The sequence below is a fragment of the Mesorhizobium ciceri WSM4083 genome (assembly GCF_000519305.1).
GTDB classification, from domain to species: Bacteria; Pseudomonadota; Alphaproteobacteria; order Rhizobiales; family Rhizobiaceae; genus Mesorhizobium; species Mesorhizobium ciceri_B.
Genome location: NZ_JAFG01000003.1, coordinates 837,715 through 894,899 on the forward strand (window position 1 = coordinate 837,715; position 57,185 = coordinate 894,899).

Below are 57,185 nucleotides of genomic sequence, written 5' to 3' on the forward strand. Positions count from 1 at the left end.
TAGAGCCCGCACTGCTGCAACCCCTCAGCTTCTATCCCGCAGGCGCGGAAATCTACGCCCAGGGCGAGAAGGCCCGAGCCTTCTACCAAGTGGAGTTCGGCGCCGTCCGCGTCTACCGCCTGCTTGCTGACGGCCGCCGGCAGATCAGTGCCTTTCACCTCGCCGGAGAGACATTCGGCTTCGAAGCCGACACGGCGCACCATTTCTTTGCTGAAGCGATCAATTCCACCGGTGTCCGCGTTCCGCCTCACAGCTGGAGCGGATATGTCCCATCAGTTGCTGCCCCTGGCGCTCAAGGGGTTGACCAGAGCGCAGGAACACCTGCTGGTCCTCGGTCGCCAGAGCGCCATCGAACGCGTCGCCGCGTTCCTGGTCGATCTGGCGGAGCGCCAGGGCGGATTGCGGCAGGTCGAACTTTCGATGTCGCGCATGGACATCGGCGATTATCTCGGCCTCACCATCGAGACGGTATCGCGGATATTCACCCGGCTGAAGGACAAGGGCGTCATCCGCCTGCTCAGCCTGCGCAGCATCGAAATCGTCAGGCATGATGCGCTTCATGCGATGAGCGAATGAGCTGCGCTCCGACTCCTGGATGGTTCTAGCACTTCAGACCAATTGACAGCGGGGCACCAAGAGCAAGATAGCAGCGCGGAGGACATCTATTCTTGCCGCTGGAAGACTGAGGAAACAGCGGGCAAGTCTATCGGCGTTCAGGCTTCGGGAGGAAGGCATGGACCGGCATATGGCCACATTGCATGCGGACCGTGTTCACGCATCGATCGCATCGGATGCCGCTGCAAAATCGGCGCTGGTCGCTTCGTGGCGGCGCTCGGCCTCGTTGCACAGGCTTGATCCTGCAGGCCAGAAATCACCCCGGCGGTTGACGGACATCGAATTGAGCGTCGCCCGGCAGAAGGTCGAGCCTCTGCTCGCTGCCGCCCAGTCCAGTCTCGACAGGCTCTATCTTGCCGTCGGCGGTGTCGGCTGCTGCGTGTTGCTGGCTGATCGCGATGGTGTCCCCGTAGATCGCCGTGGCGCGCCGGTCGACGACGAGACCTTTCATTCCTGGGGCCTGTGGACCGGCTCGGTCTGGAGCGAACACAGCGAGGGCACCAACGGCATCGGAACGTGCCTGGTTGAGCAGCGCGCACTCACCATCCACCGTGATCAGCATTTCTTCACCCGCAACACGCTGCTCAGTTGCACCACGGCACCAGTCTACGATCATTTGGGCAACCTTGTCGCCGCGCTCGACGTGTCGTCCTGCCGGGCCGACCTGACGGATGGCTTCGTCAATCTCATCGCCATGGCTGTCAATGAGGCCGCCCGACGTATCGAAGCCGACAATTTTCGTATGGCGTTTCCGAAAGCGCGCATCCTGCTGGCACCCGTCGCCGATAGGAGTACAGGCGCGCTGGTGGCGGTCGATGCCGACGACCTTGTGGTCGGGGCGACCCGTGCCGCGCGGCTGGCGCTTGGCATCACGCAGGATTGCCTGGCCAAGCCATTGCCCGCCGCCGACCTCCTGGGCGGCGCGCCGGCGGCATCGGAAGACTTGACGGAAGCCGAGCGTTCCGCCGTCCAGCGCGCACTTGCCCGGTCAGAAGGCAACGTTTCCGCTGCCGCGCAGAACCTCGGCATCTCTCGCGCCACGCTGCATCGCAAGCTCGCCCGGTTCGGTATCCGCCGCCCACATTGATGTTCGCACCCCGACCTGTCGCAGTTTTGCGACAGGTCGGCCTGGTCCGGCGCCCGGACGGGGCTGACATTGCGGTATCCATCCTGCAACGCTTTCAACCGGAACGTCCGCATCCCGCGGCGTCGCTTTCGGGAGGAAGACATGAACAAGGTAGAATTTTCGCGCGCGGTCAAGGTCCCCTTTGCCAAGCGCTATGGCAACTTCATCGGCGGCAAATGGGCCGAGCCTCGCGCCGGCCGGTACTTTGACAATCATTCGCCGGTGAACGGCCAGCTGTTGTGCGAAGTCGCTCGTTCCGACGCGGCCGATATCGAAGCCGCGCTCGATGCCGCGCATGCCGCCAAGGACGCCTGGGGCCGTACCAGCGTAGCCGAGCGTGCGCTGATCCTCAACCGCATCGCCGATCGCATGGAGGACAATCTGGACCTCCTCGCCCTCGCCGAGACTTGGGACAATGGCAAGCCGATCCGCGAAACGACCGCCGCCGACGTGCCGCTGGCCGTTGATCATTTCCGCTATTTCGCTGGCGCACTGCGCAGCCAGGAGGGCAGCCTCTCCCAGATCGACGACGACACCGTTGCCTACCACTTTCACGAGCCTCTTGGCGTGGTTGGCCAGATCATTCCCTGGAACTTCCCGCTGCTGATGGCGTGCTGGAAGCTGGCGCCCGCGATTGCCGCCGGCAACTGCGTCGTGCTGAAGCCTGCCGAGCAGACGCCGGCCTCGATCCTGCTCTGGGCCGATCTGGTCGGCGATCTTCTGCCGCCAGGGGTCCTGAACATCGTCAACGGCTTCGGCCTTGAAGCCGGCAAGCCGCTGGCCTCCTCGCTGCGCATCGCCAAGATTGCCTTCACCGGTGAGACGAGCACCGGCCGGCTGATCATGCAATATGCCGGCCAGAACCTCATCCCGGTAACGCTCGAACTCGGCGGCAAGTCACCCAACATCTTCTTCCAGGATGTGCTCGCGGAAGACGACGACTTTTTCGACAAGGCGATCGAGGGCTTCGTCATGTTCGCGTTCAACCAGGGTGAAGTCTGCACCTGCCCGAGCCGTGCTCTGATCCACGAGTCGATCTACGACCGCTTCATGGAGACGGCGCTGAAGCGCGTGCAGGCGATCGTGCAGGGCGATCCGCTCGATCCGGCGACCATGCTCGGCGCGCAGGCGTCCTCGGAGCAGCTCGAAAAGATCTTGAGCTACTTCGACATCGGCCGCCAGGAAGGCGCCGAGGTGCTGACCGGCGGCCAGCGCGCCGAACTGCCAGGCGACCTTGCCGGCGGCTATTACGTCCAGCCGACCGTGTTCAAAGGTCACAACAAGATGCGCGTTTTCCAGGAGGAAATCTTTGGACCAGTGGTCTCGGTCACCACCTTCAAGGATGACGAAGAGGCGCTGTCGATCGCCAACGACACCCTCTACGGCCTCGGCGCCGGTATCTGGAGCCGCGATGCAAGTCGCTGCTACCGCTTCGGTCGCGCCATCCAGGCGGGTCGCGTCTGGACCAACTGCTACCACGCCTATCCAGCGCACGCCGCGTTCGGCGGTTACAAGCAGTCCGGCATTGGCCGCGAGACCCATAAGATGATGCTCGACCATTATCAGCAGACCAAGAACATGCTGGTCAGCTACAGCCCGAAGAAACTCGGCTTCTTCTGATCGCTCCGGCGGCGCCGTCACAGCAGCGAGGTCAGGTTCGATTTCGCTGCTATGACGATCTTCTTAGCGTTGTGCCGGACGGTCGCAGGTCTTGGAGGCCTTTCGGCCGCCCCATCGCAAGAACGGAGATGGAAGAGATTCTTGAGTCAACTTGGGCGAACCGCTTCGTAACCCATTGGCAAATAACGCATGAGACCGTGGGTAACCAGCCCGCAGGCAGCTGGATACCGATGGAGTGGCGGGGACTGGAAGCGGACGGATGCCTCCAGCATTCCATCAGCATCTTCAAGCCATGGCGATTGCGCAAGCCACGCGGCGGATCGTCAGTGGTAGTAGATACCGCCGTCGACGTTGAGCGATTGTCCGGTGACGAACGCCGACAGGTCCGAAGCGAAGAACAGCACCGGCCCGACGACATCCTCCGGCGCGCCGAGACGCTTCAGCGCCGCGACATCTTCCCAATGGCGGATCGCCGCCTCGCTGCCGAGATTGTTCTTGCCCATCTTGGTCAGGATGATGCCGGGGCAGATGGCGTTGACGGTGACGCCATCCATGCCGACTTCCTGCGCCAGCACGCGGGTCAGCGTGATCACCACCGATTTAGTCGCCGCGTAATGACCCTGCGTCGGCACGCCCTGGCGGCCGGCGATCGAGGCGATGTTGATCACCCTGCCCGATCTCCTGGCGCGCATGTGCGGCAGCACGGCCTGGCACATCATCAGCACGCCCTTGGCGTTGACATCGAAATGCGCGTCCCAATTGGCCTCGTCGAGATCCTGGAGCAGGCTGGGCTTCAGGATGCCGGCATTGTTGACCAGCACGTCGATGCTGCCCGCCGCGGAAAGCAGCGCCTGCGCCGTCGCCTCGATCTCGCGCTTCTTGCTGACATCCATCGTGTAGACATAGGCCTTGCGGCCGGCCGCCTCGATCTCGGCCTTGGTGACGGCAAGCTCCGCCGCCTGCGACGGCAGGTCGGTGACGGCGACGTCGAAGCCCGCGTCAGCGAGCCCCTTGGCCAGCGCCCTGCCGATGCCCCGGCTGGCGCCGGTGACGAGAGCCGTCTTGCCCTTGGCCTCAGGAAGAATGGTCATGCTGCTTGCACCTTTGATGTCCTGACCGGGAGCGAATTCATCGCCGCGATCGTGTCGTCGAATGAAACGAGTTTGCCGTCGGAGCCAAGCCCCATCGCCACCTTGGCGGCAACGGCTGTGGCAAAGCGCGCCGACTGCTTGAGATCCCAGCCTTTGACGATGCCGACAATGATACCGGCGGTGAAGGAATCGCCGCAGCCCGTGGTGTCGAAGACCTCGACGTCGAAGGCCGGCAGATGGAAATCCTCGCCATGCCGCGGCGAGACATGGACGCCGTCGGCGCCAAGCGTGAGGATGCAGTTCTTCACGCCCCTGGCCTTGAAAAAGGCGGCGACGCGGGCCGGATCGCGGTCATGCGCCATCTCGCCGGCCTCGTCGATGCTCGGCACGAAATAGTCGATATAGGGCAGGCACGGCTCGACCAGCTTCCACGTCTCCGGCGTTGCCTGGATGAGATCGAAAGTGGTGATGCGGCCAAGCTCCTTGGCGCGCTTCAACAGCTTGACCGTCGGCTCGCCATCAAAACGCTTCAACAGGCCGGTGCCGCCGACATGAACGACGGTCGCATCGAGCGCGGCGTCGAGATCGGCATCGGCGACCTCGAACAAAGTGGCTGTTCCCGGCACATGCAATGCCGGACGCTCGCCGTTTGGCCGCACCGGCAGGATGGTGGAGGAGGTCTGGACGCTGCCGTCGCGGCGCACCAGACCGCACTCCAGGCCATATTTTCCGAGCTTGGCGAGGAACCAGTCGCCCATATCGTCAGTCCCAAGCGTGGTCACGGCCCGCGTCTTCAGCCCGAGAATGGCGCAGTCCATGCCGGTCGCGCCGGCCGTGCCGGCGACCGTCATGCGGATCTCCTCGATATAGTCGGCGCGGCCGCCCTCGGGGATGCGCGAGACCGGCCGTCCCAGAATGTCTAGGACGTAGAAACCGATCGAGCTGACGTCGAATTGTGGCATGGTTGGCTGACCTTTCGAACTCAATGGGTGGTCGACTCAATGGGTGGCGCGGCGCAGGCCGAAGCTCACGGCCAGTACCAGGAAGACCAGCAGGCCGATGCCGACCTGCTGCCAGTAAAAATTCCAGCCGACGAGCAGCAGCCCGTTCTTGACGATGGCAAGCAACAGCACGCCGAGCAGCGTGCCGACCACCGAGGGCTTGCGCTCGCGGCTGAGCGTCGTGCCGATGAAGGTGGCGCCGATCGCATCGAGCAGGAAGGCATTGCCGGACAGCGGCACGTAGGACTTCACCGTCGCCGACAGCAGGATGCCGGTGACGCCGGCAAGCAGCGCGCACAGCACATGCACCATCGACAATTCGCGCGGCACGCGGATGCCGGAATACCAAGCGACGCCCGGCTGCGCGCCCATCGCCTGCACATAGCGGCCGAAGACGGAGCGGTGCAGCAGCACGTGGACCGCGATGGACAGGACAATCAACACGATCACCGGTGTCGGCACGCCGAACAAAGCGGTGCGGGCAATGGCGTTGAACTGGTCGCTGGCATAGCCGCTGGTGAGGTAGATCGGCTGGCCGCCGCTGGTGGCGAGCTGCTGCGTGCTCTGGCCGATGAACAGCACGCCAAGCGTCGCCAGGAACGGACTGATGTTGAGCCTGGTGATGAGGATCGCGTTGAGGATACCGACGACGAGCGCTGCACCCAGCCCGCCACCGACGCCGACCACGCCGCTATAGCCGGCGGCGAGCAGCATGACGAAGACCATGCTGGCCATGTCGACGGACACGCCGACGGAAAGATCTATGCCGCCGGACGAGATGACGATGGTGAGGCCGAGCGCCACGATCGCCAGCATGACGACGTTGTTGACCAGCACGTTGAAGAGATTGGCCGGCGTCAGGAAGGTCGGACTCGTCAGCGCGAAGAAGATGACGATCGCCGCAAAGGCGATGAGCACGCTGTATTTGGCGAGGAAAGCGCGCAGGCTAGGCTTGGGGCTGTTGGCCGAGACGCTCATCGTGAACCCTCCGAACCGCGGGCAAAGGATGTGATGGCCACCACCAGCAGGATCAGCGCGCCCTGCACGCCGTTGACCCAGTAGCTTGAAACGTTGAGCAGTTGGAAGCCGTTGGCGAGCAGGCCGATGAACAGCACGCTGAGCAGCGTGCCGCCCATGGTCGGCACGAAGCGACGGGAAAAGACCGTGCCGAGCAAGGCAGCGGCCAGCACCGACAGAAGCAGCTCGCCGGAGCCAGGCGTGCTGGCCGAGAGCCGCGAAACGGTGAGAACGCTCGCCACCGCCGCGCAGAAACCGCTCAGCACATAGGTGAAGGACACGTAGAACGGCACGCTGAGACCGGCCGCTCGGGCAGCCTCGGGGTGCCCACCGACCGCGTAGAGCCGCAGCCCGAACGCCGTGCCATGGATGATGGCGATGATGATCGCGGAGAACACGATCAACGCCCAGGCGAGCGCCGAGATGCCAAGGAAGCTCCCTGAGACCAGGAAGGCGAGCAGCGGGGAGGATGCGCCGACAACCGTGTTCTGGGTGAGCGTGAGTTCCATGCCGGCCGCAACGTTGAGCACGGCAAGCGTCGCCAGCAGCGGCAGGATGCCGAGGCCGACCACCGCAAGGGCGTTCAGCGCACCGACCGCCATGCCGACGGCGATGGCCGCGAGCACGGAGAGGAAGTCGCCACAGCCCATCGACAGCAGCGTCGCGTAGACAGCCGCACACAGCCCCATATTGGCGGCGATCGACAGGTCGATACCGCCTTCGGTGACATCGGAGCCGCCGCCGATGATGACAGACGTCATGCCATAGGCGAGCACGCCCAGAATCGCCGACTGCTCGACGACGTTGATCAGGTTGAAGGTCGAGGTGAAGCCCGGCGCGAAGACGACGAAATAGGCCATGATCGCGGCGAAGGCTGCGATCGCGCCGAGCCTCACGACGAGAGTGGCGAAGCGCCGGCCGGCACTTTTGCCAGTGGCGCGGGTCTCGTCGGACGCGCCGGCCTCGGTGTGGAGAGTTGTCGCGCTCATGCCGCCACCCCATCAGCGTCCGGGCGGGCGCCGGAAGAGGCCGCGAGCAGCGCGTCGCTGTTCATCGACGGGCCGGAGAAGGTACCTGCAAGCCGGCCGCGATAAACGACCAGCACCCTGTCGCAGACGCCGACCAGTTCGAGCAGGTCGGACGATAGAAGCAGGATCGCCGCGCCCTCGCCCGCCAGCCGGTTCAACAGATTGTAGATCTCGACCTTGGCGCCGACATCGACGGCCACCGTCGGCTCGTCCAGCACATAGACGCGCGACTGGCAGCTCAGCCATTTGGCGATCGCGACCTTTTGCTGGTTGCCGCCGGAGAGTTCGCGCACCAGCGCGTCGCGATGCGGCGTCTTGATCGACAGCTCCTTGATCAGCCCATCGACCGCCTGGTTCTCGCTGCCGCGGCTGACCAGGCCGCTCTTCGAGTAGCGGCGCAGGCTGGCCAGCGAAATATTCTCGCGTACTGACAGGCCAAGCGCCACGCCATGCGCGCGGCGGTCTTCGGGCAGCATGGCGATGCCGTCACGCACGGCCTTGACCGGCGTCGACAGCGACAGCTCCCTGCCCTCGACCTTGATCAAGCCGCCATCGGCCGTCTTGAGGCCGAACAGGCACTGCACGATCTCCTTGGCCCCGGATCCGAGCAGGCCGGTGAGGCCGACGATCTCGCCGGCGCGAACGTTGAAGCCGATGTTTTCGAAGCCGCCGCCGAGGCGCAGATTGGCGACTTCGAGCACCGGTGCGCCCAACGTGACCGAACGCTTGGGAAACATCTCGCCGACATCGCGGGCGATCATCATCGAGATGATCTCCTCGACCGATGTCTCGCGCGGGTCGACCGTGCCGACATCGGTGCCGTTGCGCATCACAGTGACGCGGTCGCAGAGCTTCTCGATCTCCTGCATGTAGTGGGAAATGAAGACCACGGCGATGCCGTCGTCACGCAGCCGGCGCAGCACGTCGAACAGGCTGTCGACCTCGCGCTTGACCAGCGCTGCCGTCGGCTCGTCGAGCACCAGCACCGAAGCTTTCTGCGCCAGCGCCCGGGTGATCTGCACCACTTTCTGCTGTGCCGTGGTCAGGTCCTTGACCAGGGTTCCCACCGGCAATTCCAAGCCGAAGAACCGCTGCAACAGATCGGCGGCCCTTCGCTCCATGGCGCGGCGGCTGACGAAGGGCCCGAACCCGATTTCATGGCCGAGGAACACCGCCTCGCCCACCGTCGCTGTCGGCACCAGCAGCCTGTCCTGGTGGATGAAATGCACGCCGAGCTTTTCGACCGATGCCGGCGAAAGCGCGGTAACGGTCTCGCCATTGATGACAATAGTGCCGCTGTCCGGTTTAATGATACCGGCCAGCACCTTGATGATCGTCGACTTGCCGGCGCCGTTCTGACCGACAAGGCCGAGGATCGAACCGCGCACGATCTCGAGGTTCGCGTTCTCCAGCGCACGCACCGGACCGAACCGCTTCGATATATTGCTCATCGATACAGCAATTTCACGCTTTGCTGTCTGCATGGCCGTCAATCCTGGTTGATGGTGGCGGGCAGCCATTTCGCTGGATGCCCGCCCGCCGTTTCGCTCAGCCTATTTAACGCCAGCCTTCTCGGCCGCGTCGAGGAACGGTTTTCCCTTTTCGGCGGCATTTTCCTTGTTGATCAGCACCGCGGGCACGAAGGTGAAGGGCGCGACCTTCTGGCCGGCAAGATATCTGGCGGCATTGTCGACCGATGTCTTGCCGATTTCATAGGGCTGCTGCGCTGCCACGGCACCGGCGGACGACTTCGGATCCATCACCATCTTGATGACTTCCGGGCTGCCGTCGATGCCGTAGGTCTTGACCTCGTTGCGGCCGGCGGCTTCGACCGCCTGCGTGGCGCCGATCTGCGGCACGTCCCAGCAGGCCCAGACCGCGCCGATCGAGCCCTTCTCGGGCGACTTGGTCAGCATGTCGGTGACGTTGGAATAGGCGCTCTGCACGGTGTTCGGGATGACGTCGCGCAGTTCCGGCTCGACGATCTTCACATCGGGGAATGAGGTCAGCACATATTTCAGCTGGTCGTAGCGGATCTTGCAGACCGGCACGCTGTAGAAGCCGTTGAAGACCAGCACATTGCCCTTGCCGCCCATGTCGGCGACCATCTGCAGAGCGATCTCGGCGCCGATATTGTAGTTGTTGGACGTGGTGTTGTTGATCGCGTGCGGCGTCGCGGTGTCGACGGTGAACAGCGGGATGCCGGCGTCGCGGATCTTCTGCAGCCACGGGTTCAGCACTTCGAGGTTGCCGAGCTGCTCGATGATGGCGTCGGGCTTCTGCGCGATCAGCGTCTGCAGCTGCGCGATTTGCTGCTGGTCCTTGCGGCCGGCATCGAGCGCGATGACTTCGCCGCCGAGCTCCTTCACGCGGTCCTGGATGCCGCGAAACGCCATCAGGTCCCAGTAATGGTCCGTGCCGATGGCGGAAACGCCGATGCGCTTGCCCTTCAGCGACAGTTCCTCGGCACTCACGCTCGAGATGGCAGCCAGGCTGCAAGCCGCCGCCAACCCCAAAGCGAGCGCTTTGACGAGGCCTTTCATTGATCCGGTCATTTCATTTCCTCCCTTGTTGATCGCTCCGGACCTTCCCGGAGGATTCTGTCAGATGACCGCCGCTCAGGCAGCAGCCTCCTTGTCGCGCAGGCCGTAGCTGGCCATGCGGCTGATGACGTTTTCGATCTCTTCCTCGGACAGGATCGGCGGCTCGCCGATCTGAAGGGCGCCGTGATACTGGCGCGCCAGCGTTTCCACCTCGACCGCCAGCCACATCGCCTGGCTGAGGCTGGAGCCGACCGAAATCATGCCGTGCTGTGCAAGCAGGCAGGCCTTGCGGTCGCGCAGCGCCTCCACCGCATGCGCCGAGAGCTCCGCCGTGCCGAAGGTGGCGTAGGGCGCACAGCGAATGTCGCTGCCGCCGGCGACCGCGACCATGTAGTGGATCGCAGGTATCTTCCGGCCCATGATGGCGATGGTCGTGCTGTAGGTCGGATGCGCGTGAACGACCGCGTTGACCTCGGGCCGCGCCTTCATGATGTCGAGATGGAAGCGCCATTCGCTCGACGGCGGCAGGCGCCCGTCGACCTCGCCATTCCAGGCCATGAAGACGATGTCCTCCGGCACCAGCGTCTCGTAAGGCGTGCTGGTCGGCGAGATCAGCATGCCTTCGCCGTGGCGCCGGCTGACATTGCCTGACGTGCCCTGGTTGATGCCCAGCGCGTTCATCTCCAGGCAGGCGTCGATGATTGCCTGGCGTGCCTCTAGGTCCGAAACGGTCATGCGATATTCCAGTCCTTGCTCGGCCTCACCAGGCCGTGTAGCCGCCATCGATCGACAGGATCGCGCCGGTGACGTAGCTCGACGCGGGCGAAGCGAGAAACAGGATCGCCGAGGCGATCTCGTGCGGTTCGCCGAGCCGGCCCATCGGCGTCATATCGATCCAGGTGTTGAAGAGTTCGGGCTGCTCGCGCATTTTCAGCGTCATCTCGGTGCCGACATAGCCCGGCGCCAGCGCGTTGACGCGTACGCCCGATTTCGCCCACTCGACGGCAAGCGCCTTGGTCATCATGTGCACGGCGCCCTTGCTCACCATGTAGGAGGGCGCCGTCTGCGGACGGTTGATGACCAGGCCCGACATCGAGCCGAGATTGACGATCGAGCCCTTCTTGCGGGCGACCATGGACCGGCCGAAAGCGCGCGAGGCCCAGTAGACGCCGTTGACGTTGACATCCATCACCTGGCGCCATTCCTCGTCTGATGTGTCGAGCGCGGTGTTGAGGCGGGCGATGCCAGCGCTGTTGACCAGTATGTCGACCTGGCCGAGGTCGCTGACGATCTTGGCCGCCATCGCCTCGACGGCACGTGGATCGGTGACGTCGAGCGCACGGCCATCGACGCTTGCGACACCAGCCTCCTCAAGCGCGCCGGCGGCTGCATCCAAGCCTTGCATATTCATGTCGAGCAGGACGATGCGCGCGCCGCAGGTGCCGAGCGCCTTGGCGGCCTCCAGACCGATGCCGCTGGCGCCGCCGGTGACGACGGCAACCTCGCCCGTCAGGTCGAATTGCGACCGGTAGTCCATGCAAATCCTCCATCAGGATCAGACTTGGGCGCGGGCAAAATCTTCCCCTCGCCGCCAAGGCGGCGTCGCAAGCCGATCCTGATAATGCCGTAGGGGTCAGGCTCCTCCCGACCCATGACAAGGACGTTACAGAAGCTTTCCAGGCCAGTCAATCTGGTTATAACCAGAAAACAGAAACTTTTTTAAGTGATAAGATTCAGGTGCGATCGACACCGTTCACCATCGCCGACGGCTGCTCGACCGCCATGTGGATGCGGGCAACGGAGGAGTTGTAGAAGGCCTCGTAATATTCGAGCGCCGCACCGTCCGCATCATAGGCAATCGACTCGATTTCGATCAGCGGCGTGTTGGCGGCAACGCCCATCTGCTCGGCCTCTTCCTTGGTGGGCAAAGCCGCGCGCAGCCAACGGTCTGCGCGCTTCACGGTCAGGCCGAACACCGCGCGGATGGTGCCGAAAATCGACTGGTTTTCCGAAAGGATGTTTTCGAGCCCCGGCACCCTGTGCCCCGGCAGGCTGATGCGTGTCATGGTGATCGGCGCGCCGTCGGTCATGTAGACGCGGCTGATGCGGACCACGCTGCCATTGGCGGGAATGCCGAAGACTTTGGACTCTTTCTCGCTCGGCGGGCAACGGTAGATTTCGAGCGTGCGCGTCGAAACCTTGTGGCCCTTCGCCGTCAGGTCGTCGAACACGCCGAGATTGGCGGTCATGAAGTCGACATGCTCGCGCGGTGCGGCGACGAACATGCCCTTGCGCGGCATCTTGATGATGCGGCCTTCGCTGGACAGTGAGCCGATCGCGGCACGCACGACCGGACGCGAGACACCGAAGAAATCGCACAGCGCCTGCTCGGAAGGGATGCGCGAATTGGCCGCCAGCAGACCGGTGTTGATGGCTTCCTCGACCTGGTTGCGCAATTGCACCCACAGCGGTGCAGCCTCGTCGCGGTTGAGCTCGACCTTGGAGCCGATCGAGCGGAACGCCTCGGCAGCCCCGGCATCTTCCTGGTCGTAGCGAGGACGCCCCCGCATTCTGGTTGTTTGTTCCATTCAGCCCGCCGCAAATCAATGCCGCGACTCAAGGCGGCAGCGTCCTCCCTAGCGGAGGCCGCCGGCCATATTCACGCTCTCCGGCAAGTTTCGCAACCACAGCATGGCCACGGCCCCGAGAAGCGGCCCGGGAACCAGCAACAGGAAGGCCCAGCGCCACCCGCCGATGAGGTCGGCGAAGTGTGGCGTTAGCCAGATGGCGAGCACCGTCAGCGCGAAGCCGGCGCCCAATTGCACCGACAGCGCCGTGCCGACAAAGCGGCGGTCGGCAAGCTCGGTGATGGCGGCGGAGAATTGCGCGGAATCGCCGATCACCGAAATGCCCCAGACGACGGCCACCAGCATGAACAGCCAGAACGGTCCGGTGAACACGAAGCCCATCAGCAGGGCGCAGCTCCCCGAGACGATCATCATACCGGCCGTGGTCGCCGTTCGGCCGATGCGATCCGACAGATAGCCTCCTAGCAGGCAGCCGATTATGCCCGAGGCGACAACGAAGAAGGTCGCCAGCGAGGCGACCGCGGCGGTGCCGATGGCCTGCGCCGCGAAGGCCGCGCGCGTGTAGACAAGCAGCCAGGCCCACATGGCATAGAGTTCCCACATGTGTCCGAGGTAGCCGAGATTGGCCAGCAGCAGCGGCTTTTCACGAAACACCTGGCCAATACGCGACGGCTCGAACACCGCCTTGCCGAACGGATAAGGCCCTTCCCGGGCAAACAGCGCGAACAGCAGCGCGCCGATCGCCGTCGCCAGACTGGCGGCCGCAACCACCGGCCGCCAGTCGAGCGCGCTCGATGCGGCGCGAAAGAGATGCGGCAGTGCCGAGCCAATGGTCAGCGCTCCAATGACCGCACCAAGCGCCAGCCCCCTGTCGCGCGCGAACCAGGTTGCGACCAGCTTCAGAGCCGGCGGATAGACGCCGGCAAGGGCCGCGCCGGTGACGATGCGCGCGGCAATGGCGCCGCCCGGGTCGAGATGAAACAGCAGGCTGGCATTGGCGAGCGCAGCAACCAGTGCGGCGGCCGCCATCAGACGGCTGAGCCGCACGAGGTCGGGAAGGTTGACGAGGCTCGCCGCCAGCGCGCCTATCACGAAGCCGACCTGCACGCCGTTGGTCAGCCAGGCCTCGGCGCCGGAGCCAAGCGTCAGTTCCTGCTTCAGCTCGGGCAGGATGGCGGTTGCCGAAAACCAGGTGGTCAGCGACAGAACGACAGCCAGGCACAGCAGCGACAGCACACGCCAGCGTTCGGCGTCGGTGGCCACGCCAGTTGGGCTGTCGCCCGCAGCGCTCATGCGCCTTGCAGCGGCACTGTGAACACCGTGGCGGTGCCGGTAAGACAAAGCTCGCCCTGGCCGTTGCGCACCGATGTCTCGATCTTGCAGATCGGCTTGTCGGGGCGCACCTCCTTGACCTCGACGCGTCCGGTGATCTCCTCGTCGACGCCGACCGCCTTGACGAACTTCCACGCGACTTCGAGGAACACGGTGCCCGGTCCTGGCAGATCCTCGGCGACCAGCGCATTGAGGATGCCTGACGTGACTCCGCCCTGGACGATCAGCTTGCCGAACACCGATTTCTCGGCTAGCGCGCGGTCATAATGCAGCGGATTGCGGTCGCCTGTCATGTCGGTGAAGGCTTCGATGTCGCTGGCGCGCGTGCGGCGCGTGCGCTCTGCAAAGGCGCCCACTTGCGGGCGGCCCTTGACCACACCCGCCCAGCCGTCTTTCGTCTCTGCGCTCATTGTCACTTCTCCTCTGTTGCGGTTTCAACTGGTTTGAAGGCTGGCAGGACGCGGCCGCCGATGGCCGTCGGCGCAAGCAGCAGCGCGTCTCCTACGTGCGGCGGCCGCGCGCCAGGCAGGATGAAGCTCAGCATGGTCGGGCCTTCCGCCAGTGCGACCAGCCCGACCACATAGGGTGCTGCCGGCAACCAGCTGGGATGGCCGGGCTTGCGTATTTGCGAAAAGGATTTCAGCCGCCCCTTGCCCGACGCCTCTTTCCAGACCAGGCGCTTGCTCCAGCAATGCGGGCAGATCGGCCGCGGGTAGAATACGGGCCTGCCGCAGTCCTCGCAGTGCTGGATTTTCAGTTGGCCTTGTGCCGCCGCATCCCAAAATGGCTGGGTCAACGCGGTGATCGTCGGACCGGGGGTTTTCAAGGCGTTGAGATCGACGGACATCAGGCGGCTCCCAGCACGAGCGCGGTCGCCTCGCTCATCGTCGCGCCATTGCCGGTGACCAGCGCGAGCTCGGCCTTGCCGATCTGGCGTTCGTCCGCCTCACCGCGCAGCTGACGCACCGCCTCGACGACATGCGTCATGCCGCCGGCAAGGTCGGGCTGGCCGAAGCCGAGCTGGCCGCCATGCGTGTTGAGCGGCTTGTCGCCATTGTGAGTAAGGTCGTGGTCGCGCAGCCACGCGCCGAACTGGCCGGGCGCGCAGAGGCCGGCATCCTCGATCGTCGTGGCGACCATGATCGTGTAGCAGTCGTAGAGCGACAGGAGATCCATCTCATCTGCCCTGGTGCCGGACTGCGCGAAAGCCCGCGCCATGGCGCTCTTCAGCGGACCGGAGGTGAGGCTGGGCGCCTGGCTGACCGCGCGATGAGTGACCTTCTCGCCGGCCCCCAGCAGATGCACGGTAGGCTTGCGCAGCGAACGCGCGCGTTCGGCCGATGTGACGACAACAGCCTCGCCGCCGGCGACCGGCATGACGATTTCATAGAGATGCAGCGGTGATGCTATGATGGGCGAGGCCAGCACCGCCTCCACATCGGCCGGTTTGCCGTAGAAGATCGCGTCGGGGTTGAGCTGTGCGTTGGCCCGTGCCGCCGCGGCGATCAGCGCGAAATCCCTGGCTGTCGAGCCATGCTCGGCCATATGCGCCTGCATCAGCAGCGCGTAGGAGATGTTGGCGCCCGAGGCGCCGAACGGCACGTCGAACTCGCGGATCGGATTGCGGTTGGGCGAGCGCGATGGAGCCTCTTCGCGGTTGTTGGCGAGCACGCACAGCACTGTCTCGCACATGCCGGCCTCGATTGCCGCCGCCGCGCGCCAGACCATGCCTGCACCCGAAGCGCCGCCGAGGTCGACGACATTGGCCATGGTCGGTGCCAGCCCGAGATACTCGGCGATGGTCGCCGGGACATGTTGCGGCGTCTCGCCGACCTGCGGCCCGACCAGCAACCCGTCGATCGCAGCCGGCTCCAGCCCGGCATCGAACACCGCCAGACGCGCGACCTCGGCGATCATCTCCAACGTCGTCACGCCGCTGGTCAAGCGCTGCGGTTTCAATTCGCCGATGCCGACGATCGCTCCCTTGGCCTGGCTCATGCCGCTCTGCTCCGGTCGAGCGCGCGGTATTCCTCAAGGCATGCGGGATTGGCGAGCGAAGCGATGTTTTTCACCGGCTTGCCCTCAAGTGTCGTTCGCGCCGCCCCTTCCACCCTCTTGCCGTTGAGCGTGTAGGGCACGGCCCGCACCGCATGGATGCGATGCGGCACGTGGCGCGGCGATGCGCCTTCACGAATGGCGCGGCGGATCTGCGCAGCGAACTCAGGCGTTAGCTCAAAACCGTCGTTGAGCTTGACGCAAAGCACGATCTCCTCGTCGCCTTCGACCGGCGCGCCGAACACCAGGCAATCCTCGATCTCGGCAAAGTTTTCGCAGGCGGCGTAGATTTCGGCAGTGCCGATGCGCACGCCGCCGGGCTTCAACGTCGTGTCCGATCGACCATGGATGATCCCCGAGCCATGCGCGGTCATCTCCGCGACATCGCCATGCGTCCAGATTTCCCGGCGTGCCGCGAAATAGGTGGCGTGGTAGCGCGCGTCGCCGTCCTTTCCCCAGAATGTCAGCGGCATGGACGGGAACGGTTCGGTGCACACGAGGTCACCCTGCCTGCCTATGACCGGCGCATTGCGCTCGTCCATGACAACCACCGCGAGGCCTAGCCCCTTCACTGTCAGTTCGCCACAGCGAACCGGATGGATCGGTGAACCGAGAAGGAAACAACCGATGATCTCGGTGCCGCCCGAGATCGAGGCAAAGATCATATCCTGCTTCACATGCGCGTAGACCCAGTCGAACTGGCTGGGGGAAACCGGCGCACCGGCAGAGAGCAGGGAGCGCAGCGAGGACAGGTCGTGCAGACGTCCGGGCGCGTAGCCTTCGGCGGCCAGCGTGGCCAGATATTTCGGGCTGGTGCCGAAATGGGTGACGCGTGCGCGCTCCGCCATTGTCCACAGCGGACTGGGGTCGAGGCCATCAGCGGTCTTCAGGATCGGCGCGCCGTCATAGAGCACAACAGCCGCGCCGCAGGCGAGGCCCGAGATCAGCCAGTGATACATCATCCAGGCCGTGTTGGTGTACCAGCTCATCACGTCGCCGGGACGGACATCGCCATGCAGCAGATGCTCCTTCAGGTGCTGGAGCAGGACGCCGCCGGTACGGTGGACGATCGCCTTCGGCGCACCCGTGGTGCCGGAGGTGTAGAGCACATAGGCCGGATGATCGAAGGGCACACGTTCGAAGGTCAGCGCGCCGTCGCCGCCGAAATCCTCGAAGGCGACAGCCGCCGGCATGGTGGGTTTATCGTCGCCGGTCAGCACCAGCGTGGTCACCGTCGGCAGTGCCGCGACGATCTCGGCGAGCCTCTCCGAAATGTCGTGCTCCCTGCCCGCATAGCGGTAGCGCGGTGCTGCGAACAGCACCTTGGCGCCGATCTGGCCGAGGCGGTCGACGATCGCCGCGGCGCCGAAATCGGGCGAGCAGGACGACCAGACGGCGCCGATCGAAAGCGTCGCCAAAAGCGCCACGAGGCCTTCGACCCGGTTGGGCAGGATACCGCCGACGCTGTCGCCCCTCGCCACGCCGGCCGCGCACAGGCCTTGCGCTATCCTCGCGACGCGCCGGCGAAGGTCGCCAAGGGTGACGATGCGGAAATGGCCGCTTTCGTCGGCCTCGATGACCGCGACCCGGTGATCGTCGCCACGCAGCAGGTTTTCCGCGAGATTGAGCGATGCGTCGGGAAAGAATTGGCTCCGCGTCATCGGCGCGTGGTCGTCGCGCAGGAAAGATCGCGTGCCCGGATCGCCGGTCACGCCGGCAAAGTCCCACACCGCCCGCCAGAACGCGCTGAGGTCACTGACCGACCAGCGATGCATCGTCTCGTAGTCGTGCGGGCTGAAGCCGTTCGCTGTCGCGAAGCGCGCAAGATTCGAGAATTGGAACGCGGCCGGCGCCGGCGTCCAAAGCACGGATGACATGAATTTCCTCCCGGAATGCAGGCCGGCGCGAAGCCGTCATCTTGTCTGCAGGTCACTTTCAGATTATTGGTTATAACCAGAATGTCAAGCGGCGAACACGCCCTCTATGCCGCACCAATGGAGGACAGGAAATTGCAGGATGCAGTGTACATCGTCGCCGCCAAACGCACGCCAATCGGCAAGCTCAACGGCGCGCTCGCCGGCCTCTCCGCCGCGGAACTGGGTGGGCAACTCATTCAGGCGATGCTGGCCGAATCCGGGCTCGCGCCTGATGCCGTCAGCGAGGTGATCATGGGCCAGGTGCTGACCGGCGGCGCCGGGCAGAACCCGGCAAGACAGGCTTCGCTCAGGGCTGGCCTGCCGGTCAGCGTACCCGCCATGACGATCAACAAGGTATGCGGCGCCGGGCAGAAATCGATCCATCTAGCCGCACAGGCCATTCGCTGCGGCGACGCCGAATGCGTCATCGCCGGCGGACAGGATTCGATGACATCGGCGCCGCACTTCATTCCAGGCGTTCGCGGCGGCGTGCGCATAGGTGACCGGGTGGTCAAGGATTCGATGATCACCGACGGGCTGTGGGACGCCTTCCATCAGGTCCATATGGGCGTCACGGTCGAGTCGCTGGCGAAGCGCTACCAGATCACGCGCGATGAGCAGGACCGATTCGCACTGCGCTCGCAGCAGAAGGCCGATGATGCCACCCGTTCCGGGAGGTTCGATGATGAGATCGTCCCGGTCTCGATAAAGACCAGGCAAGGCGATGTCATTGTCGACTGTGACGAGCATCCCAATCCCGCGACCACCCTCGAAGGACTTGCCAAGCTGAAGCCGGTCTTTAACCCGGCGGGGACAATCACCGCAGGCAACTCATCCGGCCTCAACGATGGTGCTGCCGCCGTGTTGGTTATGTCGGAGACACGGATGAACGAACTCGGGCTAACGCCCCTCGCCCGAGTTGCGTCCTATGCTTCAGCGGCGGTCGAGCCGATGGATATGGGGCTGGGACCAGTCGCTGCCTCACGCCTTACGCTGCAGAAGGCCGGCTGGCAGGCGGCCGACCTCGACGCCATGGAGATCAACGAAGCCTTCGCCGCACAGGCCATCGCGGTCAATCGCGAGATGGGCTGGAACGAGGAGATCATCAACATCAGCGGCGGCGCCATCGCGCTCGGCCATTCACTGGCGGGATCCGGCTGCCGCATCGTGGTGACGCTGCTCCATGAGATGACAAGGCGCAACGCCCGCAGAGGCCTGGCCTCACTCTGCATCGGCGGCGGCCAGGGCGTGGCGATCTGCCTGGAGCGGTGATCCAAGACTCTGAGCAGTTGTTATGTGATAGCGTCGCACAATGGCCTGGTCGAATGGCCGGATCAGCCTCTTTGAATCAATTTGGGCGAACCGCTTGGTAACCCATTGTTAAATAACGATGATGTTAGTCGCAGAGGGACGCCATCTTTCCAACAAAATCAATCAGTTAGCGGGTGGTTCGCCAATCCATATCCTTCGTATGTTCTCGTATGGTCTGGCGAACCTAAGGACCAAGAAGAGGACTAGTTTCCATGCGAGCTATGCCTCAGCTTTATCCCAAAAAGATCAATCAATCATTTTGACCATGGCGCTATCAGCGCGGCCGCATTGGGGCCAGAAGCGGACTGACAGCTTCTAAGCACGCATTTTCGCAAGCGGACTTTTTTTCCGCAACGGAATCGCTTTGACATGCGCAATCCCGGCCATCAGGCCGGGAACAGGAACGCCGAAGCGGGATCGAAAAAGATGCGCTGACCTGATGTGGCGGTGCTATCGCCCACCTCTGCGTCAGAGGTTGGCCTGACGTCGATCTCATCTCCGCCGGCCGTGCGTGCCACGACCCGCCGTCGGTCGCCGAAGAAGGCGGTATCGACGATCTCGACGGCGAGTGCCACGCTTGTCGGCGTAGGCGTCAAGCGGAAGGCTTCCGGGCGCACCATCAGCCGGACGTTCTGGCCTTGGCCGAACGACGTTGTCGCCTTGACGCCGGTCACGATCGAGCCGCCGGCCAGGCGGATCGTCGATGCGCCATCTGCGGTTTGCAAATGCTCAGCCGGCAGGAAATTCGAGTTGCCGATGAAGCCGGCGACGAACTCGCTCGCCGGCCGGAGGTAAAGATCCTCGCCAGTACCGATCTGTTCGATGCGGCCTTCCCTGAACAGAGCGATGCGATCCGAAAGATGCAGCGCCTCCTCCTGGTCGTGCGTGACATAGAGGATGGTGACGCCGGTCTCGCGGTGGATGCGGCGGATCTCGGCCTGGATCTCCTGGCGCAGCTTCTTGTCGAGCGCCGACAGCGGCTCGTCCATCAGCAGGATCGGCGGGTCGTAGGCGAGCGCGCGGGCAAGCGCCACGCGCTGCTGCTGGCCGCCCGACAGCGCGCCCGGATGGCGGTCGGCGAAGTTTTCGAGGCGCACCAGCGCCAGCATGTCGGCGACCTTGCGCTTGATCTCGCCATCCGGTCGGCGGCGCACGCGCAGCGGAAAGGCGACATTCTCGGCGACACTCAGATGCGGAAATAGCGTGTAGCGCTGGAAGACCATGCCGATGTTGCGCTTGTGCGGCGGCACCGAAAGCAGCGACCTGTCCTCCAGGAGCACATCGCCCGAGCTCGGATCCTGGAAACCGGCGATGGCGTAGAGTGTCGTCGACTTACCGGAACCCGACGGGCCAAGGAACGTCAGGAACTCCCCCTTGGGCACATCGATGGTGACGTCATGGACGGCGACGAAGGCGCCGAACGTCTTTCTCACCGCGCGTATGGACAGGAATGGCCGGGTCATGTTGACAATTTCCTGCGAAGGAGTGCGGTCACGATCATCAGGCACAAGGTCAGGCCGACAAGCAGGCTGGAGGCGGCGGCGACGACCGGGCTGAGGTCGGCGCGCAGGCTGCCCCAGATCTTGACCGGCAAGGTCTGCAAGGTCGGGCTTGCCATGAAGATCGCCACCACGACCTCGTCCCATGAGGCCAGGAAAGAGAAGATCGCCGCGGAGAAGATGCCGATCCTGATCGACGGCAAGGTGATCCTCAACCGTGCCTGCAGCGGGCTGGCGCCGCAGACTATGGCCGCGTCCTCGATGGATTTGTCGAAACCCTCTAGCGCTGCAGTGATCGGGATAATGGCGAAAGGCAGTGCCAGGATGGTGTGGGCGATGACGAAGCCGACCGTGGTGCCGGCAAGGCCGATGCGCAGGAAGAAGGCGTAGATGGCGATGGCGAACACGACGACCGGCAGCACCATCGGCATCAACAGCAAGCCGCGCAGGACCTGGCGTCCGCGAAACTCACCCCTGACCAAGCTGAAGGAGGCGAACAGGCCGATGACGACGGCGAGGATGGCGGCCATGGCGGCAATCCGGGCACTGGTCAGCGCGGCATCGATCCAGGTCGGATCAGCCAGCAACTGCTGGTACCATTTCAGCGTCCAGCCGGGCGGCGGGAAGGCGAGCCAGCGCGACGAGCCGAACGACAGGAGCACGATGAAGACCACCGGCAGCAACAGGAAAGCCGCGACTGCCGCCGTGAAGCCGACAAGCGCCACACGCAGCCATCCGAGCCTGTCGTAGTCGAGCAGCATCCTCAGATCCCTCCGCCGGTGCGCCTGGCGCCGACCAGGCGAAGCTGGATCGCGTAGAGCGCCATGGTGACGACGAGCAGGACGAAGGCGGCCGCACTGCCGAGCCCCCAGTTGAGCAGCGACTGCACCGTCTGTGCGATCATCTCGGCCAGCATCATGTTCGATGTGCCGCCGAGCAGGGCCGGCGTGACGAAGTAGCCAAGCGACATGACGAAGACCATCAGCCCTCCGGCGGCGACGCCGGGCAGCGACAGCGGCAAGAGGATGCGGCGGAAAGCCGCGAACGGGCTTGCGCCGCAAAGGGCGGCGGCGCGCAGCGTCATCGGGTCTATCGCCCTCAGTGTGCCGACCAGCGGCAGGATCATGAAGGGCAGCATGATGTAGACCATGCCGATGGTTACGCCGGCCAGATTGTTGATGAGCGGCAGCGGCTCGTGGATGATGCCCAGCCCCATCAGCGCCCGGTTGATCACCCCAGTCCGCTGCAGCAGCACCATCCAGGCATAGGTGCGGGTGAGAAGGTTCGTCCACATCGACAGGATGATGATGCCGAAGACGATCGAGCCCAGGGCCGGCGGCATGATCGCCAGCATCCAGGCGACCGGGAACGCCACCAGGATGGTGACGGCGGTGACGACCGATGCAACGAGGAAGGTGTTGAGGAACACCCGCACATAGGTGCCGCTGCCGAACAGCGCGGCGTAGTTCTGCAAGCCTGGCTCAGGATCGGTGACGCTGCGCAGCAGCAGGGCCACCACCGGCACGATGAAGAACAGGCCGACCAGGAGAAGAGCCGGCAATGCGCTGCCGCTGCCGGCCGGCAGGCCGGCGACCGAGCCGCGTCTGGAAGAATTTCCCTGCATCGAGCGGTCCTGTCTCGAACGGGGAGCGCAAGCCGCGCCCCGCCGGTCTGCAACGGTGTTAGGTGCTAGTTGGTCTGCCAGGCATACCAGCGCGTGGCGATCTCGTCGCGATGCTCGGCCCAGTAGTTCATGTCGAGGTTGATCTGGCCCTCGACATGGGCATCTGGCAGGGCCTTGACGGCATCGGCCGGCATCTCAGCCTTGGCCTTGGTACTGATCGGCGCATAGCCGCTCGCCTCGGCGAATTTCGCCTGGCCGGTCGGGCTGGTGGCGGCAGCGAGGAACTTCATCGCGCTGCCCTTGTTCTTGGCGCCCTTCGGCACGACGAGCACGTCGGCGGCGGTGAGGTTCTGGTTCCAGGCAACACCGACATCGGTGCCATCCTGCTGCAGGGCGAAGACGCGACCGTTCCACAACTGGCCGAAAGCGGCCTCGCCGGAGGCAATCAGCTGCTGCGATTCAGCACCGCCGCTCCACCAGACGATATCGGACTTGATGGTGTCGAGTTTCTTGAAGGCCCGGTCGAGGTCGAGCGGATAGAGCTTGTCCGCCGGCACGCCGTCGGCCAGCAGCGCGATCTCGATGACGCCGGGGGCCGACCATTTGTAGAAGGTCCGCTTGCCGGGAAATTTCTTGGTGTCGAACATGTCGGCCCAGCCGGTCGGTTCGCCCGGAACGGCGCCCTTGTTCCAAGCAAGCACGAAGGAATAGTAGAAGCTGCCGACGGCATGCTCATTGCTGAAGCGCGGGTCGAGATCGGCCTTGGGTACGACCGCATAGTCGATCGGCTCCAGCAGCCCGTCCTTGGCAGCCTTGATGGCGAAATCCATTTCCACGTCGACGACATCCCAGGTGACGTTGCCGGCGTCGACCATGGCCTTGAGCTTGCCGTAGTCGGTCGGTCCGTCCTGCAGCACCTTGATGCCGGAGCTGGCCTCGAAGGGGGCCGCCCAGGATTTGGTCTGCGCCTCTTGCGTGGTGCCGCCCCAGCTGGTGAACGCCATTTCATCGGCCTTGGCGGCGGTCGCTGCGAGCAACCCGGCCAGCAGGCCGGTCAAAATCAGTTTCATGTCATTCTCCTCTGTTGGTCTGTTCTTGTTTTTCTCAGTGCACCTGCGTCGCGCGCCTCAGCGCATGACGAAGGGATCGGGGATCGGCTCGTCCGAGGTGTTGATCCATACGGATTTCGAGCGTGTGTAATCTGTGATGGCATCGAGCCCGCCTTCGCGGCCGAGGCCAGACAGGCCGTAGCCGCCGAAGGGAACGAGCGGCGATACGACGCGATAGGTGTTGACCCAGACGACGCCAGCATGGATGTCGCGCGCCATGCGGTGCGCCCTAGCGAGATTGCTGGTGAACACGCCGGAAGCCAGGCCGAAGGGCGTGTCGTTGGCGAGTGCCAGCGCCTGCGCCTCGCTGTCGAAAGCAAGTACGCTGAGCACCGGTCCGAACAGCTCCTCGCGCACGCAGGGCAGGTCGCTGCCGCCGGCATCGATGATGGTCGGTGCGTAATAGAAGCCGCTGCCTGCTGGCCGTGTGCCGCCAGTAATGAGGGTGCCGCCCGCGGCAAGGCTCTCCGCGACCACCTTCTCGATCCAGTCGCGCTGACGCAGGGTGGCGAGCGGACCCATTTCAGTCGCCGGATCCTGCGGATCACCGATGCGGATCGCCTCGGCCTTGCGCGTCAGCCGGGCGAGGAATTCATCCTTCACCGAACGCTCGACCAGCAGCCGCGAGCCGGCGACGCAGCTCTGGCCGGTCGCGGCGAAAATGCCGGCGACCACCGCGTTGGCGGCGCTGTCGAGGTCGGCGTCGGCGAAGACGACGACCGGGCTTTTGCCGCCGAGTTCCAGAGTGGTGTAGGCAAGGTTCTCCGCCGTGTTCCTGACGATGGCGCGCGCCGTCGACGGACCGCCGGTGAAGGCGACGCGCGAAACCAGCGGATGGCTGGTCAGGCGCCGGCCGCACTCCTGGCCAAAGCCGGTGAGGATGTTGACGACGCCTGAGGGGAAGCCGGCCTGCTGGACCAGTTCGGCAAAGGCGAGCAGCGGCGCCGGGCCGTCCTCGGAAGCCTTGAGCACGATGGTGCAGCCGGCGGCGAGCGCCGGGCCGAGCTTGACGGCCGAGAGGAAGAGCTGTGAGTTCCACGGCACCATCGCGGCAACAACGCCAATCGGCTCGCGACGGATGGTGACGTCGAGATCGGGCTTGTCGATCGGCACATGCGCGCCTTCGTGCTTGTCGGCCAGTCCGCCATAATAGCGGTAGTAGTCGCCGACATAGGCGATCTGGGCGCGGGTCTCGCGGATGATCTTGCCGGTGTCTCGTGTCTCGAGCTCGGCAAGGCGCCCGGCATTGGCGGCGACGAGGTCGCCGAGCTTGACCAGCAGCTTGCCACGCGCCGTCGCCGTCATCCTTCGCCAAAGGTCTGAGCGCAGTGCGCGGTGCGCCGCCTCGACGGCACGGTCGACATCGGCTTCGCTCGCCGCCGGCATCTTCGCCCAGGCCGCCCCGGTCGACGGGTCGACGCTGTCGAAAGTGGCGGACGGTTCGTCGAAGCGGCCGTCGATGAAGTTCCTGAAGAGGGCGTCGGTCATGGGCTCGCGATCAGAGGAAGGCCGGCATCACCCGGTCAATGAACAGTTGCAGCGATTTCATCTTGCGCTCGTGCGAAAGGCCGCTGTCGATCCAGATCGAATACTGGTCGTAGCCGAGCGCCTCATAGGCCTTCAGCCGGGCGATGACCTCATCGGCCTCGCCAATCACCAGGTTCTGCCTGATCTTGTCGGGCGCGTATTGTGGCATGGCCGCGATCTCGTCCGGCGTCAGCGGTTCCAATATGCCTTGATGCACCGGTTTCTTGTTCTGGAACCAGGCGCCGAACTGGCAATAGAAAGTCGACAGGTCCTGCGTCAGGCGATCGGCATCAGCCGCGTCGTCGGCAACGAAGGTGTGCATCAAAAGCATGATTTCCGGTCGTTCGATCTCGGGATGCGCGGCGCATGCGGCGTTGAAGCGCTGCATCAGGCTCGTCACCTCCTCGTCGCCGGAAGCCAGCGGCGTCACCTGGACCTTGCAGCCATTGGCGACGGCGAAATCGTGCGAATTCGGGTCGCGGGCCGCCACCCAGATCGGCGGGTAGGGTTTCTGCAGCGGCTTGGGCGAGGAGGTGGTCGGCGGGAATTGCCAGAACTCGCCGGAGAGTTCGAAGTCGCCGTCCCAGAGGCCGCGGATCGCCGGTATGATCTCGCGCATGCGCTGGCCGGCGCCCCAGGCGTCGAGCCCCGGGAAGATACGCTGATATTCATAGCTGTAGGCGCCGCGCGCAATGCCGATGTCGAGCCGGCCGCCACTGATGACGTCGGCCATCGCGGCTTCGCCGGCAAGCTTGATCGGATGCCAGAAGGGCGCGATCACGGTTCCAGTGCCAAGGCGGATGTGGCTGGTTTTGGCCGCGAGATAGGCGATGTTGATGAAGGGATTGGGCGAGATGGTGAATTCCATGCCGTGATGCTCGCCGATCCAGGCGGTCTCGAACCCTGCCTGTTCGGCCATCAGGACCAGCTCCTCGAGCTCGGTCACAAGCTCGGAATGCGGCTTGGCCAAGTCCGACCGTTCCATGTGCACGAAGAGCGAGAATTTCATCCGTGGTCACCTGTATTGACGATGGAAGCGCTGGGTCTGGCGAGCGGCCGGACCTCGCCTTCGACATCGTTGCCGACATAGACGCCGAAGGCATCCACCGAGCATTCCCTGATATAGCGCGCGAGCATCGAGCGGATCGCCGGGTCGGGCATCTTCAATCCTTCGATGGCGTCGATCTCGATCAGCCGGATGCCGCGATCGCTGGAAGCGGGCACGTCGAACGTGCCGCGATAGTAGACATGTGTGCGTGAAGTATTTCCGGCGTCGTCCCAGACGGCGAAAAGGAAGCCGAGCTGAGCTTCGATGGCCTTCGCCGCAAGCAGCCCTCGGAGGCTTTTGTCATCGCCAGCCGAGCCCAATCCCCGGCCGCGCGGCAGTTCAAAGCCGTCCGCCGTTTCCAGGAACAGGATGCGGCCGCCATTTTCGAGAATGGCGCCGACATCGGTGCCGGGCTGGGTGGCGGCGAGCGCGTCCTGGCTGAGGCCGGGGGCGACATAGGCGCCGCGGCAATAGCCGAGCGGCTGCGCCGAATTGTGCTCGAAATCGCGGACGCGGCCGATGAGGATCGAATGATCGCCGGCCTCGACCAGCCGCTCCATGTCGCAGTCGAAAGACGCGACGGAGCCGTCCAGCACGGGGCTGCCGGTCCGTCCCGGCCGCCATGCCACCGAGGCGAACTTGTCGGCCGCTTTCGAGGCAAAGACGCCGGATGCCGCCTTCTGACCCTCGTTGAGGATGTTGATGGCGAAGCTCTTCGATGTCGCGAAGACGGGATGGCCTAATGCTTTGTGGGCGATGCAGACCAGCACCAGCGGCGGATCGAGCGACACCGAGGTGAAGGAGTTGGCGGTGAAGCCGCGCGGCTCGCCTTCGGGGCCGATCGTCGTGACGATGGTGACGCCGGTGAGGAAGGAGCCAAGCGCACGGCGGAACTCGCCGTTGTCGAACCCGGTATTCGCCTCCGCAGTGTTGTTTTGTTCGATCGCTTCGTCCTCTGCGAGGAAGTCAACGATATGGCACGTTGTCAGATCGGGCGCGGCGACCGCCATCATGTGCTTTTCGCCCGGCAGCACCGTGCAGCGGCCATGCGGTGCCAGGCGTCCCATCGCGGCCGACATTGCCGGCGAAGAGTTCCTGTCCTCGGAGCCGGTCATGAACAGGGCCGGCACGGCCAGCGTCGGCAGGCGGTCAGCATGATCGCCGTCGGCACGAGCGAACAGGCGATAAGTGCGGGCATAGCCTTCCGGGTCGACCGCGCTCAGTGCGGATGCCGTCTTCTGCGCTGCCGCCTCCAGTTCGGCCGGCACCGGATCTCCGAACCAGCGGGCAATGGTTTGTGCCGTGCCGGCCGTATCGCTGCGGCCGTTGAGCGCCACGGCGCGCTGGCGAACTGCTTCGGCCAGTTCAGGTGGACGCCGGAACACCGCGTTAAGCGAAACGATGCGGCGGACGCGCTCCGGTGCGCGCAGGGCCAACTCCTGGGCAACAAGTGCACCCATTGAATGGCCAACGACGGACACCTTGTCGAGGCCGAGATGGTCGAGCAGGCGAACGGCCTGGTCGGCGTAGTCGGCCAGTTCCGGGTGCTGCGGCGGCAGCGGCGAAAGGCCATGGCCGAGCATGTCGATGGCAATCACGTCAAAGCGGTCTGCCATGCGCTCGATCTGCGGCTGCCAGATCGCCGCGTTCACGCCGACACCGTGGATGAACAGCACCGGCGTGCCCGCGCCGGCTCGGATGAAGCCGGTGCCGTCGGGCGCCGTGTCCTGTCGAGCCCATGCGAAAGCGTCAGCCATGCACGTCCCCAAGCTCCTTGAGGTCCTGATAGCGATCGCCGATACGATGATGCGGGCGACCGCCGATCGACGCACCAAGCGCCACCACCAGTTCGTCCGGCGCCGGCGCATCGCCGATCTGGAAATGCACGGTTAGGTAATGCGAGCGCCGTCCTTCGTCATTCTTGTCCATCAGTGGGATCATGATCGGCGTGTTCGGCCCGCCGCGCAGGTTGGTGAAGGCAAGATAGGTCTTGGCGCCGACGGCGCGGCGATAGTGATTGCCGAAATGCAGCGTGTGGATCAGCGCCGAGGCATGCTCGATCTCGCCTGACGTGCCGCAAATGGCCGCCTTGCCATAACCCTCGATCGCGTCGCCGGAACCGGCGATGGCAATGATCTCGCGGGTTAGGATCTCTCCGAGCACCGGCGCGCAGGCGCGGATTTCGGGCGACAGATCGTCGGTGAAGCCGCGTCCGGCCCAAGGGTTCGCCAGCACTGCGGCGACGCCGATCAGGCGCAGCGGTCGGGGGGCAGCCTTGCCGCCTTCGATCAGCGTGTTCTCGGTATAGGTCACAATCTTGCGGATGGCAGGCTGCATGGAATCCTCGGGTTGGCGATGGCAAGGGATCGTCCGACCTCTGTATAATCTTATGGTATACCATGCTATGGAGCGCCAAGTACCTTGTCAACCGGGCATGGAATCTGTTTTCGTGACAGCGCAGGAGACAAGACATGCCAGACGACACGCTTCGCATCGACCGCAGCGCCAAGACCTTGAGGACACTGGCGCTGGAACGCATGCGCGAGGCGATCATGGATTTCCACTTCCAGCCTGGCGAAAGGCTGGTCGAGCGGCCGCTTTGCGACCAGCTCGGCGTCAGCCGTTCCGTCGTGCGCGAGGTTTTGCGGCAGTTGGAGGCCGAAGGGCTCGTGCAGATGATCCCCGGACATGGGCCCGCGGTGGCCAGGCCCGACCTTGGCCGCACCGACGAGATCTATGAGCTCAGGGCTCTGCTTGAGGGTATTGCAGCGCGCGCCTGCGCCTTGTCGGCCACCGGCGAGCAACTGGCAACGCTCGAACGCGCGCTGGCGGACCTGTTCGAGGCATGGGTGTCGGCGACGCCGCCGGCAGTGATGCGGGCGACGACGAAATTCTATGAGGCGCTGTTCGAGGCCGCCGACAAGCGTGTCGCCTGGGAAATCGTCAGCGGGCTGAATGTCCGAATCAATCAGCTTCGTTCGATGACCATTCTTTCGGAGAACCGCCGCGAGCCTGCGATCAGCGAGATGAACGAGATCATGGACGCGATAAGGACGCGCAAGCCCGATGAGGCGGAAGCGGCGGCACGGCGACATGTCGAATCGGCTTGGCAGATCGCTCGAGATAAACTTCGCCTAGTCTAGATCCCCGTGAGTCCAGCCTATCCAACCCTTCGAAGCGCCTTGAAGAAAGTGTCTGCTTCCGAGCAATTGAAAAATGCAACTTTACGACTGAGATCAGGCGCAAAGCAGCCATTCGCTGAATCTTGATCAGACTGAATGTCAGCAATGGGCCGCTTGCAGACCGGCAGCTTCAGGCTCCAAATCCTCGTGAGCGGACATTAATGGGCGGCGTGGGCATCGTCAGGATCTGGCCCGATCCACCTTCGAGTGGCGTGGCCATCTATCGGGGAGTTGCCGCGCCATCGAGCATCGTTATGAATCCGGCCAAGATGGTCAAGACGAGGCCGAAGACGAAGATAAATCCCGCCACCACAATGACATTCGCTGCCCGCCTGCTCAAAGAAAGCGCTTTCGATTTTGTCGCATCGTTTGCCTCGCCCCACAGCATACGGCGCGCGGCAGTCCACGCTAGCGCCATCGCCAGGCACACCCGATAATCGAGATTATGAAGCACGACCATGATGCGACAAGAATGTGCTTGTAATAAATCGGTGCACTTTTCGCGTTCACCAGCTTGTCTGAAAAGTTCACAGAGAATAATAAAATACCGCTGAGCAGCGCGATGAATTGCGCGCACATATCTTTGATTTCCTTGTATTGGTATTGCAGGAACTCTTCGATCGGATTTTGGCCGGCCGTGCCACTCTCACCCTCGGTCAGAGCAGAATCCCCACTCACCCTACTAACGCTTTCCAAAAATAGCAGACCACTCAGCGTATCGATCCACATTCGACAACGCTCGCGAAGGGTGGCTGACTTTGAAGTACGATAGCTTCCGCGATTTGATCTCGCTGTAGAGTCCAGAGGCTCCGAGAGCGCGCGCGGCATCGGTTCCCATCGCGATGACCTTTCGCAGCTTCGGCATTTGGTCAAGCGTGAACCGAACAACTGGCGCCGAAATCGAAAGCGCTAGTAGCCCGTCCGGCAGCTCGCCGCGCTTCAAGCCGTCGTTGCGGAGGAGGAAGCAGGCCGAGATGTACAGGAAATTGCACGATGTGTTGCGAAAGCCATCCTCTAGCTGGCCAAAGTGGCAAAGCGTTTTGAGCAGGTTCTTGTCGGTCGGTGCCTTCGGGTTGTGGCTGTAGGGATTTGGATCGCCAGCCTCTAGGCGCTCATCTATGTATTGCGCCGGGTAGAAGTCCTTTGCGATCAAAAGGTACTCGCCATCCCAATCGCCTAGCAGCGTCTCCGTTCCCCATAGGTGCCTATTACCCAGGCGGAAGGAAGAAATGTTTCTGTAGAGTGGATGCGAGAGTTTGTGCACCCACGGCGGGATGGCGGGTGTCTTGAAAACTACAGGTTCTGCAGCAGTTTTCATCTCCGTGCCTTCCTCCAGCCCGCCGCACGTGCCTCAGCCTCCGAGCAAAACCATTGCTCTCCGAACTCAGGACGGATGACAGTGTCATCGTAAAACATCTGGCCGGAACATGATAAATCCGCTCGCCGGTGTTGATCGAGGTGTTGCCTTTGATGTTACAACTACCCGTGCCGTTGCTGGCGGCTACTGTGAGCCGGCCAGCGGGGACGAAGCCGACAACGGTTCGAGGGTTTGCGGTCGCACCGTGAGAAACACAGCCACGGGAACCGTACCAGCGGAAGCAGATATTGCCATCGCCACAACCGCGCTCGACGCCTCGTGGCGTTCTTTCGCCAGCGGTCAGCCTGATTGGCACCCTGATGATGACGCTGGACTTTGCCCACGCCCCTATCTCCCCGTCGGGAGAATGCTTCCAATCTGCGACTGAGTCCATACATCTGAGCAATCGTTAATAGAAGGGCCTAGTCGATGAATGGGTTTCGGCGGTTGGCCTTCGCCGTGAGGATTATGGCACCCACTCGCTACGTCGTACCAAGGCCTCCATCATCTACAAGGCCACCGGGAGTCTCCGAGCAATTCAAATTCTGCTCAGCCATACCAAGATTGAGAACACAGTCCGGTATCTCGGCGTCGACGTCGAGGATGCACTGACGCTGGCCGAGGGAACTGAAATCTGAAAGTCGACGACCTCGCCTGGGTCGGGCGGGGTCGTCATCGTTTCGTGTTGGGTCCAGCAGCTTTGCGCCTGATGGCAGTCGTTCAGACCTATGGCAGTCTTTCCAAAAGCGGACGCTCGGGAGCAGTCACGTTTTTCTGGCATTTACGTTGCAATGCGTGCGCATGGCGCGCGTGCCGCTGTACGAAATCCGATAGCTGCCCCCAATAACAATTAGATCAAGAGTTTTCTGGCCTGCGAGAGGCCGCCTATTGTTCTGCTCGAAACACTTGCGATGGAAGGTACGGCGTTTCGGTAGCAGCCCCAGCGCGCTTTGAAGTGGGATAATCCCTCGCAGATCGCCTTTGCGACGGGGACGCCGATCTCGGATCGAGAAAGGTCGGCGAACCGTACGTGCGAACCACAAACTTCGTTGATTTCACTCAGCAACTCGTCGACGTTGCTTTGGCCAGCGCTTCCTAGGCTGTCGGCAGGCTTGCCGATGGCGAAACGGAAGTTGCGCACGTCGGCGAAACGCTTCCAGCGGGTCATCCGACAATCGTCATCGCTCACTGTTTTACTATGGGGCCGTTCACTCCTTTCGGCGTGAGCCTGCATGGCAGCCTCGGATTGTATCAATTCCAAAAATGCGGATCGGGCGGCAGCAACCATATCGAAGCTACACCCGAAACCCACCGCCATGTGCTCGCCACTGTCTTTGCAACTGATCGCCGCCGTCACGATGGCTGTGCGGAAGGACGAGATATCAAGAAGCCAGAGCCTGCGTCCCGTTTCGTAGCGATGCTGCTGGATGTGAGACGCCAAGCCTTGATCATCAAGCTGCGCGATCTCCAACCGCTTTCTCAGGGAGCCTCGGTGCCACCAGATTCCCGTGGCGTCTCGTTCCACAAGTTCAAGCAAGGCGCGCGTTCTGGCATCGGCGCGCGTTGTGCCAGCGGCGCAACCGTTGGAGTCGACATTCAAGCTGGAATCGCCATATGCGACGTCCCCAAAGCGGCCATAGCAAAGAAATGCCGGACAAAGCGCGACCCTCTCGTCGTGGAAGCTCTCAACGGACGCCCATAGACGGGGATTATTCAGATGGTCCGTTGAAGGGATACTATCCCAACCGCGCCACGCTTTGTTGAGCCGATCGCGGTGTCGGATCTGTTCTAGCGAGAAGCCCAGGACGTTGATCGCGTCGATCATGATTCCATCGCCCAAGGCCTCAGTCTCCACGGACTTTGCAACGTCGTCGGCCCTACAGGCCCAGCTGTAGATCTCCGCAGCCTCTCCGAGACAAGCCAACACGGCCCGGGCGGCGTCAAGGCCTTTGCCACTTGCTGTGATTCGTTTCTCACTCCCTTCGAATGGAGCAATGTTGGACATTGCCAGGAATCCACCCGGAACATCGAACACTTCAACGCCAATGTTGTAGCGTGTCGCGAAGTGCAAAAGGGGCAGGCTATTCTCAGGCGCGGCGACAAGGGTCGCAGTCAGACAATCCAAGATATCCAAATCATCGGCAGACGACTGGCAGCCCCCAGTCGTGTCGTCGTGGTTTAACGTCATTTGCCGGTCGCGATCGAACAACAGAGCAAGCGTTATCCAATGCGACCCGCGCAACAGCATGTTGGCTCTTTCAATATTTTAGCTTCTGCTGTTTACGTAGGGTCAGCGGTGGGCGCCTATCGGCGGCCGAGACGATAGCTGACGGGGTTGACAATTTCCACAGACGGTCTGGCGATTAGGCTAATCGGCGGTTTCGAGCTTCGCAAGGGCTCGGAGACATTCTCGTTGGGCAAGCGGAAGGCCTGCGCGATTCTCGCCTATCTGTTGCTGAGCGGCAGGTCACGCGAGACGCGCGGGCGACTGGCGGCATTGCTTTGGAGCGAGCAGGACGAGGAGCATGCGCGTGGATCACTGCGCCAGTGCATAAAGGATCTTCGACGCTTGGCAAGCGAGACCAGGCTTAACTACCTCGCGGTCGACAAACTCGTTCTTGGAATTGATCCGACTGCGATCCGTTCCGACATCGATGAGCTTGAGCGTGCGCTCGATGATCGCAATTATGACGGTGCACTGCTCCTGCTGGCCAAAGCCAGGGATGGACTTTGCGCGGGGTTGGACGATTGCGATCCTGTCTTCGACAACTGGCTAAGAATGCAGTCGACCATGATAACCGACAGGCTGGTGACACGGCTTGCTGCCTGGCTGGCGGCCGAGACAGATCCAAGACAGCGCAAATCCATCGCTGCGTGTATCCTGCAACTTGATCCGTTTTTCGATGATGCCGTTCTTGAGACTATCCGGAGGGTCTGTGAGGAAAGCGGCTACGCCCGCGCCCTAGCGTTCTTCGACCGCTATGCGGCCGAACTCAAAGCGGACATGGATCTGCGGCCACCGGCGGAAATCCTCCACCTTCTAGAGGCGCTCAAGCCGGGCAAAGACGGTGAACAGCGGGCAGCTGACCCCAAACTTGGTCAAAGGGACCACGATAGCCGCATCCCTGGGAAGCCGACAATCGCCATCATCATTGCCAGGCGCGAAGCAGAAAACGAGCACCTGCAATTTGCCTTGGCGACAGAGCTTCTGGCTTCGATTTCCAGATTCAGACATTGGACAGCCGTGTCAACGGAGTTGCAAGCCGGTGACATCTCGTTGAATCAGGTACGTCAGGCGGCAGGCGAACACGTGGACATCGGTGTCCTCATCCGCCTGATCGACACGGATGGATCGGCTGTTTTCCAAATTACCTGCTATGACTTCCTGCAAAACGGGGAAGCCTTCGTTCTCACCGTTCCGTCGGATCCGTCTTCCTGGCGTTCGGCCTTCAATGAAGTTTGCGCGCGCTTTTCAGCGCGCCTGCAGATCGCGTTGTCCAGTGCCAGGCTGCATCGCATATCGCAAGCTTCCTCGAACCACTTCTCGGCCTATGATTGCTGGCTGGACGGACAGCGGCTTTCGATCATGTGGCGAAAGGACACCGAAGAAGCTGCAATTGCCCGCTATGAGGAAGCCATTCGGCTTGATCCCGATCTATCCTGCGCCTATTCCAGCCTCGCTGCGGTGCTCAACTCGCGTTGGATCGTCGTTCCGGGTGCATCGTCGATCGAGCAGGATCTAAGGCGCGCATTCGAGCTGGCCAAGCGTTCGGTCCTGCTCGATCCATTCGACCACCGCAACCAGGTAAACCTGGCTTGGAGCCACCTTCTGGCGCGACGCTGGGATCTGGCCGATTTTCACTTCAGCCTTGCGCATGAGCAAAATGCAGGCAATCCGGCGACGCTGATCGCCTACGCCCTCGCCAGCTCGTTCATGGGCAATCATCAACGGGCTCTGGAGCTTTCAAAGCGCAGCTTCGAGCTCAATGCGATGCCCGACGCTCACTATCATGGCTACCAGGCAACCATTGCCTTTCTCGCCGATGATCTGGAGGGCTGCGTGGCCGCCGCGGTCAAGAGCGATCAACTGTTCGCTGACATCCACGGCTGGTCGGCGGCGGCGCTTGCGCTGCTGAAACGCAACCGCGAGGCCGGGGATGAGTTTAGACGTTTTCTGCGCAACCTGGCTTCGGCATGGCAAGGGCCGGGCAGGCCCGACCGCCCTGTCGCGGTCGATTGGTTCAAGACAGCCTTTCCGATCCGGTTACCGGCGGATCAGGAGAAGCTGGCGCGCGGTATCGAATTGGCAGCGCAGTCGGGCTGAAGCGGTCGACCCGTTGTACGTCCAGAGTTACCCAATCGCTCCAGTTTTCACTTGCAGCGTGACATCACATAGTCGCCGAGGCGCTTATGATAAGCGCGCAAACGGTTTGGCTTTATCTGGTCGGGCGGCCCGGCGTTCGGATCGATCTTATAATGATCGGGAAATGTATAGTCCTCGCCGGGTCCATCCGCGGGCGCAATGGTGGCGATCGTTTGCTCTACGTCGTCGGTGAAGGGAAACGCGATATTCACGATCAGATCTTGGTCGAAGTATGGGCAGATGGTGATCTCCTCCCAGGTCTTGTCCCTGGGCGTCATGAACCCACGCAGCAGATCCTTCATCGCCTGCTGATCTCCGTTTCTAAAGATAGCCTGTTTGGCCGGATCCTTGATCAGGTCCCGGATGAATTCGCCAAGCGCCTCGAACTGCACGTCTTTGAACTTCACCATGTCCATCCCCCTGAAGCTAAATTGAATATTGTAGCGCTGCCGCTGTAAACGCTATTGAAAATCCTGACTGTTGAGCATGCCGCCAAGCGCTTCATCCGACACCTTCGCAGTATCATTGAGATCGAGCAGTCCTGCCAGCGTTTTTGGCTCCACGTCCGGAATAAGCCTGCCAGAGGCGATGTTTGTATCGGCAGCCTTGAACAGTGCGGATGCGATCGTGGCGGCCACCACGTAGGAGCCAACTGGTCCAAGATGGCTGCCGTCACTACCAAGCACAGAGGCCTCCTGGATGATATAGTAGGAGAGAGGTGTTTGGCTCAGGAACTCCGGGTAGCGTTGCAGAGCGGCCCGAAGGCGGGCGGCGTTGTAGACGTAGCGTTTGGCGCAGGCGGTCGTGGGAAGCATGTCATTGCCCGTCAGGACCGGCACATCGATACTGTTGTCATCCAACGCGGTCTTCACCGCACCGGCCACGTCCTGACCGGATGGCAAACCAAGGTCATAACAGCGCCAGCAATCCATGAAGGCAACCGGCCGGACTGTGCCGTTCAATTCCGAACTCAGGCCGGCGATCGTCAGTTCTTTCGACAGGAATGGTCCTATGCGCCGGGCACTTTGAGCTTTCGACGGGGTGTCGGTTGAGGCAAAGCGGCTCCAGTCGACGATCCAGTTCTCGGGTATTGGAATCTCTCCACCCGGGCGCAGGCTGGAGAAGGACAGCATTTTTCGCAAATTGGCTGGTTCTTCGACCGACCTGTCGTTCACGACATAGAATTGCCGCACCATGGCGTGTGCAAAGCGCGACGCACCGAAGGTGAATTCCAAAGGCAGCGCATTGAAAGTCTCAAGCGCCGAGACTCCCGCGCCTAGAAAATCATCGCTGGCAAAAAAATGGTCCCATATTTCCGGAGCCAGAACCTTTCTCAGATAGTCGTTGATGATCACGGTGCGGTAAACCGAGGTCAGATAGACCCTGGCGCGCTTGTAAGCTTCGGCTGGGTCGGGGGTGCTGCTGCCAAGCAACAGATCCACGATCCTGTTGTGGATGCACATGAGTGTGCAGAGCAGTTGCGACAGGACAAGATTGTCATCGTTTCGAGGGTCCGCCACCAACGGCCGGTAGGGCGATCGCCGGCCCTCGACAATGATGAACTTGCCCGACATGTCGATGCGGGGCAAATCCCGGCCTTGCACGGTTTTGCGATCGACTGGAAGGCTACTGTCCTTCATGCAAGGCAACCCGATCGGAAACCGGCAGGCCGACAGATCCGGCCCATCTTGAACATCGTAGAGATGGGCGTCCACGATGGGGCCCCTGCCATAAAGCCCGGAAAGGTCAAGACCTTGCGAGGACGCGTTCTTCAAATGATGGGTTTTGCCCGTCGGCTTGGATAACCCGAATATTTGACTGAAGACAATGTCGTGGAACACGAATTGGCCGAAATAGGTAAAGCCAGCTGGTGTCGGGCTGAGATCACTGTCCTCAAGGCCATCGCTCGGGCCAACCATTTCCGTCGTGATGTCCATCAAGGCCGCCTTGGTGCGCTCGATGGCATTGGCGTCTTCAGTCGCCTCAAACAAGGCTATCGGCATATCCGACAGGGAAGGGAAGAGTCTGATGCCTTGCAAGGTCGGCTTGTCATTGAAGCTGTCGTCTGAATTCTGGTTCGACCGGTTCGGTACGTTAGCCGCTTCGAGGGAGGACGTTTCGCCGTGGAGCATCGAAGTGGACCTCGTTTTCCAGAAGGATGAATGCGGCCAAGCCAGCAGCTTGGCATGAATCCCGGAGTAGAAACAGACTTGCCCGTCGTGGTCTGAATGGCGCGCCGCTAGAGCAGCGCGACATTGCCGAAGCGATCATGGCACTGCCGGATCGAGCTTTGGGCCCGCCGAGACGGCGGCGAACAGCACACAGGATAGAATGACGCCCGCCCCCAGAAATCCGTCGGGCGAAAGTCGCTCACCGAGTAAGGCTGCGGCGGAAATAGCAGCGAACACACCCTCGCCGCTGCAAATCACCGCCGCATGGGACGAAGTGGTGTAGCGCTGTGCAGAAGTCTGCAGGCAAAAGCCGACCGCGGTCGAGAACACACCAAGCATGATGAGTTCGGGCCACGCTGCGATAATCGCCTGAATTGTCATTGTGCCCTGCAGGGCGAAAGGTAGCGTGGCAACGGCGGTGCCGATAAACTGCGCGGCCGCTGTCGCGAAAGGATGCCCATGCGCCTGCACATGGCGCCCGAGTTCGACCGTCCACACCGCAAAACAGATTGCGGTCATGATTGCGAAAGCGTCGCCAGCGGTTGCCGAACCATTGAAGCCACCCGCCAGGAGGGCCGATCCCACGACCGTCAGAATTGCGACGAACAGGATCAGTGCACTTGGACGCTCCCTCATGATCAGCCACGCGGCGATCGGCGTGATAACAGTGGAAGCGCTGATAAGGAGGCTCGAGTTCGTCACCGTCGTGCTGACATAAGACAATTGCTGAACCACACAGCCGAGGGCAAAGAGCAGAACCACTCTCGTCACACTTGGAAACCAGCCGGTGTTGGTAATAGGGTCGCGCTCGCGCATCGCAAATGGCAACGTCACCAGTCCGGCGATGACGCTGGTCAGGAATACAACCGCCATGGGATCGAGGTGGGCCAATATGGTCTTGTGGAACACATTGCCCACTCCCCAAATCACCGCAGCAAGCATTAGCAGGGAATTTGCCTTGAATCTGGACATGATTGATCGCATCGCCACGGCGGGCAATGGCTCCAACAGTTTTGTGATGGGGTTTGAAGGCGATGACCGGGACCGACCGACCCCGCCATCGTCGATGGTGTTTTCCCGAAGAGTGCGTCTTTTGCTATCTGGCTTGCGAACTATCCGGGGCCAGCACTCGATACATGTGATCTGCGCAAGACGGGGATGGTCGGCAGCAGGACGGACTTTGGCGTTTCGTTCTGCTCGAAACTGACGCTGCGTTGGAGAAGGGGAAGGATGTCCTCCGGAGTTGCCGAAACCATTTGCGTGCATCGAGTTGACGAGTTCATGAAGCCAGCCTCGGACATACTGTCGAAGACGCCGAGAAGTGGCGACCAGAAGCCTTTGAAGTTCGCCAGGACCAGCGGTTTGCAGTGCCTTTCCAGTTTTCGAAGCGTCATAACCTCTGTCAGTTCCTCAACGGTACCGATGCCGCCAGGCAGGGCCACAAAAGCATCCGCGTAGTCAAACATGAGTTGCTTGCGGATACCCATGTCAGGAACTGAAATCGTCTGGCATCCCGAAGCCAGCATCCTCATCCGCTCGATCAGGAACTGCGGGGTGATGGCGACCACGGTTCCGCCCCCTTCTGCTGTGGCAATGGCCACTTGGCCCATCAGGCCATCACAGCCTCCGCCATAGACCAGGCGAATACCGGCTGCGGCAATCGCCTCGCCAAGGATGGTGGCGAAGCGGGCTTGATCGGGATCGTTGCCAAGCATGGCGCCGCCGAAAACGCAGATCGTGCCGATGCGTCGCTGCGAGGGATAGGAGCGGCCGATCTGTTCGGCGGTATTCTCAAATGATGATCCAAACACGGTGTCTCTCCAAATAAGGTGGGAATTGCGAAGTTGGATCAGCCGGCGGTGTGATCGCGGGCTGCCCGAGGATGGCTCGATCGAAACAGAAGCAGGTCAGCCCAAGACCAGAGCAGGTAACAAACGAGAAGGCTGGCGGGCGTCGACCAATGTCCGATCTCGAACTTGAACAGCGAGGCACATAGTCCTGTCCCGGCTGCGAGGATGGCCGGCAGCCGGCTGAGAAGGACCATGGTGCGAAACGGGTCCAGCCTGTAGGCGGGCAAGTTGAGGATCTGGACGCCGGGTCGGTGGCAAGCACTGCCGAATTTGCCGACGGAATGAAGCAGGCCCGATGTTAGCGCCAGCAACGGATGGCCAAGTTCAAACAGGGCCAGGCCAAGGCAAACGGCACCAAGGCCGGACAGGAAATCACCAAGGCGGTTGAGATTTTCCTTGGGCTTGAGACGTCCATTCCAGGCGCGATGGTAGACCTCACCGCTGGCGAAGAAGATCACCGTCGCCGAGGTCATTGCGATCGCCGCGAAATTGCCCGTCAGATAATGGCTTATGGCGGCCGGCGCGCCTGCCCAGGGAAGTTGGTTCAGATCGCCGGATACGAAAATTTGCGCCGTAACCCCCTGACAGAGACCGATGAGGTTTCCGATGTTGTAGGCGCCGCCAGGGCCAGACATTCGTGCCGTCAATGCGATGCGCAAAGCACGAAGGCGCGGAGACCGGACCATGAAGGATGAGGTTGTTTCGCGACCTGGAATTTCGATTGGGGCTACACGCAGCGGCTTGTTGATGTTGAGCGTCATCTCGGGTTCCTCCCTAGTGACGTATGCTTTGCAGTGCTCCGCGTGATCCCAACGTGAATTGCGCCGGAATGCATCCAACAGGCCAAAGCAGATCGCATGGACGTCCCTGCCGGGTGACGGTTGATCCGCTTCTCTCAACTGCCTCGGACAGCCTGACCCGCCCGGGCGGGCTTCTATGTTGGCGGGTTCACGTGGCCCGGCTGGCGGCACTGTCGAAGCGAGTTGCTTGCCAAGTCGCCCAATTGACAGCCGTGCCGATCTACGAGCCGCGACGACCGGAAATCGTCTCTCGACCGGTCATCCGAAGACACCAGGGGGCCGCCTCTGTTATTTCACGCTCAATTCACGCTGAGTTGCTGAAGACATCACAGCCGCAACGCCGGACAGACATCTGCAAAGGGCCGAGCGGTCGATCTAAACTTCAATTGAACCCAAGGAAGGAATTCAATCATGCTAAGCAACTTGACGAAAACATTCACCGCCATCTCGACAATCGCCGTTCTTATGGCACCGCTGATGGCACCCAATGCCGCCTATGCGAGCAGCACCACGGTTCCACGCAAATGCATAAACGGCGTTTGTGGTTCGGTGAAATACTATGGTGGCAAGGTACGCATCTCGCTATCCAGCAAGCTTTCGAGAACCACCCATTTCAATTTCAAGACCAATCCTGGCGACCAGATCGAAGTCGGCAATGGCTATTCGTTCGACAGGGAGCCCGGCGACAGCGGCACATACAGTGCGCAAGCCTGCGACCGTGGCGGCTTTGGAGCACGATCGACCTGCACCAAATGGGCAACTTTTGACTGGAACAGCGGCGCGCAGGAACAAGAAGAGGAGCAGTGACCAACCTTCTCTTGACTGCAGGCGCGCTTCTAGCGGTGTTTGATTTGTCAGCGGATTGGGCGACAGCACACAGACATTGACATATCCGACCTTCGCCTCAAGCTGATCTTCCAAAGTCGAATCCGGCGCACCCTTGGCGGAATCTGGGGTGTGTCGGTTTTCGCTCTCCCCCTCCTCGGTGTTTAACGCCAGCGATTAGAGAGCCGTCGTTCGCAGGCTTCAACTTTGCCCGGATGCCCGCTTAGACTAGTACTTGCAACGAACGGCCGCTTTCAAGCATGTCCTTCTACAAGCTACCAGTCGGCTTTCGGCCCCTGAGCGGTAGTGTCCAGCGACGTTTTTCTCTCGGCCAATCAAGGCCGAGGAGAACTAACATGGGCCATTCTCAATTTGATGTTGCCAGTCGCGAGCGCGCAGCATGGAATGTCGGCACCAAGCGTCCGTTCACCCAAAAGCAGATCTGGGCAATTCGCTTTTTCCTCGATCGCGAGAGACGCGTTCGGGACAGAGCGCTGTTCGATCTGGCAATCGACAGCAAGCTTCGCGGCTGTGACCTGGTCAAGATCAGGATTCGCGATGTGGTCGCCGGACCGGAGATAAGGACTCGCGCGTTCGTCGTTCAGCAGAAGACCGGTCGTCCCGTTCAATTCGAGATCACCAGCGACGTGAGAGCCAGCCTTCTGGTTTGGCTTGAATGACGTGGGGGCTCGGTCGAGGACTATGCATTCCCGAGCCGGGTCGACCACTTACGCCACATGAGCACAAGGCAGTACGCGCGCCTGGTCGACGAATGGGTGACCGCGATTGGTCTGCGTTCGGAGGAGTATGGAACCCACTCGCTCCGACGCACGAAAGCGTCGATGATCTACAAGGCAACAGGAAACATCCGCGCCATCCAGATCCTGCTTGGTCATTCCAAGATCGAGAACACGGTGCGCTATCTTGGCGTCGACGTGGAGGACGCGCTCCTCTTGGCCGAGCGAACTGAGATCTGACGTGAGCGTCCATCCGACGCAGCGTGGATGGCCGATTTTGGCTCGCGGAGTACCGGGTTGCTCGACCATTGTGGGGGTGGATTCCTGTCTGACCGCTTCTACCTCTTCGTCGTTCAGAGGTAGCTAGACCAGGACCGGTTCCACTTTCCCCGCGACATGCTTCAGACGAGTCCAAGCTCGCGGGCCCTAGCCGCAGCTTGAAGGCGGGAATTGACAGCCAGCTTGTCGAGCACTGCCGAAACGTGATGATCGACCGTCTTGGCGGAGATGGTGAGGCCTCTTGCAATCGACTTGTTGCTCAAGCCTTGGCCGATGAGAGTCAGCACCTGCATTTCGCGCGCTGTCAGACCAGCCGGGTTGGCCAGGGTCGATCGATTCGACCCGCGGGTCGCCCGGCCGGTCGTGCGAGGCATGCGAGCGCGTTCAAGCGCAGCGCGTGCGCCAAGTTCTATTAAGATGGAAACGGCTTCAGACCGGTCGGCCCGATTTCCGTCGAGCTGCACCATGGCTCGCTCGAACGGCATCTCCGCCGAGGCCAGGGCGGCATTGGCTTGCGCGTCGGGAGGGAGGCCGTTCAGCTTGGCGTGCCAGAAAATCAGGTCCGGGTAGAGCTTCCGGTTGGGCAGCAGCTCCATGGACTGCTCGAGAAGGTCGAGCGCTTCGTCCCGGCTGCGGCCGTCGATCCAGGCGGCTTCCGCTCGCAGCACGGCATAAGGGGCGAGCCGCTGGAACTCTCGGCCGCGAACCAGATACCGGTCTAGTTGCTGAATCAAGGCACCGGCACTGTCGCCCCGCCGGATGCGAAGGCGCGCCAAGGTCAGGCCAGCAGGAAACCGGGCCAGCGGCGTCGCCTGGGGCTTGTCGAGAACAGAAAGAGCGGTCGTCGCCGCCTCTTCCCAGCGGCCAAGGCGGAGAGCCAGTTCCCCCTGCCACGCCTGCATATAGTCCCGCCATGTGTCGAGATCGCGCTCGATACAATAGGCAACCCCCAGCGACAGGACCCGCTCGGCCTCGCCATAGACAAACCAATTGACCAGCAGGCAGCCGAGATTGCAGTAGGCGCGGGCGGCATGCTCCTGCAGATCGTCCGCCAGCGCCATTTCGAGGCTTGCCGTCAGCCCGGTTCGGGCGGTGTCGAGATCCCACCACTGTTGCACATATCCCATATTGTTGAGCGCATGGCAGACTATGTCCCGGCGCCCGATCGACTCGGCGAGAGTAATGGCCGCCTGTCCGAAGCGCAGGCATTCGTCGACACGATCCGCCAGAACGGCGAGTTGCGACTGGTTGGACAAGGCCATTGCCAGCTCGCCCCCCGGCGGCTGGGCGGAAAGCAGTCGCACCGCCGCTGTCGCATGAGTTTCGGCAGCCACACGATCGCCGTTGAGGTAGTTGAAACGCGAAATCCAGCGCAGGCAGTCCCCTACCTTGAGCAGGTCGCCGTGCTGTTCGTACCGGCGACGTGCATCCTCTACCCGCAGCAACGCTTCATCCATGCGGCCGAGCAGGTAGAGTTCAATGCCAAGTGCCATCGACAATTCGGCACGATCGGTGAGGGGTTCACCTTCCGGGCCGTCAACAAGCGCCGAGAGCATTTCGGCCGCCTCACGATGCGATCCGAGTGCCGAAGCATCTGCAGCCGCTGCCGGCGCAAGGCGCCGGACCGTCTCCCACACACGGGCTTGCCGCGCATGGTGCACAAGCCGCACCGCCGGGATGTCCACGACACCGCTCAACGCGGCCAGCACTTTGCCGTTAATGGAACGCCTCGCGTCCTCCGGCAGCGTGGCCTCGATGGCGCGGCGGGCGATCTCGTGGCGGAACTGCAAGTGTTCGCCCGTGTCGGTCAGCAGTCCGGCCGCAATCGCTTCGCGGACGTGGAGCCCTCCCTCCGCTCCAAGCAGGGAAACGAGGATCGTGCGTTCTGCCCGGCTCGGAAAGACTGCCGTAGTATCGAGAGCCTCCCTCGCTTCGGACGAAAGCCGTTCCGCGCGACGGAGCACGGCGTCCCGGACGCTGCCGGGCAGGGCGTCGGTGTTGCCTGCTTCGATCAGTTCGCTGGTGAAGAAGGCATTTCCTTGGGTCGCGCGGAACACGGCCGCCGGATCAAGGCCGGCTTCCGCTGCAAGGAGCGCCACGGCCGTCTCGCTCAGCAACGGCACCTCCATGCGACGCACGGCTCCCGTGGGGATTTCTCCGAGGGCCTGCCGCAGCCGACTCTGCTCCCCGGTCGCCTCGTTCCGTGCGCTGAGCACCAGAAGGATGTTGGTGTCGGCGATCCGCCGCCCGAGAAAGCGGATCAGGTCGAGCGTTGCGCCGTCGGCCCAATGCACGTCCTCAATGATGAGAACGGTCGGCAGGACTCCCTGGCTCAATTGGTGCAAAAATTCGGAAAAGAGCTGCAGGCGCGACCCCCCAGATTGAGCAACTGCCAAATCGAGCCTCGCCGCACGAACCAGGTCGTACAGCGGCCCTAGCGGCTCGGGAATGGAGAGGTCATCGCAGGCGCTGCGCAAGACGCGCGCACGATCTTCGATCCTGCGAACGAAAGCATCGACCAGACTTGTCTTGCCAACGCCCGCCTCTCCCACAAGCGCGACAATGCATCCCTCCGCCGCATGGGCACGGCCAAGCAGCTGCATCATACGTTCGATATGGTCCTCGCGTTCCAGAAGCAAAGGCGAACTCCGATGACCAGGAAGACATAGTCGATCAGGCGAGGCAAAAATAGGGAATAGAGCGTCCTGGCATGGGGAATTCCGCCGATGCGCCCGCCGCTTGGGCAGCGCAGTCTCGGCATGTCGCCTCAAACGCAAGGAGCCAGCAATGCCACGGTATCTCGTCGAACGAACCTTTCCCGACGGCCTCGCCATCCCGACAAACGCCGCCGGCGCTGAAGCTTGCGGGGGCGTCGTTTCCCGCAACGCCGAAGGCGGCGTCACGTGGGTGCATTCCTATGTTTCGCCCGACAAGAAGCAGACCTACTGCATCTACGACGCGCCGTCCCCGGAAGCGATCCGAAGCGCTGCCAAGAGGAGCAGCTTGCCAGTGGACAAGATAACCGAGGTCAGCGTGCTCGACCCCTACTTCTATCACTGACGGAAAGCGAGGCGGACTGGCGGCGGCCAGCCCGTCTGTTCATGCCTGGGCCTGATCCGGAGAGGTACCAGGGTGTTTGGCTTCCAGTAAGGCAAGCCGGAAGTCGCTGAGCCGGTATAGCCCCGCTAAGCCGTACTGTAGTTGCTGAACGGGCGACAGGTTTTGAGCGCTTCGCAGTTCAGTCATGCGACTTCCACAACAGCATCACCTTGCCCTTAGGTACTGCACCGTTAGGCTGCCGCATGGAATTCCGCTAACGCAGGCCGACGAGGAGCACCGCGTGGTCCGCTGAATTGTGAGGTTGGCGCAAGCGGCAGCTTTCGGGCGTGTCGCTCCCACAACCGGACGTTCCGCTCCCGGCCCCGGTGCAGACGTTTTAAAGACAAGAGGCGAAGCCGGTATAGCCAGCAGATACGCTTCGCACCTTGTAGACTCTCACACCAAATCAAGAGCTTATTATAAAATCGCACATTGCGGCAAAACCTCACAATGTGCCGAGGGCGCAAAAAATCCTAGCATAAACAACCAACCGACCGCAGCACAATGTGCGGCCTTTTATCTTGCCATCCTAATCGGTTGTGTAAGCGTCCGGTCCCTGCACCCAGATTGAGTAGTGCATTCGTGCGACATGTCGGGCTCCTTCGTAGCATGGAGGACCTCCGGTGAATTTGAGACATTTCGAGAACGAGGCGCGGCAATCCTGGTGGGTTGTTCACGTCGAGGCGTGGCAGCGTAGCGGTCTGACGCGGACGGCATATTGCCGTCAGCATCGCCTGACGAAGGACACACTCGACCGCTGGCTGAAGTACTTTGCTGGCAAGGACGCTGCCCGTAAGCATGCGGAATATCAGGCCGAATTGCGCCGTCACAAGCGCCTGGAAGCGCAAGCCAAACGGCGAAAGAAGCGTGCTCGACTGCGCTTTGCGGTGAGCACGGATGTGCGCAACCGTGCTGTCCAGGCGTACTGGGCGATGCATGTCGAGGCGATGAACTGGAGCGGCATGGGTGTTCGCGAATATGCCGCGGCGCTGCATCTTTCGCCGACGAGCCTGCGCAAATGGCGTGACCGGCTGGACGACGGCGAGGTCGAAATCGACTGGCGGGCCCATCTTCATCCCTCCGCCCGTCCGGCCGTTAGCACTAGTGCTAGCGGAACGCCGCCGGAATCGAGCTTGACGGCGGATCCGAAGGATGAACCTGGCGCGCGCCGGCAGCCTGCGCGGCGCTTCTTCAGCGACGCGGAAAAGCATGCCATCGCACTGGAGAGTGACCAGCCTGGTGTCAGCGTCTCGCAGATCGCGCGCAAGCACGGGATCGTCACCGGCATGCTGTTCCGCTGGCGCGTGCAGTTCGGCGTGGCGCAGAAGAAGCGCGCGAAGCTTGCGCCCGTCGCGCTGACTGAGGGCACGCCAGCGACACTTCTGCTGCGTAACCTCGTGCAGCCGCCCGATGGAATGACGGCGATCGATCTGGCTGACGGCCGGCGCGTCTTCGCACCTGCCGGCAGCGATCCGGACGCCGTTCGACAACGCGTCGCAATCGAAGGAGCGACACCATGATGATCGTTCCGGCGGGTGTGAAAGTGCACCTGGCTCTGGGTTACACCGACATGCGCAAAGGTCTCGACGGGCTCGCCATGCTGGTGCAGCAAACGCTGAAGCAGGATCCGTTCTCGGGCCATCTGTTCGCCTTCCGGGGCAAGAAGGCGTCGATGCTGAAAATCCTGTTTTGGGATGGAAACGGCCTGTGCCTGTTCACAAAACGGCTCGATCAGGGCAGCTTCGCGTGGCCGGTGATGGCAGGCTTCGATGGCTCGATCACGCTGACGCCGGCGCAGCTTGCGATGCTGATCGAAGGCATCGACTGGCGCGCTCCCGAGCGTGTTTGGAGGCCAGCCCTGGCTGGCTGAAATCCGCTCGTCGACTGGCCCAAACAGGCCCGGAATCCTTGGGTTTTGGGGCTGTTTGTGATAGATTCGGTCATGTTGATCGATATAGCGAATCTGCCTTTCGACCCGCAGCTTTTGCAGCGTCTCGTGCGCGACATGGCGGCGGCGGTCGAGAGCCGCGACGGCGAGATCGACCGGCTTCAGTCGATCATCAAAAAGCTTCAGCGGGCGCAGTTCGGCCGCAGTTCCGAGCAGCTTGATCCTGACCAGCTCGCGCTCGCGCTGGAAGACCTCGACGCCGATGTTGCTCGCATCCAGGAGAGCCGTCCGTTCGTTGGCAGGCTGTCGGCCGAGCGGCAGTCCCATCGCAAGTCGCTGCCCGATCATCTGCCGCGTGAGGACGTCCTGCTTGATGTCGGCAGCACAGTCTGCACGGACTGCGGCGGCGCGCTGCATAGCATCGGCGAAAGCGTGAGCGAGATGCTGGATTGGGTACCAGCGCAGCTTCGCGTGATCAGGACGACGCGACCCAAATATGCTTGCCGGACCTGCGAGACGGTTGTGCAAGTGCCGGCCCCGGAGCGGCTGATCGCCGGTGGCCTGGCAACGCCGGCGCTGCTGGCGCAGGTACTGGTCTCCAAATATTGGGACCACACTCCGCTCTACCGGCAGTCGCAGATATTCGCCCGCAGCGGTGTCGATCTTCCGCGCTCGACACTCGCCGGATGGGTTGGCGGCGCCTGCTGGTGGCTCGAAGCGCTGCACGAGCGGCTTGCCAAAAGCGTGTTCGCCTCCAACTATCTCTTTGCCGACGACACACCGGTTCCGGTGCTTGATCCTGGCCGCGGCCGCACCAAGACCGGCAGGCTTTGGGTCTATGCCCGCGAGCAGAGGCCATGGGGCGGACCGGAGCCGCCGGCCGCAGTCTATCTGTTTGCGCCGGACCGCAAAGCCGAGCGTCCCGTCTCGCATCTCGAGCGCTTCAAGGGCGTGCTGCATGTCGACGGCTATGCCGGCTTCGAGCAGCTCACCGTCAAGGGAGACATAGTTCTTGCTGCCTGTTGGGCCCATACCAGGCGCAAATTCTTTGATGTGTCGCAGGCCACCAACGCGCCGATAGCGATGGAAGCCCTGCGACGGATCGGCGAACTCTATGCAGTAGAAGCCGATGTTCGCGGTCAATCGCCGGTGCACCGGCTGGCGTCTCGGCGCAGCCGCTCGAAACCCGTTGTCGATGCCATGCGGGTATGGCTCGAAACACAGCTTCCGCTTTTGTCGGGACGCAGCACGCTCGCCGTGGCGGTTCGCTACGCGCTTTCGCGCTGGGACGGACTGACCCGCTTTCTGCAAGACGGTCGCATCGAGCTCGACACCAACCCTGTCGAGCGCGCGATCCGTCCGGTCAGTCTCGGTCGCAAGAACCACCTCTTCGCGGGCAACGACGGCGGCGGCCATCGATGGGCGGTGCTGTGTTCGCTGATCGAAACCTGCAAACTTAACGACGTCGAGCCCTACGCCTGGCTGCGCGATGTGCTCAGCCGAATGGTCGATGGATACCCGGTCCATCGGTTGGATGAACTCATCCCCTGGAACTGGAAAGCCCAAGTTCCTGTCAAGATCTGACCTCACGTGCAAGCTCCGGACGCTTACTCGGTTGTGCGTAACCGTCCGGTCCCTGCACATATTTGAAGTAGTGCAATCTCGCATCATGTCAGGTTCTTCGGTTTGTGGAGGATATTCGGATGGCACCTCGCCGCTCCTGGGCCAAGGCCAACAGCCCTACTGGTCGTCGCAGGTCGCGAGCTGGCTCAGCAGCAATCTCAGTGCGCAGGAATTCTGCCGCCAGCGTGATCTTTCGATCAGGACATTCGAGCTGTGGACGCGGCATCTGGTGAGCGCCGAAGACCTGCGCAAGCGTGCGGAAGAGCTGCAGAATTTGCGCCGCAAGAAGACCGGACGTAGGCGCAAGACGCAACAGCCGAAGCGTCCTCAGAGGCGGCCGCGCTATCGTTACGGCAAGCGCACGGACAGCGGCCCGATTGCTCTGAGGGCGTTCTGGAGCATGCATGTCGAGGCGCTGAACTGGAGCGGCATGGGCCATGCCGAATACGCCGCCGCGCTCGGACTCTCGCGACATACGTTGCGGATCTGGCGCGATCGCCTGGAAGAATCTGGCGACGAAATGGACTGGCGATCGCTGCTTCATCCGAGTGCCCGGGCCCAATTAAGCAGCGCTGCTAATTGTGCGCGGCGCCAATACCGCTTGACACCGGACGCGGTGGACGGTCGATCGCACCGGCGCAGCTTCACCGAAGAGCAGAAGCGGGCGATCGTTGCGGAGACCGAGAGGCCCAGCGTTGTCGTGGCGCAGGTCTGTCGCCGCCATGGCATTGCCACCAGCATGGCGTTCCGCTGGCGGGAGGAGTTCGGCCTGACCGCCCGCAAGGCGCCGGAACTGGCGCTGGTCGAGATCGCCGATGGAGTAGAAAGCGAGCCGCCGGCGCTCGCCGCGTTGCGCAATCTCGTGCGGCCGCCGGACGGCATTGTGGCAATCGAACTGGATGATGGGCGGCGCGTGTTTGCGCCGGCGGGCGCGTCCGCGGCTGCGGTCAAGCAGCACCTGGCCGGCAAGGAGAAGGCACCATGATGGTCGTTCCAGCGGGTGTGAAAGTGCATCTGGCATTGGGTCACACCGACATGCGCAAAGGTCTCGATGGGCTGGCCACGCTGATCCAGGAGCATCTGAAGAAGGATCCCTTCTCGGGCCATCTGTTCGTCTTCCGCGGCAAGAATGCCTCGCTCCTGAAGATCCTTTTTTGGGACGGAACGGGACTGTGTCTGTTCACCAAGCGCATGGATCACGGACAGTTCATGTGGCCGCGCCTGGCTGAGCCTGGCGGCTCGGTGGCACTGTCGCCGGCACAACTCGCGATGCTCATCGAGGGCATCGACTGGCGCGCGCCGGAACGCTTCTGGCGACCGATGCTGGCGGGCTGAAACCGGCACTTCATTGTCGCGAAGAAGCTCAGAATCCTTGGGTTCCTGTGCTGTTTGTGATAGAATCGATCATGTTGGTCGATCTCCAAAACCTGCCATCCGATCCAGCACTTCTTCAACGCCTCGTGCGCGACATGGCGGCTGCGGTCGAGAGCCGCGACGGAGAGATCGAGCGGCTTCAGTCGATCATCGAAAAGCTCCAGCGGGTGCAGTTCGGCCGCAGCTGGGAGCGGCTCGATCCCGATCAGCTTGCACTCGCGTTGGAAGAACTCGACGCTGACATAGCGCGCATCCAGGAGAGCCGTCTGTTCGTCGGCAAGCCGTCGACCGAGCGGCCGTCGCGTCGCAAGCCGCTGCCCGATCATCTGCCGCGTGAGGATGTTCTGGTCGATGTCGACAGCATGATCTGTGCGTGCTGCGGCGGCGCGCTGCATGCCATCGGCGACAGCGTCAGCGAGATGCTGGATTGGGTTCCAGCGCAGCTTCGCGTGATCAGGACGACGCGGCCAAAATATGCCTGCCGGGTCTGCGAGACGGTGATGCAGGCACCGGCGCCGGAGCGGCCGATCGCTGGCGGTCTGGCGACGCCGGCGTTGCTGACTAAAGCCACTCGCAGATCCGGTGTCGTGGCAGGTAAAAGAATACCGTCATTCTTCTAATCGATTGCGTCATACGAATTCACCGCCGCTCCCAGCTAGTCGGCTCAGCTTGCCTATGCACGAAGAAGCCGAAGCAAACCGTCATCAACTTTCCCTACTCGAAGGAATAGGTGAAGCCCTCCTTGGAGGCGCCGACGGTTACCCTTGTCATGCTTTCGCCCTCGAGCGAGCGGTTCAGCACGCCGCGGCTCAATTCCGGGAGCAGCGTGTTTGTCAGGATGGCATCGATCATCCGCCCGCCGGATTCGATCTCGGTGCAGCGGGCCTTGACTAGGTCCATGACGCCATCGCCGATCACCAATTCTGCGTCGTTGGTCGCACGCAGTCGGCGAGCGATCTTGGCAAACTGGTGACGGGTGATCGCTTCGATCATCGAATCCGAGAGCGGATAGTAAGGAATGGTCACCACCCGGCCAAGAAAGGCCGCAGGGAAGACCTTCAGCAACGGGCTGCGCAGCGCGGTGTCCAGATCGTCGAGCCCTGCCCGCAGCGTGCCATTCCTCGTCCGATCCATGATGACTTCGGAGCCGACATTCGAGGTGAGCAGGATCAGCGTGTTCTTGAAATCGATGCGCCGGCCCTCGCTATCGTCCATCATCCCCTTGTCGAAGACCTGGAAGAAGATTTCGTGTACGTCAGGATGCGCCTTCTCGACCTCGTCGAGCAGGATCACCGAATATGGTTTGCGGCGGACCGCCTCGGTTAGGATGCCGCCCTTGCCGTAGCCGACATATCCGGGCGGCGCCCCCTTCAAGGTAGAGACCGTGTGCGCCTCCTGGAACTCGGACATGTTGATCGAGATCAGGTTCTGCTCGCCGCCGTAGAGCGTCTCCGCCAAGGCCAATGCGGTTTCGGTCTTGCCAACGCCCGAGGGGCCGCAGAGCAGGAACACGCCCACCGGCTTCTCCGGCGCGCCGAGCCCGGCGCGGCTGGTCTGCACACGCTTGGCAATCATCTCCATGGCGTGATCCTGGCCGACCACGCGTTCGGACAGAGTGCTGGCCAGCCGCAGCGCTTTTTCGGTCTGGCTCGACAGCATCCGCCCCGTCGGGATGCCGGTCCAGTCCTGAACGACCGCCGCCACGGCGTTGCGGTCGACCGACGGCAGGATCAGCGGCGTCTCGCCTTGCGCCTCGGCCAGTTCGACCATCAGTTCGCGCAACCGGGTGAGATCGGCGGCCGGATCGGGTGGAGGGGCATTGGCAGCCGCCGGTGCCTCCACATTGGTTTTGGTCGTTTTGGTCTTGGGCGTTTCGACCTTGGGCAGCGGAGTCTCAACCGACTCCGTGCCTGCTGTTTCGCTATTGGTATCCGGCGTCTCCACCGCATCGAGCGGCACACCTTCGCCGCGCAGCCTGGCGCGCAGTTCGAGTATTTCGGCAACGAGTGCCTTTTCCCCGTCCCAACGCTCCTGTGCGGCGGCGAGCATGACTTCGGTTTCGGCTAACCCGGTGTCGACCCGTGCCTGCCGGTCGCTCACCTCGATACCGATCGCGGCCTCGCGACCGATGATGCCGCGCTCGACCTCCAGCGCCTGGCATCGGCGCATGATGTCCTCTACCTCCGCCGGCGTGGCGTGCTGCGATATGGCGACACGGGCGCAAGCGGTGTCGAGAAGGCTCACCGCCTTGTCCGGCAGTTGCCGCGCCGGGATATAGCGATGCGAGAGACCAACCGCCGCCTCGATCGCCTCATCCAATATCTGCACCTTGTGGTGCTGTTCAAGAACGCCGGCGATACCGCGCAACATGAGAACGGCCACCGCCTCGGAAGGCTCGTCGATCTTGACTACCTGGAAACGGCGGGTCAGCGCCGGATCCTTCTCGATGTGCTGCTTGTACTCGGCCCAGGTCGTTGCCGCGATCGTGCGCAGTTCGCCGCGCGCCAGCGCCGGCTTCAGCAGATTGGCCGCGTCGCCTGTTCCAGCCGCGCCGCCAGCGCCAATCAAGGTGTGAGCCTCATCGATGAACAGGATGACCGGCGTTTCGGAAGACTGCACCTCATCGATGACTGCCTTCAGCCGCTTTTCGAACTCCCCCTTTACGCTTGCACCCGCCTGCATCAATCCGACATCGAGCATGCGCACACTGACCCCTCGCAGTGTCGGCGGCACGTCGTCCGCAGCGATACGCAAGGCAAAGCCCTCGACGACCGCGGTCTTGCCGACCCCGGCCTCACCGGTCAGGATCGGGTTGTTCTGCCGGCGTCGCATCAGGATGTCGACGATCTGCCTGATCTCTGGATCGCGGCCGACAACCGGATCTATCTTGCCCTCGCGGGCGCGCTGGGTCAGGTCGGTGGCGTATTTCGCCAGCGCCGAATCCCCACCCGGAGGCCGCCGCGGCGCCTCTGCGGTGGAGACCGTGGTCGAGGCGCCGGCTTCGAGCGAGCCCTCCATGACCTCGGCGAACCGTGCGATGACCGCGGCGGCCTCGATTTTGTCAAACTCGCCGCTGATCTTCGACAGCAGGCCTTCCAGGACCGGCGTCTTCAGGCATGCAAGGAGAATGTGGGCGCTGCGGACTTCCTCGACGCTGAACTCCAGCGTGGCCAGGTTCCAGGCTTCCTGAATGGCATGGAAGATATGGTCCGAAAATTCCTCAATCGACGTTGCGCCGTAAGGCAGCTTGTCGACGGCGCGGGTCATATCGGCGGTGAGCCGGCTCGCATCAAGGCCCGCATCGGCGATTATCATTTGCACATCCGAACGGTCGGAAAGTACCAGTTGCTCGATGAAGTGGACGAGCTCGACATAAGGATTGCCGCGCAGTTTGGCGGTGTCGGCCGCAGCCTTGAAGGCGCGCACACCGACAGGATTGAGCTTGCCGACCAGTTCCTTGCGTTTGAAGGTCTGCGATGACCGGCGCTGTTCCATCGAACGTGCTCCTGCAATCTGCCAGTCGATAACCTGCCACATAAGCCGTCACTTGACAAAGCGTGATGAACAGCGCCCCTTCCGCTTGTGGAGAGTGCCGCACCATCAGATGCAAACAACCACGCAATTGTCCACCTCGTTGTAATTTCGCATACAGGGTCAGCAATCTGGCCAAGGGTTCCAGCACCCAAGATGCGGCTTGGTCAGCTTTCGTTAATTTTTTGAGCAGTGCTTGAATTGTGGTAAAGTGCAACCGTGTGATACCGTAGGGTCACGTACGGTTTGAGGGCCGATCGCTGGGGGTTGGTGTGATTGATGTCGCACTCTGGCTTGCTCCGCTCGACGGTGAAAATCCGTCAGGGGAGGATTTGCGCAACGACCCGGCTTTTCATGAGCTGGAGCGCCTGACGGAACCCGAGATCAAGGTCGTCCACGACGGCCAGAACAAACCCGCCTCGCAAAGCACCATTCCGGTCGACTGGCCCGCGGTACTCGCCAAGGCGGAGGAATTGCGTGCGCATGGCCGGGACCTGCGCCTGCTCGTCGTCGTCACGCGCGCGCTGGCCAATGAAGAAGGACTGGCCGGGCTCGCGCAGGGGCTGGCCCTTATTGCGCAGACCTTCGATCAGCATTGGGAAACAATGCATCCGGCACTGCGGCCCAATGCTTTGCCACGCGATGCCGCCTTGCGCCGTATCAACGCGCTGCTCGACCTCCAGAATGGTCAGGAGGGGTTGTTGGCGAACCTGCGGCAAATGACGTTCTTTGCGCCACGTGCGATCGGCCCGATCCAGGGCAAGGATCTGGAAAGGTGTGCGCTCGACGACCGTGTCATGCTCCAGGAAGCCGCCTCGGGATTGAACGCGGCAGAAAAGGCCGCACTGGTCAGTGCGCACGGACAATTGTTGAACCGGGTGCGTGCTGGATGTGCGGCACAGATGGATCAAGCCAACGCAGAAATGGTCTTGCTCGTCGCCGACGCCCGGGCAGCGATCGCAGCCCTTGATGCGGTCGAGACCGCTCTCAACGCCCGTCTCGAGGGCGGCGGCGCTCCTGTTCCGGAATTGAAGCGGTTTCTGCAGCGTCTGCTGACGACCCTCGAACGGAATTCGGCAGCCGGCGCCTTGGCGAATGGCGCGGCCAAGCCGCCCACGCCGGCAGAGCCGGCAACGCCTGCTCGAAACGGTCATGGAGCCGATACTATGGCAAGTGCGGCAAGCTACGCGGACTCGAGCACGGGGCTTCCCGACCGGATTTCCTCGCGCGACGACGTGGTGAAATGCCTCGACCTCGTCGTCGCCTTTTATGACCGCACTGAACCGTCGAGCCCGATTCCGCACCTAGCGCGGCGCGTGCGCCGGATGGTGCATATGGATTTCGTTGAACTGATGGAAGATCTCGCGCCGTCGGGGCTGAAGGAATTCCGGCTCCTTGCCGGTGTTCCCGATGTCAAGAAGACGGCTCAGAAGGATGAAAGGTAACAGCACATGCCAGCCGAAAGCAAAGCGAAGGTCATCGAACGAAATCGCGCACCGCGGGTGCAGATCGCCTACGACGTGGAAACCTACGGTAGCCCGACGACGATCGAATTGCCGTTTGTCATGGGCGTGATGGCCGACCTTTCCGGTGCTTCGCAGACCAAGGAAGCGTCAAAGTCGGTGCTGGACCGTTCCTTTGTCGAGACCGACGCGAACCGCTTCCCCAAATTCATGGAGGCGCTCGGACCACGAGTGAAAGCCCGCGTGAAGAATACGCTGCCTCAGGCTGAGGGCGCCGAGCGGGACGAGGAACTGGCGCTCGACCTTACATTTTCCAGAATGGGCGATTTCGCCCCGGACAAGATTGCCGAGCAAGTTCCGCAACTGGCCGAGATCCTCAAGATGCGGCGCCAGCTCGAGGAGCTGCTTGGCTTCATGGATGGCCGCGTCGACGCCGAAAAACGCATCGCGCAACTTCTGAACAACGAACCACTTCTTGGCAAGATCGCCAGCCAGGCGCTGGCCGACGACGACAAGGTTGGGGAGTAAATCATGGCCGAACAGCAAAAGACCGCCGCCGTCGCCGCCGAGGCGGAAGCCATAGATCTTGGAGAATTCAGCGGGCTCCTCGAGAAGGATTTCAAGGTCAAGAAGGACGACAGCGAGAAACTGCAGCAACTCGTGCGCAATCTCGCACTCGCGGCGCAGTCCCGTTCCGATACCACCACCATCTCCTCCAATGCGATCAAGTCGATCAAGTCGCTGATCGCGGGCATCGACAAGATGCTGACGACACAGGTCAACGAGATCCTGCACGCGCCCGAAGTGCGTGAGATGGAAGGCACATGGCGCGGCCTCTGGTATCTCATCAACAACACCGAGACGGATCAGAAGCTGAAGATCCGGGTAATGAACATCTCCAAGGAGCAACTTGCCGACACGCTCGAAGACTATGAAGGCCAGATGTGGGATCAGAGCCCGATCTTCAAGAAAGTCTATACGGACGAATATTCGATGCTTGGCGGCGAGCCGATCGGCTGTGTGATTGGCGCCTACGAATTCTCGAACCACCCGCGCGACGTCGGTTTGTTGCGTAACATCTCCGGCATCTGTGCTTCAGCACACACGCCGTTTATCGCAGCCGCCTCGCCGCGCCTGTTCCGCATGGACAGCTGGCAGGAATTGCCGAACCCGCAAGATCTCCAGCAGATCGTCTCCAACCCGGCCTATGCCTCGTGGCAGTCGCTGCGCGAGAGCGAGGACGCTCGCTATATCGGCCTGACCATGCCGCGTGTTCTGGCGCGGCTGCCATACGGTACGGATACCGTTCCGGTGAAGGGCTTCACCTTCGAGGAAGAGGTGCAGGGCGATCACAACAAATATGTCTGGATGAACGCCGCCTTCCCTATGGGCGTGAACATAAACCGCAGCCACAAGCTCTATGGCTGGGGCACGCAGATCCGCGGCGTCGAGAATGGCGGCACGGTGCTCAACCTGCCGGTGCACAGCTTCCCGACCGATGACGGGTCGATCGCGATGAAATGTCCGACCGAAGTCGCCATCGACGACCGGCGCGAAGCGGAACTGGCCAAGCTAGGCCTGATGCCGATCCTGCATCGAAAGAACACCGATCTCGCGGCCTTCATCGGCGCACACTCACTGCAGGACGACGAGACGCGGGCGGGGCGGCTGGTCGACCCCGACGCGCAGTCCAATGAGCGGCTGAGCGCCAACCTGCCCTATCTCTTCCCGGTCTCGCGCTTTGCGCATTACCTCAAGGCCATTGCGCGCGACAAGGTCGGCTCGTTCAAAGAGCGCTCCGACATGCAGATCTGGCTGACCGAATGGATCAACCGATATGTGCTGGCCAACCCGGCCTTCGCCGACGACAAGGCGCGCGCCAAGCGCCCGCTTGCCGCGGCCGAGGTTCAGGTGGACAGCGTTGAGGGGCGGCCGGGCTATTACAACGCCCGCTTCTATTTGCGTCCGCATTACCAGCTCGAGGGCATCAATGCCTCGCTCCGACTGGTCTCGGAACTACCGTCCGTGAAGACTTGACTTGCAGCAACACCATCTTGGTTTTGAAAGCGGTGGAGAAAGACAATGCCCACAGGTACGAAGATTGATGGCTTTCTAAAAGTTCCGGATATCAAAGGCCCAAGCGTTCGTGACGGCCACGAGGACGAAATCGAAATCCATGGGGTCGATTACAAGATAGTCGCGCCATACGATCCGAATTCGCTCTCGCGCCGCGGCCGTGTGTCCTTGGGAATGATCAAGTTCACCAAGCACTACGACAAGTCCTCGCCCTATCTGAAGAAGGCACTGTTCGAGAACAAGGCGCTGGACGAAGTGGTGTTCTCGGCTCGCCGGACCATCGATGGCGAGACGAATGATTACCTGGTCGTCACCCTCACCGACGCCTCGATCATGGAATACGACCTGTCGCAGGCGGAGGATGAGGAAGACCTGATCGAGGAAGAGGTCAGCTTCGCCTACAAGAAGATCAAGTTCGTCTATGACGGCAATGACGAAATCGAAATGGATGTCTATGTCGGCAAGTGAGGGCCGGCGGCCCGACGCGGACAAGCTGCAGGTTATCGGTGGTTCGCGA

Annotated in this window: 49 protein-coding genes and 5 pseudogenes (2 of these 54 only partly in view); 21 read left to right on the forward strand and 33 right to left on the reverse strand. The window is 62.3% G+C overall.

Features of this window, described 5'->3' with window-relative positions:
• The 3 genes and pseudogenes from MESCI2_RS01000000134230 to adh all read left to right on the forward strand — a co-directional run.
• Positions 1-576: pseudogene (locus MESCI2_RS01000000134230) on the forward strand (helix-turn-helix domain-containing protein); it begins 70 nt to the left of the window's first position.
• Between the two features lie 157 nt (positions 577-733).
• Positions 734-1,702, forward strand: coding sequence for a helix-turn-helix domain-containing protein (locus MESCI2_RS0104255; protein WP_027035472.1), 969 nt, complete (start codon positions 734-736; stop codon positions 1,700-1,702).
• A 141-nt stretch (positions 1,703-1,843) separates the two neighbouring features.
• Entirely contained in the window at positions 1,844-3,361 is a 1,518-nt protein-coding gene (adh, locus tag MESCI2_RS0104260) for an aldehyde dehydrogenase (RefSeq protein ID WP_027035473.1), read from the forward strand.
• 323 nt (positions 3,362-3,684) lie between these two features.
• Here adh and MESCI2_RS0104265 read toward each other — a convergent pair whose 3' ends face one another.
• From MESCI2_RS0104265 to MESCI2_RS0104335, 14 genes are all read right to left on the reverse strand, one after another.
• Positions 3,685-4,452 (reverse strand): SDR family NAD(P)-dependent oxidoreductase, encoded by a 768-nt coding sequence (locus MESCI2_RS0104265; RefSeq protein WP_027035474.1) that lies wholly within the window; start codon positions 4,450-4,452, stop codon positions 3,685-3,687.
• The gene (locus MESCI2_RS0104270) at positions 4,449-5,414 is read right to left on the reverse strand and encodes a carbohydrate kinase family protein (RefSeq protein ID WP_027035475.1); all 966 of its coding nucleotides are present in this window, start codon (positions 5,412-5,414) and stop codon (positions 4,449-4,451) included. The genes MESCI2_RS0104265 and MESCI2_RS0104270 overlap by 4 nt, the downstream gene beginning before the upstream one ends.
• Before the next feature lie 36 nt (positions 5,415-5,450).
• Positions 5,451-6,431: an ABC transporter permease gene (locus MESCI2_RS0104275; protein WP_027035476.1), complete on the reverse strand. Its 981-nt coding sequence runs from the start codon at positions 6,429-6,431 to the stop codon at positions 5,451-5,453.
• On the reverse strand, positions 6,428-7,459 hold the full coding sequence (locus MESCI2_RS0104280) for an ABC transporter permease (protein ID WP_027035477.1): 1,032 nt from the start codon (positions 7,457-7,459) through the stop codon (positions 6,428-6,430). Before MESCI2_RS0104280 ends, MESCI2_RS0104275 begins: the two co-directional genes overlap by 4 nt.
• Positions 7,456-8,949, reverse strand: coding sequence for a sugar ABC transporter ATP-binding protein (locus MESCI2_RS0104285; RefSeq protein ID WP_081738587.1), 1,494 nt, complete (start codon positions 8,947-8,949; stop codon positions 7,456-7,458). Before MESCI2_RS0104285 ends, MESCI2_RS0104280 begins: the two co-directional genes overlap by 4 nt.
• Positions 8,950-9,051: 102 nt before the next feature.
• Positions 9,052-10,053 carry a sugar ABC transporter substrate-binding protein gene (locus MESCI2_RS0104290; RefSeq protein ID WP_027035479.1) on the reverse strand — a complete coding sequence of 334 codons (1,002 nt, stop codon included), beginning with the start codon at positions 10,051-10,053 and terminating at the stop codon, positions 9,052-9,054.
• A gap of 63 nt (positions 10,054-10,116) precedes the next feature.
• Complete coding sequence (locus tag MESCI2_RS01000000134235; protein ID WP_032900310.1) at positions 10,117-10,776, reverse strand: L-fuculose-phosphate aldolase; 660 nt, start codon at positions 10,774-10,776, stop codon at positions 10,117-10,119.
• Between the two features lie 25 nt (positions 10,777-10,801).
• The gene (locus MESCI2_RS0104305; RefSeq protein WP_027035480.1) at positions 10,802-11,578 is read right to left on the reverse strand and encodes an SDR family NAD(P)-dependent oxidoreductase; all 777 of its coding nucleotides are present in this window, start codon (positions 11,576-11,578) and stop codon (positions 10,802-10,804) included.
• A gap of 196 nt (positions 11,579-11,774) precedes the next feature.
• On the reverse strand, positions 11,775-12,611 hold the full coding sequence (locus tag MESCI2_RS0104310) for a GntR family transcriptional regulator (RefSeq protein WP_027035481.1): 837 nt from the start codon (positions 12,609-12,611) through the stop codon (positions 11,775-11,777).
• A 66-nt stretch (positions 12,612-12,677) separates the two neighbouring features.
• Positions 12,678-13,922, reverse strand: a complete 1,245-nt coding sequence (locus MESCI2_RS0104315; protein ID WP_027035482.1) for an MFS transporter — start codon at positions 13,920-13,922, stop codon at positions 12,678-12,680.
• The gene (locus MESCI2_RS0104320; RefSeq protein WP_050596459.1) at positions 13,919-14,371 is read right to left on the reverse strand and encodes a MaoC family dehydratase; all 453 of its coding nucleotides are present in this window, start codon (positions 14,369-14,371) and stop codon (positions 13,919-13,921) included. The genes MESCI2_RS0104315 and MESCI2_RS0104320 overlap by 4 nt, the downstream gene beginning before the upstream one ends.
• 2 nt (positions 14,372-14,373) lie before the next feature.
• The gene (locus MESCI2_RS01000000134240; protein WP_032900311.1) at positions 14,374-14,808 is read right to left on the reverse strand and encodes a Zn-ribbon domain-containing OB-fold protein; all 435 of its coding nucleotides are present in this window, start codon (positions 14,806-14,808) and stop codon (positions 14,374-14,376) included.
• The gene (locus MESCI2_RS0104330; RefSeq protein ID WP_027035484.1) at positions 14,808-15,959 is read right to left on the reverse strand and encodes a thiolase family protein; all 1,152 of its coding nucleotides are present in this window, start codon (positions 15,957-15,959) and stop codon (positions 14,808-14,810) included. The genes MESCI2_RS01000000134240 and MESCI2_RS0104330 overlap by 1 nt, the downstream gene beginning before the upstream one ends.
• Positions 15,956-17,893: an acetoacetate--CoA ligase gene (locus MESCI2_RS0104335; protein ID WP_027035485.1), complete on the reverse strand. Its 1,938-nt coding sequence runs from the start codon at positions 17,891-17,893 to the stop codon at positions 15,956-15,958. Before MESCI2_RS0104335 ends, MESCI2_RS0104330 begins: the two co-directional genes overlap by 4 nt.
• 132 nt (positions 17,894-18,025) lie before the next feature.
• Here MESCI2_RS0104335 and MESCI2_RS0104340 point away from each other — a divergent pair, with 132 nt between their 5' ends.
• Complete coding sequence (locus MESCI2_RS0104340; protein ID WP_027035486.1) at positions 18,026-19,204, forward strand: acetyl-CoA C-acetyltransferase; 1,179 nt, start codon at positions 18,026-18,028, stop codon at positions 19,202-19,204.
• A 425-nt stretch (positions 19,205-19,629) separates the two neighbouring features.
• On the opposite strand, the gene MESCI2_RS0104345 is transcribed toward MESCI2_RS0104340, so the two are convergent.
• The 8 genes from MESCI2_RS0104345 to MESCI2_RS0104380 all read right to left on the reverse strand — a co-directional run bounded on the left by MESCI2_RS0104345 (position 19,630) and on the right by MESCI2_RS0104380 (position 28,387).
• A complete protein-coding gene (locus MESCI2_RS0104345) occupies positions 19,630-20,706 on the reverse strand; it encodes an ABC transporter ATP-binding protein (protein ID WP_027035487.1) in 1,077 nt (358 codons plus the stop codon).
• Positions 20,703-21,503, reverse strand: coding sequence for an ABC transporter permease (locus MESCI2_RS0104350; protein WP_027035488.1), 801 nt, complete (start codon positions 21,501-21,503; stop codon positions 20,703-20,705). The genes MESCI2_RS0104345 and MESCI2_RS0104350 overlap by 4 nt, the downstream gene beginning before the upstream one ends.
• Positions 21,504-21,505: 2 nt before the next feature.
• Positions 21,506-22,366, reverse strand: coding sequence for an ABC transporter permease (locus MESCI2_RS0104355; RefSeq protein WP_027035489.1), 861 nt, complete (start codon positions 22,364-22,366; stop codon positions 21,506-21,508).
• 65 nt (positions 22,367-22,431) lie between these two features.
• Positions 22,432-23,436 (reverse strand): ABC transporter substrate-binding protein, encoded by a 1,005-nt coding sequence (locus tag MESCI2_RS0104360; protein WP_027035490.1) that lies wholly within the window; start codon positions 23,434-23,436, stop codon positions 22,432-22,434.
• A 57-nt stretch (positions 23,437-23,493) separates the two neighbouring features.
• Positions 23,494-24,963 (reverse strand): aldehyde dehydrogenase, encoded by a 1,470-nt coding sequence (locus tag MESCI2_RS0104365; RefSeq protein WP_027035491.1) that lies wholly within the window; start codon positions 24,961-24,963, stop codon positions 23,494-23,496.
• Positions 24,964-24,973: 10 nt separating this feature from the next.
• A complete protein-coding gene (locus tag MESCI2_RS0104370) occupies positions 24,974-26,011 on the reverse strand; it encodes an LLM class flavin-dependent oxidoreductase (RefSeq protein WP_027035492.1) in 1,038 nt (345 codons plus the stop codon).
• Entirely contained in the window at positions 26,008-27,807 is a 1,800-nt protein-coding gene (locus MESCI2_RS1000000139135) for an alpha/beta fold hydrolase (RefSeq protein ID WP_027035493.1), read from the reverse strand. The genes MESCI2_RS0104370 and MESCI2_RS1000000139135 overlap by 4 nt, the downstream gene beginning before the upstream one ends.
• Positions 27,800-28,387, reverse strand: coding sequence for an amino acid synthesis family protein (locus MESCI2_RS0104380; RefSeq protein WP_027035494.1), 588 nt, complete (start codon positions 28,385-28,387; stop codon positions 27,800-27,802). The genes MESCI2_RS1000000139135 and MESCI2_RS0104380 overlap by 8 nt, the downstream gene beginning before the upstream one ends.
• A gap of 134 nt (positions 28,388-28,521) precedes the next feature.
• Here MESCI2_RS0104380 and MESCI2_RS0104385 point away from each other — a divergent pair, with 134 nt between their 5' ends.
• On the forward strand, positions 28,522-29,193 hold the full coding sequence (locus tag MESCI2_RS0104385; protein WP_027035495.1) for a GntR family transcriptional regulator: 672 nt from the start codon (positions 28,522-28,524) through the stop codon (positions 29,191-29,193).
• 259 nt (positions 29,194-29,452) lie between these two features.
• Here MESCI2_RS0104385 and MESCI2_RS1000000137830 read toward each other — a convergent pair whose 3' ends face one another.
• The 3 genes and pseudogenes from MESCI2_RS1000000137830 to MESCI2_RS1000000139260 form a co-directional block, all read right to left on the reverse strand.
• Entirely contained in the window at positions 29,453-29,809 is a 357-nt protein-coding gene (locus tag MESCI2_RS1000000137830) for a hypothetical protein (RefSeq protein WP_155936572.1), read from the reverse strand.
• A 105-nt stretch (positions 29,810-29,914) separates the two neighbouring features.
• Entirely contained in the window at positions 29,915-30,550 is a 636-nt protein-coding gene (locus MESCI2_RS0104400) for a hypothetical protein (RefSeq protein ID WP_155936573.1), read from the reverse strand.
• Positions 30,547-30,933, reverse strand: a pseudogene (locus MESCI2_RS1000000139260) (hypothetical protein). Before MESCI2_RS1000000139260 ends, MESCI2_RS0104400 begins: the two are co-directional and overlap by 4 nt.
• 78 nt (positions 30,934-31,011) lie before the next feature.
• Between MESCI2_RS1000000139260 and MESCI2_RS1000000136525 the strand changes: the two are divergent.
• Positions 31,012-31,227, forward strand: a pseudogene (locus MESCI2_RS1000000136525) (tyrosine-type recombinase/integrase); the annotation flags it as partial.
• A gap of 212 nt (positions 31,228-31,439) precedes the next feature.
• On the opposite strand, the gene MESCI2_RS0104405 reads toward MESCI2_RS1000000136525, so the two are convergent.
• Entirely contained in the window at positions 31,440-32,798 is a 1,359-nt protein-coding gene (locus MESCI2_RS0104405) for a YcaO-like family protein (protein WP_197031507.1), read from the reverse strand.
• Between the two features lie 204 nt (positions 32,799-33,002).
• Here MESCI2_RS0104405 and MESCI2_RS0104410 point away from each other — a divergent pair, with 204 nt between their 5' ends.
• Entirely contained in the window at positions 33,003-34,913 is a 1,911-nt protein-coding gene (locus MESCI2_RS0104410; RefSeq protein ID WP_027035500.1) for a hypothetical protein, read from the forward strand.
• A gap of 47 nt (positions 34,914-34,960) precedes the next feature.
• Here the strand turns inward: MESCI2_RS0104410 and MESCI2_RS0104415 are convergent, their stop codons facing one another.
• The 5 genes from MESCI2_RS0104415 to MESCI2_RS01000000134260 form a co-directional block, all read right to left on the reverse strand.
• Entirely contained in the window at positions 34,961-35,362 is a 402-nt protein-coding gene (locus tag MESCI2_RS0104415; protein ID WP_081738614.1) for a hypothetical protein, read from the reverse strand.
• Between the two features lie 51 nt (positions 35,363-35,413).
• Positions 35,414-37,084, reverse strand: coding sequence for a peroxidase family protein (locus MESCI2_RS0104420; protein WP_027035502.1), 1,671 nt, complete (start codon positions 37,082-37,084; stop codon positions 35,414-35,416).
• A 135-nt stretch (positions 37,085-37,219) separates the two neighbouring features.
• Complete coding sequence (locus MESCI2_RS01000000134250; RefSeq protein ID WP_245270210.1) at positions 37,220-38,095, reverse strand: DMT family transporter; 876 nt, start codon at positions 38,093-38,095, stop codon at positions 37,220-37,222.
• Between the two features lie 140 nt (positions 38,096-38,235).
• Complete coding sequence (locus MESCI2_RS01000000134255) at positions 38,236-38,934, reverse strand: TIGR00730 family Rossman fold protein (protein WP_081738589.1); 699 nt, start codon at positions 38,932-38,934, stop codon at positions 38,236-38,238.
• Between the two features lie 38 nt (positions 38,935-38,972).
• On the reverse strand, positions 38,973-39,608 hold the full coding sequence (locus MESCI2_RS01000000134260; RefSeq protein ID WP_050596460.1) for a hypothetical protein: 636 nt from the start codon (positions 39,606-39,608) through the stop codon (positions 38,973-38,975).
• A 642-nt stretch (positions 39,609-40,250) separates the two neighbouring features.
• On the opposite strand from MESCI2_RS01000000134260, the gene MESCI2_RS0104440 reads away from it, so the two are divergent.
• Positions 40,251-40,580, forward strand: a complete 330-nt coding sequence (locus MESCI2_RS0104440; protein ID WP_155936574.1) for a hypothetical protein — start codon at positions 40,251-40,253, stop codon at positions 40,578-40,580.
• Between the two features lie 374 nt (positions 40,581-40,954).
• Positions 40,955-41,575: pseudogene (locus MESCI2_RS01000000134265) on the forward strand (tyrosine-type recombinase/integrase).
• Positions 41,576-41,736: 161 nt separating this feature from the next.
• On the opposite strand, the gene MESCI2_RS0104450 reads toward MESCI2_RS01000000134265, so the two are convergent.
• Entirely contained in the window at positions 41,737-44,253 is a 2,517-nt protein-coding gene (locus MESCI2_RS0104450) for an ATP-binding protein (RefSeq protein WP_027035504.1), read from the reverse strand.
• A 148-nt stretch (positions 44,254-44,401) separates the two neighbouring features.
• Here MESCI2_RS0104450 and MESCI2_RS0104455 point away from each other — a divergent pair, with 148 nt between their 5' ends.
• From MESCI2_RS0104455 to MESCI2_RS0104485, 7 genes and pseudogenes are all read left to right on the forward strand, one after another.
• Positions 44,402-44,674: a DUF4242 domain-containing protein gene (locus MESCI2_RS0104455; protein ID WP_027035505.1), complete on the forward strand. Its 273-nt coding sequence runs from the start codon at positions 44,402-44,404 to the stop codon at positions 44,672-44,674.
• Positions 44,675-45,336: 662 nt separating this feature from the next.
• The gene (gene tnpA, locus MESCI2_RS0104460) at positions 45,337-46,233 is read left to right on the forward strand and encodes an IS66 family insertion sequence element accessory protein TnpA (protein ID WP_027035506.1); all 897 of its coding nucleotides are present in this window, start codon (positions 45,337-45,339) and stop codon (positions 46,231-46,233) included.
• Positions 46,230-46,583, forward strand: coding sequence for an IS66 family insertion sequence element accessory protein TnpB (gene tnpB / locus MESCI2_RS0104465; RefSeq protein WP_027035507.1), 354 nt, complete (start codon positions 46,230-46,232; stop codon positions 46,581-46,583). The genes tnpA (MESCI2_RS0104460) and tnpB (MESCI2_RS0104465) overlap by 4 nt, the downstream gene beginning before the upstream one ends.
• Before the next feature lie 72 nt (positions 46,584-46,655).
• The gene (gene tnpC, locus MESCI2_RS0104470; protein WP_027035508.1) at positions 46,656-48,185 is read left to right on the forward strand and encodes an IS66 family transposase; all 1,530 of its coding nucleotides are present in this window, start codon (positions 46,656-46,658) and stop codon (positions 48,183-48,185) included.
• Between the two features lie 85 nt (positions 48,186-48,270).
• Positions 48,271-49,209: an IS66 family insertion sequence element accessory protein TnpA gene (gene tnpA, locus MESCI2_RS1000000138740; protein ID WP_050596461.1), complete on the forward strand. Its 939-nt coding sequence runs from the start codon at positions 48,271-48,273 to the stop codon at positions 49,207-49,209.
• Entirely contained in the window at positions 49,206-49,559 is a 354-nt protein-coding gene (tnpB, locus tag MESCI2_RS0104480; protein ID WP_027035510.1) for an IS66 family insertion sequence element accessory protein TnpB, read from the forward strand. Before tnpA (MESCI2_RS1000000138740) ends, tnpB (MESCI2_RS0104480) begins: the two co-directional genes overlap by 4 nt.
• 71 nt (positions 49,560-49,630) lie before the next feature.
• Positions 49,631-50,158, forward strand: a pseudogene (locus MESCI2_RS0104485) (IS66 family transposase zinc-finger binding domain-containing protein); the annotation flags it as partial.
• 154 nt (positions 50,159-50,312) lie between these two features.
• Here MESCI2_RS0104485 and tssH read toward each other — a convergent pair.
• Complete coding sequence (gene tssH, locus MESCI2_RS0104490; protein WP_027035512.1) at positions 50,313-53,093, reverse strand: type VI secretion system ATPase TssH; 2,781 nt, start codon at positions 53,091-53,093, stop codon at positions 50,313-50,315.
• 308 nt (positions 53,094-53,401) lie between these two features.
• On the opposite strand from tssH, the gene tssA reads away from it, so the two are divergent.
• The 5 genes in view from tssA to tssE are tightly spaced (at most 45 nt apart) and all read left to right on the forward strand, a layout consistent with a single transcriptional unit that may run on beyond the window.
• A complete protein-coding gene (gene tssA, locus MESCI2_RS0104495; RefSeq protein WP_027035513.1) occupies positions 53,402-54,574 on the forward strand; it encodes a type VI secretion system protein TssA in 1,173 nt (390 codons plus the stop codon).
• A 6-nt stretch (positions 54,575-54,580) separates the two neighbouring features.
• Positions 54,581-55,120, forward strand: a complete 540-nt coding sequence (gene tssB, locus MESCI2_RS0104500) for a type VI secretion system contractile sheath small subunit (protein WP_027035514.1) — start codon at positions 54,581-54,583, stop codon at positions 55,118-55,120.
• Between the two features lie 3 nt (positions 55,121-55,123).
• Positions 55,124-56,629, forward strand: a complete 1,506-nt coding sequence (gene tssC / locus MESCI2_RS0104505; RefSeq protein ID WP_027035515.1) for a type VI secretion system contractile sheath large subunit — start codon at positions 55,124-55,126, stop codon at positions 56,627-56,629.
• A gap of 45 nt (positions 56,630-56,674) precedes the next feature.
• The gene (locus MESCI2_RS0104510; RefSeq protein ID WP_027035516.1) at positions 56,675-57,136 is read left to right on the forward strand and encodes a type VI secretion system tube protein Hcp; all 462 of its coding nucleotides are present in this window, start codon (positions 56,675-56,677) and stop codon (positions 57,134-57,136) included.
• A protein-coding gene (gene tssE, locus MESCI2_RS0104515) for a type VI secretion system baseplate subunit TssE (protein WP_027035517.1) crosses the window boundary here: on the forward strand, positions 57,123-57,185 show its start. The gene runs 693 nt beyond the window's last position; 63 of the gene's 756 nt are visible here — the first part of the coding sequence; the start codon lies at positions 57,123-57,125; its stop codon lies beyond the right edge, outside the window. The genes MESCI2_RS0104510 and tssE overlap by 14 nt, the downstream gene beginning before the upstream one ends.

Bases quoted from the DNA above. Each gene is read 5' to 3' on its own strand.
- tnpB (WP_027035510.1), top strand. From the start codon at position 49,206: ATGATGGTCGTTCCAGCGGGTGTGAAAGTGCATCTGGCATTGGGTCAC.
- tnpC (WP_027035508.1), top strand. From the start codon at position 46,656: ATGTTGATCGATATAGCGAATCTGCCTTTCGACCCGCAGCTTTTGCAG.
- MESCI2_RS01000000134250 (WP_245270210.1), bottom strand. From the start codon at position 38,095: ATGTCCAGATTCAAGGCAAATTCCCTGCTAATGCTTGCTGCGGTGATT.
- tssH (WP_027035512.1), bottom strand. From the start codon at position 53,093: ATGGAACAGCGCCGGTCATCGCAGACCTTCAAACGCAAGGAACTGGTC.
- MESCI2_RS0104290 (WP_027035479.1), bottom strand. From the start codon at position 10,053: ATGACCGGATCAATGAAAGGCCTCGTCAAAGCGCTCGCTTTGGGGTTG.
- MESCI2_RS0104350 (WP_027035488.1), bottom strand. From the start codon at position 21,503: ATGCTGCTCGACTACGACAGGCTCGGATGGCTGCGTGTGGCGCTTGTC.
- tnpB (WP_027035507.1), top strand. From the start codon at position 46,230: ATGATGATCGTTCCGGCGGGTGTGAAAGTGCACCTGGCTCTGGGTTAC.
- MESCI2_RS0104440 (WP_155936574.1), top strand. From the start codon at position 40,251: ATGGCACCCAATGCCGCCTATGCGAGCAGCACCACGGTTCCACGCAAA.
- MESCI2_RS0104365 (WP_027035491.1), bottom strand. From the start codon at position 24,963: ATGACCGACGCCCTCTTCAGGAACTTCATCGACGGCCGCTTCGACGAA.
- tnpA (WP_050596461.1), top strand. From the start codon at position 48,271: ATGTCAGGTTCTTCGGTTTGTGGAGGATATTCGGATGGCACCTCGCCG.
- MESCI2_RS0104265 (WP_027035474.1), bottom strand. From the start codon at position 4,452: ATGACCATTCTTCCTGAGGCCAAGGGCAAGACGGCTCTCGTCACCGGC.
- MESCI2_RS0104385 (WP_027035495.1), top strand. From the start codon at position 28,522: ATGCCAGACGACACGCTTCGCATCGACCGCAGCGCCAAGACCTTGAGG.
- MESCI2_RS0104345 (WP_027035487.1), bottom strand. From the start codon at position 20,706: ATGACCCGGCCATTCCTGTCCATACGCGCGGTGAGAAAGACGTTCGGC.
- MESCI2_RS0104420 (WP_027035502.1), bottom strand. From the start codon at position 37,084: ATGCTCCACGGCGAAACGTCCTCCCTCGAAGCGGCTAACGTACCGAAC.
- MESCI2_RS01000000134260 (WP_050596460.1), bottom strand. From the start codon at position 39,608: ATGTCTGGCCCTGGCGGCGCCTACAACATCGGAAACCTCATCGGTCTC.
- MESCI2_RS0104305 (WP_027035480.1), bottom strand. From the start codon at position 11,578: ATGGACTACCGGTCGCAATTCGACCTGACGGGCGAGGTTGCCGTCGTC.
- tssB (WP_027035514.1), top strand. From the start codon at position 54,581: ATGCCAGCCGAAAGCAAAGCGAAGGTCATCGAACGAAATCGCGCACCG.
- MESCI2_RS0104455 (WP_027035505.1), top strand. From the start codon at position 44,402: ATGCCACGGTATCTCGTCGAACGAACCTTTCCCGACGGCCTCGCCATC.
- adh (WP_027035473.1), top strand. From the start codon at position 1,844: ATGAACAAGGTAGAATTTTCGCGCGCGGTCAAGGTCCCCTTTGCCAAG.
- MESCI2_RS0104415 (WP_081738614.1), bottom strand. From the start codon at position 35,362: ATGGTGAAGTTCAAAGACGTGCAGTTCGAGGCGCTTGGCGAATTCATC.
- tssC (WP_027035515.1), top strand. From the start codon at position 55,124: ATGGCCGAACAGCAAAAGACCGCCGCCGTCGCCGCCGAGGCGGAAGCC.
- MESCI2_RS0104370 (WP_027035492.1), bottom strand. From the start codon at position 26,011: ATGAAATTCTCGCTCTTCGTGCACATGGAACGGTCGGACTTGGCCAAG.
- MESCI2_RS0104280 (WP_027035477.1), bottom strand. From the start codon at position 7,459: ATGAGCGCGACAACTCTCCACACCGAGGCCGGCGCGTCCGACGAGACC.
- MESCI2_RS01000000134240 (WP_032900311.1), bottom strand. From the start codon at position 14,808: ATGTCCGTCGATCTCAACGCCTTGAAAACCCCCGGTCCGACGATCACC.
- MESCI2_RS1000000139135 (WP_027035493.1), bottom strand. From the start codon at position 27,807: ATGGCTGACGCTTTCGCATGGGCTCGACAGGACACGGCGCCCGACGGC.
- MESCI2_RS0104360 (WP_027035490.1), bottom strand. From the start codon at position 23,436: ATGAAACTGATTTTGACCGGCCTGCTGGCCGGGTTGCTCGCAGCGACC.
- MESCI2_RS0104255 (WP_027035472.1), top strand. From the start codon at position 734: ATGGACCGGCATATGGCCACATTGCATGCGGACCGTGTTCACGCATCG.
- MESCI2_RS0104275 (WP_027035476.1), bottom strand. From the start codon at position 6,431: ATGAGCGTCTCGGCCAACAGCCCCAAGCCTAGCCTGCGCGCTTTCCTC.
- MESCI2_RS0104400 (WP_155936573.1), bottom strand. From the start codon at position 30,550: ATGAAAACTGCTGCAGAACCTGTAGTTTTCAAGACACCCGCCATCCCG.
- MESCI2_RS0104510 (WP_027035516.1), top strand. From the start codon at position 56,675: ATGCCCACAGGTACGAAGATTGATGGCTTTCTAAAAGTTCCGGATATC.
- MESCI2_RS0104355 (WP_027035489.1), bottom strand. From the start codon at position 22,366: ATGCAGGGAAATTCTTCCAGACGCGGCTCGGTCGCCGGCCTGCCGGCC.
- MESCI2_RS0104380 (WP_027035494.1), bottom strand. From the start codon at position 28,387: ATGCAGCCTGCCATCCGCAAGATTGTGACCTATACCGAGAACACGCTG.
- MESCI2_RS0104310 (WP_027035481.1), bottom strand. From the start codon at position 12,611: ATGCGGGGGCGTCCTCGCTACGACCAGGAAGATGCCGGGGCTGCCGAG.
- MESCI2_RS0104335 (WP_027035485.1), bottom strand. From the start codon at position 17,893: ATGTCATCCGTGCTTTGGACGCCGGCGCCGGCCGCGTTCCAATTCTCG.
- MESCI2_RS0104320 (WP_050596459.1), bottom strand. From the start codon at position 14,371: ATGAGCGCAGAGACGAAAGACGGCTGGGCGGGTGTGGTCAAGGGCCGC.
- MESCI2_RS01000000134235 (WP_032900310.1), bottom strand. From the start codon at position 10,776: ATGACCGTTTCGGACCTAGAGGCACGCCAGGCAATCATCGACGCCTGC.
- MESCI2_RS0104270 (WP_027035475.1), bottom strand. From the start codon at position 5,414: ATGCCACAATTCGACGTCAGCTCGATCGGTTTCTACGTCCTAGACATT.
- MESCI2_RS0104285 (WP_081738587.1), bottom strand. From the start codon at position 8,949: ATGAGCAATATATCGAAGCGGTTCGGTCCGGTGCGTGCGCTGGAGAAC.
- MESCI2_RS0104330 (WP_027035484.1), bottom strand. From the start codon at position 15,959: ATGAGCCAGGCCAAGGGAGCGATCGTCGGCATCGGCGAATTGAAACCG.
- MESCI2_RS0104315 (WP_027035482.1), bottom strand. From the start codon at position 13,922: ATGAGCGCTGCGGGCGACAGCCCAACTGGCGTGGCCACCGACGCCGAA.